General features: G+C 60.8%; 45 protein-coding genes (1 of these 45 running past the window's edge). 24 read left to right on the forward strand and 21 right to left on the reverse strand.

What is annotated here, in order from left to right; translation table 11 throughout:
- From BM413_RS15330 to BM413_RS15340, 3 genes are all read left to right on the forward strand, one after another.
- Nucleotides 1-979, forward strand: the 3' portion of a protein-coding gene (locus tag BM413_RS15330) for a dimethylarginine dimethylaminohydrolase family protein (protein ID WP_091914487.1). 41 nt of this gene lie to the left of the window's left edge; only the last 979 of its 1020 coding nucleotides appear in the window; its start codon lies off the left edge, out of view; the stop codon is at nucleotides 977-979.
- Complete coding sequence (locus BM413_RS15335; protein ID WP_091914489.1) at nucleotides 980-2038, forward strand: ABC transporter ATP-binding protein; 1059 nt, start codon at nucleotides 980-982, stop codon at nucleotides 2036-2038.
- 80 nt (nucleotides 2039-2118) lie between these two features.
- The gene (locus BM413_RS15340; RefSeq protein ID WP_091914603.1) at nucleotides 2119-3480 is read left to right on the forward strand and encodes a M24 family metallopeptidase; all 1362 of its coding nucleotides are present in this window, start codon (nucleotides 2119-2121) and stop codon (nucleotides 3478-3480) included.
- A gap of 51 nt (nucleotides 3481-3531) precedes the next feature.
- On the opposite strand, the gene BM413_RS15345 is transcribed toward BM413_RS15340, so the two are convergent.
- The 4 genes from BM413_RS15345 to BM413_RS15360 are packed head-to-tail and all read right to left on the reverse strand — an operon-like array spanning nucleotide 3532 to nucleotide 7610.
- Nucleotides 3532-5106, reverse strand: a complete 1575-nt coding sequence (locus tag BM413_RS15345; RefSeq protein WP_091914491.1) for an ABC transporter permease — start codon at nucleotides 5104-5106, stop codon at nucleotides 3532-3534.
- The gene (locus BM413_RS15350; protein ID WP_091914493.1) at nucleotides 5096-5866 is read right to left on the reverse strand and encodes an ABC transporter ATP-binding protein; all 771 of its coding nucleotides are present in this window, start codon (nucleotides 5864-5866) and stop codon (nucleotides 5096-5098) included. Before BM413_RS15350 ends, BM413_RS15345 begins: the two co-directional genes overlap by 11 nt.
- Entirely contained in the window at nucleotides 5866-6837 is a 972-nt protein-coding gene (locus BM413_RS15355; RefSeq protein WP_091914495.1) for an ABC transporter substrate-binding protein, read from the reverse strand. Before BM413_RS15355 ends, BM413_RS15350 begins: the two co-directional genes overlap by 1 nt.
- A gap of 35 nt (nucleotides 6838-6872) precedes the next feature.
- Nucleotides 6873-7610 carry a 5-formyltetrahydrofolate cyclo-ligase gene (locus BM413_RS15360; RefSeq protein ID WP_091914497.1) on the reverse strand — a complete coding sequence of 246 codons (738 nt, stop codon included), beginning with the start codon at nucleotides 7608-7610 and terminating at the stop codon, nucleotides 6873-6875.
- 101 nt (nucleotides 7611-7711) lie between these two features.
- On the opposite strand from BM413_RS15360, the gene BM413_RS15365 reads away from it, so the two are divergent.
- Entirely contained in the window at nucleotides 7712-8560 is an 849-nt protein-coding gene (locus BM413_RS15365; RefSeq protein WP_091914499.1) for a MurR/RpiR family transcriptional regulator, read from the forward strand.
- Nucleotides 8561-8580: 20 nt separating this feature from the next.
- Here BM413_RS15365 and BM413_RS15370 read toward each other — a convergent pair whose 3' ends face one another.
- Nucleotides 8581-8802 carry a cysteine rich repeat-containing protein gene (locus tag BM413_RS15370; protein ID WP_091914501.1) on the reverse strand — a complete coding sequence of 74 codons (222 nt, stop codon included), beginning with the start codon at nucleotides 8800-8802 and terminating at the stop codon, nucleotides 8581-8583.
- Between the two features lie 91 nt (nucleotides 8803-8893).
- Here BM413_RS15370 and BM413_RS15375 point away from each other — a divergent pair, with 91 nt between their 5' ends.
- On the forward strand, nucleotides 8894-10060 hold the full coding sequence (locus BM413_RS15375) for an efflux RND transporter periplasmic adaptor subunit (protein WP_091914503.1): 1167 nt from the start codon (nucleotides 8894-8896) through the stop codon (nucleotides 10058-10060).
- Entirely contained in the window at nucleotides 10057-13203 is a 3147-nt protein-coding gene (locus BM413_RS15380; RefSeq protein WP_091914505.1) for an efflux RND transporter permease subunit, read from the forward strand. The genes BM413_RS15375 and BM413_RS15380 overlap by 4 nt, the downstream gene beginning before the upstream one ends.
- Nucleotides 13204-13206: 3 nt before the next feature.
- Here BM413_RS15380 and BM413_RS15385 read toward each other — a convergent pair whose 3' ends face one another.
- Complete coding sequence (locus tag BM413_RS15385) at nucleotides 13207-14679, reverse strand: sensor histidine kinase (RefSeq protein WP_091914507.1); 1473 nt, start codon at nucleotides 14677-14679, stop codon at nucleotides 13207-13209.
- On the reverse strand, nucleotides 14657-15394 hold the full coding sequence (locus BM413_RS15390) for a response regulator transcription factor (protein ID WP_091914509.1): 738 nt from the start codon (nucleotides 15392-15394) through the stop codon (nucleotides 14657-14659). The genes BM413_RS15385 and BM413_RS15390 overlap by 23 nt, the downstream gene beginning before the upstream one ends.
- Before the next feature lie 203 nt (nucleotides 15395-15597).
- Between BM413_RS15390 and BM413_RS15395 the strand changes: the two genes are divergently transcribed.
- From BM413_RS15395 to BM413_RS15425, 7 genes are all read left to right on the forward strand, one after another.
- The gene (locus BM413_RS15395) at nucleotides 15598-16842 is read left to right on the forward strand and encodes an ABC transporter substrate-binding protein (RefSeq protein ID WP_091914511.1); all 1245 of its coding nucleotides are present in this window, start codon (nucleotides 15598-15600) and stop codon (nucleotides 16840-16842) included.
- Between the two features lie 70 nt (nucleotides 16843-16912).
- On the forward strand, nucleotides 16913-17785 hold the full coding sequence (locus BM413_RS15400) for a carbohydrate ABC transporter permease (protein WP_091914513.1): 873 nt from the start codon (nucleotides 16913-16915) through the stop codon (nucleotides 17783-17785).
- Between the two features lie 85 nt (nucleotides 17786-17870).
- The gene (locus BM413_RS15405) at nucleotides 17871-18686 is read left to right on the forward strand and encodes a carbohydrate ABC transporter permease (protein WP_244537887.1); all 816 of its coding nucleotides are present in this window, start codon (nucleotides 17871-17873) and stop codon (nucleotides 18684-18686) included.
- Nucleotides 18687-18691: 5 nt separating this feature from the next.
- Complete coding sequence (ugpC, locus tag BM413_RS15410) at nucleotides 18692-19789, forward strand: ABC transporter ATP-binding protein (RefSeq protein WP_091914517.1); 1098 nt, start codon at nucleotides 18692-18694, stop codon at nucleotides 19787-19789.
- Between the two features lie 184 nt (nucleotides 19790-19973).
- A complete protein-coding gene (locus tag BM413_RS15415; RefSeq protein WP_091914519.1) occupies nucleotides 19974-21311 on the forward strand; it encodes a neutral/alkaline non-lysosomal ceramidase N-terminal domain-containing protein in 1338 nt (445 codons plus the stop codon).
- A gap of 70 nt (nucleotides 21312-21381) precedes the next feature.
- Nucleotides 21382-23019, forward strand: a complete 1638-nt coding sequence (locus tag BM413_RS15420) for a carboxylesterase/lipase family protein (protein ID WP_091914521.1) — start codon at nucleotides 21382-21384, stop codon at nucleotides 23017-23019.
- Nucleotides 23020-23142: 123 nt separating this feature from the next.
- Nucleotides 23143-24774, forward strand: a complete 1632-nt coding sequence (locus BM413_RS15425; protein WP_244537882.1) for a carboxylesterase/lipase family protein — start codon at nucleotides 23143-23145, stop codon at nucleotides 24772-24774.
- 1553 nt (nucleotides 24775-26327) lie between these two features.
- Here BM413_RS15425 and BM413_RS15430 read toward each other — a convergent pair.
- Complete coding sequence (locus tag BM413_RS15430) at nucleotides 26328-27719, reverse strand: neutral/alkaline non-lysosomal ceramidase N-terminal domain-containing protein (protein ID WP_175544336.1); 1392 nt, start codon at nucleotides 27717-27719, stop codon at nucleotides 26328-26330.
- 291 nt (nucleotides 27720-28010) lie between these two features.
- Between BM413_RS15430 and BM413_RS15435 the strand changes: the two genes are divergently transcribed.
- On the forward strand, nucleotides 28011-29144 hold the full coding sequence (locus BM413_RS15435; RefSeq protein ID WP_091914528.1) for a hypothetical protein: 1134 nt from the start codon (nucleotides 28011-28013) through the stop codon (nucleotides 29142-29144).
- 13 nt (nucleotides 29145-29157) lie between these two features.
- Here the strand turns inward: BM413_RS15435 and BM413_RS15440 are convergent, their stop codons facing one another.
- Genes BM413_RS15440 through BM413_RS15455 form a run of 4 tightly spaced genes read right to left on the reverse strand, consistent with a single transcriptional unit; the run spans nucleotide 29158 to nucleotide 33858 of the window.
- Nucleotides 29158-30669 carry a sugar ABC transporter ATP-binding protein gene (locus tag BM413_RS15440; RefSeq protein WP_162931656.1) on the reverse strand — a complete coding sequence of 504 codons (1512 nt, stop codon included), beginning with the start codon at nucleotides 30667-30669 and terminating at the stop codon, nucleotides 29158-29160.
- A 10-nt stretch (nucleotides 30670-30679) separates the two neighbouring features.
- Nucleotides 30680-31648 carry a sugar ABC transporter substrate-binding protein gene (locus tag BM413_RS15445; RefSeq protein WP_091914532.1) on the reverse strand — a complete coding sequence of 323 codons (969 nt, stop codon included), beginning with the start codon at nucleotides 31646-31648 and terminating at the stop codon, nucleotides 30680-30682.
- Between the two features lie 21 nt (nucleotides 31649-31669).
- Nucleotides 31670-32656, reverse strand: a complete 987-nt coding sequence (locus BM413_RS15450) for an ABC transporter permease (protein ID WP_091914534.1) — start codon at nucleotides 32654-32656, stop codon at nucleotides 31670-31672.
- On the reverse strand, nucleotides 32653-33858 hold the full coding sequence (locus BM413_RS15455) for an ROK family protein (RefSeq protein ID WP_091914536.1): 1206 nt from the start codon (nucleotides 33856-33858) through the stop codon (nucleotides 32653-32655). Before BM413_RS15455 ends, BM413_RS15450 begins: the two co-directional genes overlap by 4 nt.
- Before the next feature lie 114 nt (nucleotides 33859-33972).
- Here BM413_RS15455 and BM413_RS15460 point away from each other — a divergent pair, with 114 nt between their 5' ends.
- Together BM413_RS15460 and BM413_RS15465 are read left to right on the forward strand one after the other, a co-directional pair.
- Nucleotides 33973-35214, forward strand: coding sequence for a metal-dependent hydrolase family protein (locus BM413_RS15460; RefSeq protein ID WP_091914538.1), 1242 nt, complete (start codon nucleotides 33973-33975; stop codon nucleotides 35212-35214).
- Nucleotides 35215-35388: 174 nt separating this feature from the next.
- Nucleotides 35389-35964: a DUF1349 domain-containing protein gene (locus BM413_RS15465; RefSeq protein ID WP_091914540.1), complete on the forward strand. Its 576-nt coding sequence runs from the start codon at nucleotides 35389-35391 to the stop codon at nucleotides 35962-35964.
- On the opposite strand, the gene BM413_RS33615 is transcribed toward BM413_RS15465, so the two are convergent.
- The 5 genes from BM413_RS33615 to BM413_RS15490 form a co-directional block, all read right to left on the reverse strand.
- Complete coding sequence (locus BM413_RS33615) at nucleotides 35965-36243, reverse strand: hypothetical protein (RefSeq protein ID WP_244537883.1); 279 nt, start codon at nucleotides 36241-36243, stop codon at nucleotides 35965-35967. It lies immediately after the preceding gene.
- Nucleotides 36244-36299: 56 nt separating this feature from the next.
- Nucleotides 36300-37052 (reverse strand): trehalose-phosphatase, encoded by a 753-nt coding sequence (gene otsB, locus BM413_RS15475; protein ID WP_091914605.1) that lies wholly within the window; start codon nucleotides 37050-37052, stop codon nucleotides 36300-36302.
- Nucleotides 37052-38845, reverse strand: coding sequence for an alpha,alpha-trehalose-phosphate synthase (UDP-forming) (locus BM413_RS15480; RefSeq protein WP_091914542.1), 1794 nt, complete (start codon nucleotides 38843-38845; stop codon nucleotides 37052-37054). The genes otsB and BM413_RS15480 overlap by 1 nt, the downstream gene beginning before the upstream one ends.
- Nucleotides 38846-38978: 133 nt before the next feature.
- A complete protein-coding gene (locus BM413_RS15485; protein ID WP_091914543.1) occupies nucleotides 38979-41141 on the reverse strand; it encodes an amylo-alpha-1,6-glucosidase in 2163 nt (720 codons plus the stop codon).
- Between the two features lie 54 nt (nucleotides 41142-41195).
- On the reverse strand, nucleotides 41196-42257 hold the full coding sequence (locus BM413_RS15490) for a glycosyltransferase family 4 protein (protein ID WP_091914544.1): 1062 nt from the start codon (nucleotides 42255-42257) through the stop codon (nucleotides 41196-41198).
- A 242-nt stretch (nucleotides 42258-42499) separates the two neighbouring features.
- Here BM413_RS15490 and BM413_RS15495 point away from each other — a divergent pair, with 242 nt between their 5' ends.
- Nucleotides 42500-43873 (forward strand): PAS domain S-box protein, encoded by a 1374-nt coding sequence (locus BM413_RS15495; protein ID WP_091914545.1) that lies wholly within the window; start codon nucleotides 42500-42502, stop codon nucleotides 43871-43873.
- Between the two features lie 195 nt (nucleotides 43874-44068).
- Complete coding sequence (locus BM413_RS15500) at nucleotides 44069-46183, forward strand: catalase (protein WP_091914546.1); 2115 nt, start codon at nucleotides 44069-44071, stop codon at nucleotides 46181-46183.
- A gap of 49 nt (nucleotides 46184-46232) precedes the next feature.
- On the opposite strand, the gene BM413_RS15505 is transcribed toward BM413_RS15500, so the two are convergent.
- Nucleotides 46233-46943 carry a response regulator gene (locus BM413_RS15505; RefSeq protein WP_091914607.1) on the reverse strand — a complete coding sequence of 237 codons (711 nt, stop codon included), beginning with the start codon at nucleotides 46941-46943 and terminating at the stop codon, nucleotides 46233-46235.
- Nucleotides 46944-47034: 91 nt separating this feature from the next.
- The gene (locus tag BM413_RS15510; protein ID WP_091914547.1) at nucleotides 47035-50730 is read right to left on the reverse strand and encodes a PAS-domain containing protein; all 3696 of its coding nucleotides are present in this window, start codon (nucleotides 50728-50730) and stop codon (nucleotides 47035-47037) included.
- A 373-nt stretch (nucleotides 50731-51103) separates the two neighbouring features.
- Here BM413_RS15510 and BM413_RS15515 point away from each other — a divergent pair, with 373 nt between their 5' ends.
- The 5 genes from BM413_RS15515 to BM413_RS15535 all read left to right on the forward strand — a co-directional run bounded on the left by BM413_RS15515 (nucleotide 51104) and on the right by BM413_RS15535 (nucleotide 55592).
- Nucleotides 51104-51472 carry a hypothetical protein gene (locus BM413_RS15515; RefSeq protein WP_139238596.1) on the forward strand — a complete coding sequence of 123 codons (369 nt, stop codon included), beginning with the start codon at nucleotides 51104-51106 and terminating at the stop codon, nucleotides 51470-51472.
- Between the two features lie 87 nt (nucleotides 51473-51559).
- Nucleotides 51560-51799, forward strand: a complete 240-nt coding sequence (locus BM413_RS15520; protein ID WP_244537884.1) for a DUF1127 domain-containing protein — start codon at nucleotides 51560-51562, stop codon at nucleotides 51797-51799.
- Entirely contained in the window at nucleotides 51780-52646 is an 867-nt protein-coding gene (locus tag BM413_RS15525) for an alpha/beta fold hydrolase (protein WP_091914550.1), read from the forward strand. The genes BM413_RS15520 and BM413_RS15525 overlap by 20 nt, the downstream gene beginning before the upstream one ends.
- A 188-nt stretch (nucleotides 52647-52834) precedes the next feature.
- Entirely contained in the window at nucleotides 52835-53854 is a 1020-nt protein-coding gene (locus tag BM413_RS15530) for an isopenicillin N synthase family dioxygenase (protein ID WP_091914552.1), read from the forward strand.
- Between the two features lie 382 nt (nucleotides 53855-54236).
- Entirely contained in the window at nucleotides 54237-55592 is a 1356-nt protein-coding gene (locus tag BM413_RS15535; RefSeq protein ID WP_091914554.1) for an LLM class flavin-dependent oxidoreductase, read from the forward strand.
- 55 nt (nucleotides 55593-55647) lie between these two features.
- Here BM413_RS15535 and BM413_RS15540 read toward each other — a convergent pair whose 3' ends face one another.
- Nucleotides 55648-56013, reverse strand: coding sequence for a putative quinol monooxygenase (locus BM413_RS15540; RefSeq protein WP_091914557.1), 366 nt, complete (start codon nucleotides 56011-56013; stop codon nucleotides 55648-55650).
- An 84-nt stretch (nucleotides 56014-56097) separates the two neighbouring features.
- Here BM413_RS15540 and BM413_RS15545 point away from each other — a divergent pair, with 84 nt between their 5' ends.
- On the forward strand, nucleotides 56098-56421 hold the full coding sequence (locus BM413_RS15545) for an ArsR/SmtB family transcription factor (RefSeq protein WP_091914559.1): 324 nt from the start codon (nucleotides 56098-56100) through the stop codon (nucleotides 56419-56421).
- A gap of 56 nt (nucleotides 56422-56477) precedes the next feature.
- Here the strand turns inward: BM413_RS15545 and BM413_RS15550 are convergent.
- Nucleotides 56478-56810, reverse strand: a 333-nt coding sequence (locus tag BM413_RS15550) for an isochorismatase family protein (RefSeq protein ID WP_139238597.1), incomplete at its 5' end; no start/stop codon positions are given.

Consider the following 56810-nt stretch of genomic DNA (forward strand, 5'->3'; position numbering starts at 1 on the left):
CGAGGCCAAGTTCTTCCAGACTTTTGGCTCCGTCCCAACGCCTGCTTTCCACGACCCGGAAGAACAGACCCGCGTCTGGGGCCGGCCTTGGGGTTGCACCAGTGATGTCGGCAAGCTGCGCGCCGTGCTGATGCACCGGCCGGGCGAGGAGATCAACGTCGTCGACAAGAACAAGCCGATGCCCGAGATCGGCGGCTTCGGCGATCCCGAGAAGGGCTGGTACTTCATGGGCAAGACCCCGCCGGATCTCGCCGCCATGCAGGCCGCTCACGATGCCTTCACCAAGCTTCTGCGGTCCGAGGGCGTCGACGTCATCCTGACCGAGAAGGCCGCGCCGGGCGCCCTCAAATCGACCTTTTGCCGCGACAGCGTCATCGGCGTGAAGGGCGGCGCGATCGTCACCCGTCTTGCTCGCCGCGCGCGCCGTGGCGAGGAGTTGATGGTCACCCAGGCACTGGCCAAGGCCGGCTGCCCGATCCTTGGCACGCTGCATGGCGAGGCGGTGTTCGAGGGCGGCGGCTTTGCGCTGATCGACGACAAGACGGCCGTCTGCTCGGTGTCCGTCGCCTGCAATCCCGAAGGCGTCCGCCAGGTCGAGATGATCCTCAACAGCCTCGGCGTCGAGCTGATCAAGGTGCCGATGCCCGGATACCGTATCCACATCGACGGCAGCTTCATGATGATCGACCGCGAGACCGCGATCATCAATATCAACGAGCTGCCCTATGTCTTCATCGACTATCTGAACAAGCGCGGCATGAAGCTGATCGAGCTGCCTCCGGAAGACAACGCATTCTCGCTCAACTGCCTGGCCATCGCGCCCGGCCGGGTGGTCATGCATGCCACCCGTACGCCGCGCCTGGCCGACCGTCTCGACGCTGCCGGCATCGAGATCTTGACGCTGGACTATGAATGCATCGAACTGAACGGTGGCGGCATCCACTGCTCGACAGGTCCACTTGCCCGGGATCCGATCTGAATGTCCTTTCTCGACGTCCGAAACCTCCGCAAGAGCTACGGTTCCGCTGTCGCGCTAGACGGCATCGATCTGTCGATCGAGGCGGGGGAGTTCGTCACCTTGCTCGGCCCCTCGGGGTCGGGCAAGACGACGCTTCTGATGTCGGTCGCCGGCTTCACCAAGCCTGACGAAGGCGCCATCCTGCTGGATGGCGCCGACATCACGCGCGTCGATCCGGAGGACAGGAATTTCGGACTGGTCTTTCAGGGCTATGCGCTGTTTCCCCACCTCAACGTGGCGGACAACATCGCCTTCCCCTTGCGGGTCCGCAAATGGGACAAGGCCAGGATCGCCGCCAGGGTCGAGGAGGTTCTGAATCTCGTCGGCCTCGACAAGCTGGCGGCGCGCAGGCCGCGTGAACTGTCGGGCGGCCAGCAGCAGCGCGTGGCGATCGGCCGCGCGCTGGCCTTCGGGCCGAAGATACTGCTGCTCGACGAACCGCTGTCGGCGCTCGACCGCACGCTGCGCGACACCATGCAGCGCGAACTCAAGCGATTGCATCAGGAAACCGGCGTGACCTTCGTCTATGTTACCCATGACCAAGAGGAAGCCTACGCCATGTCGGACCGCATAGCGGTCTTCCACAATGGCGGAATAGTCCAGGTAGGCACCCCGCGCGACATCTACCGCGCGCCTGCCTCGCGCTTCGTCGCAGGCTTCCTCGGCGGCAATAACATCGTTTCGGCGCGTGTAGCCGACGGCGGGATCGAGCTGTTCGGGGCAAAGGCGCCGATGCCCGGCGGCTATGATGAAACGCGGCATGGGCTATCGGCGCTGACGGTCTGGATGCGGCCGGAAGACATCGCCATGGGCGAGCCGCCGCCCGGCGCCATCGCCTTTCCCGTCACCGTCGCCGATGTTTCCTTCGTCGGCTCTTCCGAGCGCGTGACCGTATCCACCCCGGACGGCCAGGAACTGCTGGTCCTGGCATCCTCGGCGGCGGCCCGCGATATCACCGCCGGTGGCAAGGTCACCTGCAGCGTGCTGCCCTCGAGCATCGGCTTTCTTGCTGAGGAATAGGACGGCATACATCGCCGGCGCATCCAATCGACTGTCGGCTTCGGCCGAAATACACACTCCCTGACAGATTGAGAGACATGATGAATATCAGCCTTCGCACCATCGATATCCCCGACTTCGGACTTCCCGTCGAGCGCCCCGCCATTCCGGCAGCGACCTATGAGGCACGTTGCGCCAAGGCGCTCGATCGCGCCGGAACGGACTGGCTCGCCGTCTATGCCGACCGCGAGCATGCCGCCAACATCGCCTTCCTGACGGGCTTCGAGCCGCGTTTCGAGGAGGCGGTCCTGCTGCTCGGCAGGTCGGGCCAACGCATCATCGTCACCGGCAACGAGAATCTCGGCTACACACCGATCGCCGGACTACCGGGCGTCGTCACCCTGCTGGCGCAGTCGCTCAGCCTGATGGCGCAGGACCGAACGCAAAAGCCGGACCTCGTGGCCGTGCTGCGCGAGGCCGGCATCACCTCAGGTGACAGTGTCGGCCTGGTGGGCTGGAAGTATCTCGAGAAGGAAGAGTGGTCCGCGGGGCGTCCGACCTTCCTCGTGCCGGCCTTTATCGTCGATGCGATCGCTTCGATCGTGTCCGCGTCGTCCATCGTCGATGCGACGCCGGTACTCATGCACCAGACAGACGGGTTGCGCGCCGTCGTCGATGCCGATCAGATCGCCGAGGCCGAATGGGGTGCGGCCCGGTCTTCAGTGGCCGTGTGGCGTATCCTCAGCGGCTTCACGCTCGGCGATACCGAACTGATGGCGGCCTCGCGCATGGGTTATGCCGGTGAGCCGATGAACTGCCATCCGATGTTGGCGACCAACGACGCGTCCGGCCAGGTGATCGGTCTGCGCAGCCCTACGGCTCGCGTGCCCAAGCGTGGTGATGGCGCTACCACGGCGGTCGGCTACTGGGGCGGGTTGACGGCTCGCGGCGGCCTGATCGCCGAGCATGACGACACTTTTCTGGACGAGGCCAAGGCCTATTTCCGCGGGCTGATCGCCTGGTACGAGACGGCTGGCATTGGCGCCGAGGGTGGTGCGATCCACGAGGCAGTGGTTTCGACCCTGGCGCGCGGCAAGCTGCGCCCAGCCCTCAATCCCGGCCATCTGGTAGGCCTCGACGAATGGATGAACTCGCCGATCCGTCCTGGCTCGGCCGAGCGCATCGTTTCCGGCATGCCGTTCCAGGTCGACATCATACCGGTGCCGATGCCTAATGGATGGACGCTCAATTGCGAGGATGCGGTGACCTTCGCCGATGCCGGCCTGCGCGCTGAGATCGCGGAGCGTCACCCGGCGCTGTCGCAGCGGTTTGAGGCGCGCCGCCGGTTTGTCGCCGAGCGGATCGGCATCACGGTGAAGGAGGATATCCTGCTGCTATCGGCAATCCCACTCTGCCTGCCGCCTTTCTGGCTTGCCAGCGGTAAGCTTCTGGGCTGCGATTGAGGCGGAGATATCAGACTGTCGGATAAGATATAGCGTCCCGGCCGCCTTCGCTTATTCGACCGTCGTCATTCCCTGTCGCCTCAGCACCGTGCGCTCGATGGCCGCAACTGCCTGGTAGAAAGCGACCGACAGCAACACCGAGACCAAGGCAACCGCCCAGACCATTCCATAGTCGAGGTAGCCGCGCGACTGGTTGATGAGGTTGCCCAGCCCGGTGCCGGTCGCCAGCCATTCTGCGATCATGACGCCCAGCAGCGCCCGTGGCGCGGTGAGCCGCGCGGCCGCGAAAAGATAAGGCAACGAGGCGGGAATGGAGACCCAGCGCAATTGCGCGAGCCGCGACGCACCGTAAGCGCGTGGCAGATCAAGGGCGGCCTGGGGAACCTGCAACAGCCCCTGCGCCATGGTGACGAAAGCGGGGAAGAATGTAACCGAGACGGTAACCCACAGGATGAGCGAGACGCCACGGCCGAAGATCAGGACCAGGAGTGGCGTCAGCGCCACCAGCGGCATGGACTGGCTGATAAGTGCCACTGGCAGAAAGGCGCGCACGAGACCGGGATAGATTTGGGCCGAGAGCGCGAGAAGGAAGGCGAAAGCGAGGCCCGCGGCCATGCCTGCAATGGTCATTGGCAAGGTTTGCCAGACCGCGCTCCACAGCTTGGCCTGGGCGACGGATGCGCCGGGGGAGACAAACAGATAGTCGAAGAGGCCGAGAGGCGTCTTGGCGATCATGCCCGGCACGCCAAGCAGGATCAGCAAAGCCCACCAAAGGGCGAAGGGCACGAGCAGCGATGCCAGCGCGATGGCAAGCTTGCGAGGCGCGGATTCGCCAGCGGCGCGGCGCGATCCCACGCCTGGCGAAATGGTGACGGATTCAGATGCGTTGGTGAGGCGCCGGCCGATCACGGCGAATATCCAGTAGGCTAGGCCTGCGATGGCAGTCGCCATCAGGCCGATGCCCCACAGGCGGTCCGGTTCGCCGCGGCCGATCGAGCCGAGCAGATAGACGCCGAGACCGAAGCGGCCGCCGCCACCGAACTCGGCGAGGATCGCGCCGAGCACCGCATTGGGCGCGGCCACCCGCAGGCCGCTCAGTATGGTCGGCAAGGCGCTTCGCCACTGCACCAGCCGCAGCACTGCCCATTGATTGCCGCCATAGGCGCGAACGACATCGGCGGCACGGTTGTCGGACTGGGTCAGGCCGATCACCGTCGCGGTCATGGTGGTGAAGTAGCAGCCGATCGCGGCCAGAGCGACACGCGGCTCCATTCCCGAAAGCGTCAGCACCAGGATCGGTGATAGGGCGATGGGTGGGATGGCGAAGACCGCGATGTTGATGCCCTTGGCGATGCGGCCGGCCGTGGGAAAGATCGCGAACACCGCGCCTGCCGCAATGGCTATGGCATTGCCGATCAGGAATCCGAGAGCCGACGCATGCAATGTCGCCAGGACGTGATCGGGATATTCCGCACGATCGCGCCACATGCGCATCAGAATAGCACTGGGTGCCGGCAAGGCGCCGTCGGCTATCCAATGGAGACGGCCGGCAAGCTCCCAAGCCGCAAGAAGGACGATGAGGTTGCGGATCGCCGGAAACCAGGCGGGAACTCGCCTAGCGGCCATCGAGCGCCTCGGAAATTTCGTCGCTGAGCCGGTGGAACGCGGCCGAGACGAACATGTCGCGGTTGCGCGGCCGTGGCAGGTCGACCTCGATGATCTTGCTGATACGGCCAGGCCTTGCCTGCATCACGACGACGCGGTCGGCCAGAAACACTGCCTCGTCGATGCCATGCGTGACAAGCAGCGTGGTGGCCCGCGTTTCGGCCCAGATGCGCTGCAGTTCGAGGTTCATCTGCCGCCGCAGGATTTGGTCGAGCGCGCCGAACGGTTCGTCGAGGAAAAGCACGCGCGGGCGCGTCACCAGCGCACGGGCGATGGCCACGCGCTGACGCATGCCGCCCGAGAGTTCGGCCGGAAGCGCCTGTTCGAAGCCGTCGAGGCCGACAAGTCCGATCAATTCGGTGATGCGCTGGCTATATTCCTTGAGCGGAAGGCCGAGCACTTCGAGCGGAAGGGATACGTTTTTCTCGACCGTTCGCCACGGCAACAGCGCCGCATCCTGGAAGGCGACGCCGGTTTCGCCATTGCGCGTCGCTTCATGCGGCGACGCGCCCCCGATCTCGACAGTGCCGGATGTCGGCTCGTCGAGCCCGAGCAAGAGCCGCAATATGGTGGACTTTCCGCATCCGGAGCGACCGATCAGCGCGGTGAAGGAGCCCGGCGCGCAGTCGAGCGAGATGTCCTTCAGCGCTTCGAAGGTGCCGCTGCGCGCGGCGAAGATCTTCGAGACGCGATCGATCCTTATTCCGGATGCCGAAGCCATCAGATCTCCGCGAGCAGGGAGGTGTCAAACATTTCGCGCGTGGCCTTGATGCCGATCTCGGCGAAGGCCTTGATGTTGGCCTCGATCGATTCGTCGCTCATCGAGAATATGCCGCCAGCCGCTTCGATCAGTGGCTTCTGCGCCGTGTTGAAGTAGATTTCGTTGTCGATGGTGCGGCCGGTTCCCTTGAAATGGGTTTCAGCGAAAGTCGGCGGATAGGCCTTGGGGTCTTTCAGGTTCTCCTCCCAGCCACGGCGCGAGGCACGCAGCCAGGCCACGAGTTCCTTGCGTTTCGATTTCAAGGTCTCGTCCGTCACGACGACCGTGTCGTTGTAGATGGTGTAGCCGAAATCATAGAGCAGGAAGGAGGTCGCTTCCTTGCCGGACTGCGACACGGTGTAGGGCACGTTGGTGGTGAAATCGAGCGACGCATCGATCTCGCCCTTTATCAGCGGCGTCGGGTCATAGGCATAGGGCACGATGTTGACCGACGCGCGATCAACGCCGGAAATCTTCAGCATCGCTTCTACCGAAATGACATTGACCGGTGGTACCGCCAGCGTCTTGCCGACAAGATCCTTCGGTGTCCTGATCGGATTGGAGACCAGCGAAACGATGCCGAGCGGGTTCTTCTGGTATTGTGTGCCGATGATCTTGAACGGCGCGGCCTGTTCGGAGATCGCCTTGATGGTGGTGTCGGGCGAGGTCAGTGCCAGATCGGCCTTGGCGGCAATGATGGAACTTTCGGGAATGACGTCGGGACCGCCGGGCAGATAGGTCAGGTCGAGACCTTCCTCGGTGTAATATCCCTTGTCGATGGCGGTGAAGTAGCCTGCGAACTCGGCATCGTTGATCCAGGCGGCCTGCATGGTCAGAGTGTCGGCGGCGCGGGCCGCGCGGCCCATAACGGGCAGCGTGGCGCCGGCCGCCATCAATGTGAGGAAGCGACGTCTATCCAGGGCGATTTTCATCTGAAATTCCTTCGGTTGCGGTGAGAGGAGGGAGGTCAGGCCAGCCCGCGCATGCGCTGCAATTCGAGCAAGGGTGGCGTCTGGTCGATCTGTTCTTTGGTCAAAAGCGGCCATTTCACGCCACGGGGGCGGCGTCCGCGGCGCTCGACGGTGAGCAGCCTCGTCGGTGTGGCGATGGAGTCGACCAGTATGTCGGTTTCGCTGGGATGAAGCCTGTCTTCGACGACTTGTACGTCATGGACGCTGGCGATGACGGGCGTGTTGTCGTCGGCAAGGCCAAGGTCGGTGAACATGCCCCATTCGAGGTCAAAATAGCCATGGCCCTTGCCGAACCGCACGCCATCGATCGACACGGCCGACGCGCCGGTCACCATGAAGTCGAAACGGCCCATGCGGGTGATCTCTTCCAGCGTGATCGGGCGACCGAAATGCTCCATGCCATCCAGCCAGGCGGCATAGAGTTCCGCCCCTTTCGGCACGCTGCCGGGCTCGACATAGAGGAAGCCGCGAAAAATACCGTAGGTAGACATGACGAAGGGCATGCCGCGCTCCAGCATCGCGCGGCGAAGATCGACAAGGCAATTATCGGGTGTGATGAAGGCGAATTTTGATGCCTTGAACTGGGGCAGCTCCAGGATTTTCGCCGTCGCGGCTTCCGAATTCTCAAAGTCCGGTATGACTTCGGCGAAGTTGAGGTGAAAACGCGTATCCGGCCTTGCTACCTGTCTGAGCTTTGACCAGATTCGCTCGCGAACAATCTTGGAAGTCGACATTTCATCCTGCCTGTTTCATCGTTTCACAATAATGAAACAGCGGTTTCATAAGCGCAAGACGTGTGTTAAAAGTTTTTTCGACCGGAGGATCGAACTCGTACATGGCATCACGTCTCGTATTACGCATCCAGGAACACTATGCGCGGCTGACCGCCGGCGAACAGAAACTGGCGCAGCTTCTACTCAACCGGGAAGACGACATCCTCACGCATTCGGCGACCGAGATTGCTGAAATGGCCGGGGTGTCGAAGGCGACGGCCGCACGGTTCTTCCAGCATCTTGGCTATGCCGACTTCAACGAGGTCAGGCTGCAAGCGCGCGACGAGCGCAACCGCACCGAGCCTTACGGCTATTCGGTCGGCGGATCCGAGCAGATCGCGCTCGGCAAGACCGTCGGCACGCATCTGGAACTGGAACTTAAGAACCTCACCAAGACCTTCGAGGAATTGCGCTCCGACCGCGTAAGAGAAGCCGCCGAGCATATCCACGAGGCGCCGCGGCTCTGGGTTCTCGGGCTAGGCATGGAGGAGGGGCTGGCACGCTATGCAAGGCTGATGTTCGCCCGGCTGCGCCACAGCGTCATGATTCTCGGGGTCAATCAGGGATCATGGGCGGAAGACCTCGCCATGACCGGGCCTCGGGATGCACTGCTTTTGATCACGCTGCCGCCGGCGCCGAAGCTGCTTGCCTCGATGCTGAGTTATGCGCAAGCAACCCCGATGAGCGTCGTCACGATCACAGACCGCATTTATGCCGCGCAGGCTCAGCGTTATTCGAAGGTCGTGTTGCCTTGCCATGTCTCCAGCTTTGGTCTCGGACCCTCGCATACGACGATCGTCAGCGCGATCCGGCTCCTGGCCTTGACCTATGCCGCGCATGCTGGCCGCTCGGCCACACAGCGCACCGACATCATCGCCGGCATCCATGAGGAGCTGGGCGATCTGGAATGAAGGTCTCCGCAGAGGAAGCCCTATTTGGGCATATGCGCCTTGACCACTGTTTGGCACTGCGGCGTCAGGTCGTTCAGATGCTCGGCTAGGCACTCGATGATGCGGCCGCCGCCGGGCTGCACGCTTGGGCAAAATTTCTCGAAATCGGCCTGGCAGGCAGTGCGCTCGGCTGCCGTTTGCGCCAGCGCGGCATGCGGCAATGACAGGGCTGCAAGGAAGAACAAGCTTAGCATCTTTCGCATGATAGACTCCCCTGAATATAAGTAGTAATAAACGGCTAACTTCCACAATAACACAATTCAAACTATAGTTGGAAGTATTTGGAGGGGTCGAATGCTTTTGGCGTCGGGTAAAGCCCGGCATGCCGCGGGGTTGCTCGCCGTTGCGGTCCTGCTGGCTGCATGCCGTGAGGAAAATGCCTATGTGCCGCCACCGCCACCCAAGGTGGAGGTCGCACTGCCGCTGAAACAGACCGTCACGCCATATCTCTACGCCACCGGCAACACTGCGGCGATCAATACGACAACGCTGGTGGCGCGTGTGTCGGGCTTTGTCCAGGAGATCGACTACAAGGACGGGGACGAGGTCAAGTCAGGCAGCCGCCTGTTCCTGATCGAGCCTCAGCCCTACCAATTGGCCCTCGAACAGGCCCAGGCCGGGCAAGGTTCGGCAGATGCTTCAGCCAAGCAATCCGGCGCGGAGCTCAAACGGCAGCAGGAGTTGCTCGCCCAAAAGGTGATTTCGGCGTCTACCCTCGACGAGGCATCCGCCGCCGCCGCCGTCGACGTCGCTAAGCAGCAGCAGTCAGCCGTAGACGTCAAGCAAGCCCAGCTCAATCTCAGCTACACCGAGGTGAAAGCGCCGTTCGACGGCATCGTCACCGCTCGCCAGGTGTCGATCGGCCAGCTTGTCGGCGCAGGCAGCACGACGACGCTCGCGACAATCGTTCAGCTCGATCCGATCTATGTAGACTTTACCATCGGCGAGCAGGATGTATTGCGCATCCGCGCCGGCATGGCAAAGCGCGGAATGTCCGCGCAGGATCTCAAGAAAGTGCCGGTAGAAATCGGCTTGCAGGACGAGACGGACTATCCTCACAAGGGAACGCTGGATTACGCCGCGCCCGAGTTGACGGCATCCACGGGCACGCTTGCCGTGCGCGCGGTGCTACCCAATCAGGGCCGCCCCATCCTGCCGGGCTATTTCGTCCGCGTAAGGGTGCCGCTCGGCGAAGAGCCCGACATGCTGCTCGTTCCGGATCGGGCGATCGGCAGCGACCAGGGTGGCCGCTATGTGCTGGTGGCCGGGAAGGACGATGTCGTCGAGCAGCACACGGTCGGGATCGGCCAGCTCGTGGGAAATCTCCGCGTGGTTACCTCCGGCGTCACGGCGGATGACCGCGTCGTCGTCTCCGGCCTGCTGACGGCTATTCCCGGGCAGAAGATCGAACCGCAGACGAAGGCGCTCGAGGCAGCCGCGACGGATGGCCCAGTCCAATGATCTCCAAGTTCTTCATCGAGCGGCCCGTCCTGGCAAACGTCATTGCCATCCTCACGCTCGTCGTCGGCATCGTCTCGCTCTTTGCCTTGCCGGTCGCGCAATATCCGAACGTGGTGCCGCCGACCGTTTCGGTGACCACCCGCTATCCGGGCGCGAGCGCCCGCACCGGCATCGACACGGTGGCGCTGCCGATCGAGCAGCAGGTCAACGGCGTCGAAGGCATGATCTACATGCAGTCCTTTGCCGCCTCGGATGGCAGCTACAATCTTACAGTCACCTTCGCCATCGGCACGGATCTCGATCAGGCGCAGGTGCTGGTGCAGAACCGCGTGTCTGCCGCCCTGGCCAGTCTGCCACAGGCCGTGCAGGTGCAGGGCGTTGTCGTGCAGAAGAAATCGACCGCGATCCTCGAGATCGTGACGCTCACTTCGCCGGAAGGCAAATATGACAGCCTCTTTCTCAGCAACTACGCAACCATCCGTCTGAAGGACGAGCTTGCCCGGTTGCCCGGCGTTGGCAACATCAATGTGTTTGGCGCCGGGCAGTATTCCATGCGCGTCTGGCTCGATCCCGAGAAGATGAGGGCGCGCGGCCTGACCGCCCAGGACGTGATCCAGGCGCTGGGACAGCAAAGTGAGCAGGTCACCGCGGGCCAGGTTGGTGCGCCGCCCGCGCCCGACAACCAGTCCTTCCAATACACGATCGAAGTGCAGAGCCGGCTCGACGATCCCGATCAGTTCGGTGCTGTGGTCGTCAAGACCGGCACTGCCGGCGACCTGACACGCGTGCGCGACGTCGGCCGCGTCGAGCTCGGCGCCCAGACCTACGGCCAGTTCTTCACGGTCGATGACCAGCCGGCGGCGGGCATGGCCATTTTCCTGTCGCCGGGCGCCAATGCGCTTGACGTTGCCGGAAGGGTCGAGGCCAGGATGAAGGAACTGGCGGGCGAGTTTCCGCAGGGCATGGTGTATTCGATCCCCTTCAACACCACGATCTTCGTCAGCCAGGCGATTCACGAGGTCTACAAGACGCTGATCGAAGCGGCCGTGCTGGTGCTCATCGTCATCCTCGTTTTCCTGCAGGATTGGCGGGCGATGCTGGTGCCGGCAACGACCGTGCCGGTGACGATCATCGGCGCGTTCGCGGCGATGGCAGCGCTCGGCTTTTCCGTCAATCTTTCGACGCTCTTCGCCATCGTGCTCGCAATAGGCATCGTCGTCGACGATGCCATCGTCGTGGTCGAGGGTGCCAGCCACAATTTGGAGCGCGGCATGTCGAGCCATGACGCGGCGATTGCGGCCATGAAAACGCTATTCGGGCCGATCATCGGCATCACGCTCGTTTTGATGGCGGTGTTCCTGCCGGCGTCATTCCTGCAAGGGCTCACAGGCGAAATCTACGCGCAGTTCGCGCTGGTGATTGCGGCCACCGCGCTGATAAGCGCCATCAATGCGGCGACGCTGAAGCCGACCCAGTGCGCACTCTGGCTCAGGCCTCCAGTGCCACCGGACCAGCGCAACTTCTCTTATCGTGGCTTCAACGCCATCTACCAGCGCATTGAGAATGGCTACGCCCGATTGATCGGCGCCATGGTGCGGCACAGCGCCATGATGGGCGTGATCGCGCTCCTCATCATCGGCGCGGCCGGCTATGGCATGTCGCGGGTCGCAACGGGCTTCATTCCGATCGAAGACCAGGGCTATCTGCTCGCCTCCGTGCAGTTGCCCGATGGCGCAGCACTGGGGCGTACGCAGGAGACGTTGAAGCAGATTTCGAAGATCGCCAAGGCGACCCCCGGCGTCGACCAGGTCGTGACGATCGCCGGCATCTCGGCTCTCGACAACAACTCCTCGCTTGCCAATGCCGGCGTTGCCTACATCATCCTCAAGGACTGGAGCCTGCGCGGCAAGGGCGAGGATCTTGCCTCGCTCTACGCCACGCTCAACGCAAGCCTTTCCGACATGGCGGACGGGCGTGTTCTGGTGCTGCCGCCGCCGCCGATCCAGGGCATCGGCAACGCCGCCGGTTTCACCATGCAGGTCGAGCTTCGCGACGGCAGCTTCGACCTTGCCAAGCTGCAGGGTTCAGCCAATGCCATGGTAAAGACGGCGGAAACGCAGTCGGGTATCCAGCGCGTATCGGCCACCTTCCGCGCCAACGTTCCGCAATACACCGTCAATATTGACCGCGAGAAAGTGCAGAATCTCGGGCTGACCACGGACGCGGTCTTCCAGACGCTCGCCGGCTATCTCGGCTCCAGCTATGTCAGCCAGTTCAACAAATTCGGACGCGTGTTCCAGATCTACGTGCAGGGCGATTCACAGTTCCGCCGGTCGCCCGAGGATATCGGCAGCCTGACGGTGCGCAACCAGAACGGCGACATGATCCCACTCGGGACCTTGCTGACTGTCACGCCGAGCATCGGCCCCTCACTCATCAGTCTCTACAATCTTTACCCGTCAGCATCGATCATAGGCGTGCAGGCGTCGGATTTCTCGTCGGGCCAGGCGATAAAGCTGATGGAGGAGATTGCGGCTGACACTTTGCCGAGCGGCACCGGCTTCGAGTGGACCGCGCTGTCTTTCCAGGAGAAACTCGTCACAGACCAGATCTATCTGGTGTTCGCTCTGGCGCTTCTGCTCGTCTATCTCGTTCTTGCAGGCCAGTATGAGAGCTGGTTCGCGCCGATCGCAGTCCTGCTCGCCGCGCCATTGTCACTGATAGGTCCGGTTCTGGTCCTCAATGGCATCGGCATAGCCAATAATCTCTATGTCCAGATCGGCTTGATCCTGCTCATTGCCTTGTCGGCCAAGAATGCGATCCTGATTGTCGAAGTCGCTCGTGACTTGCGCGCGGCCGGAACACCCATCGTGGAAGCGGCAATCGAGGCGGCGCGCAACCGCTTCCGGCCCATCCTGATGACGTCCTTCGCCTTCATCCTCGGCGTCGCACCTCTGGTGGTGGCGACGGGCGCTGGCGCCAGCGCCCGCAGGTCGATCGGCATCACGGTCTTTTCCGGCATGATAGCCTCGACCTGCCTTGCCATTCTCTTCGTGCCCTCGCTGTTCGTGATCCTTCAGCGCTTCGAGGAATGGCGCGCGCGCAGGAATAAACGGGAGGTCAGCAGCGTGACGCCAAGCTGAGAGTCATCCGCGCTGGATGGTCAGCTTCACGCGCAACCCCTTGTCGCCCTGCTCAAACTGCAAACCCCCGCCATGCTGCTCGGCGATAGTCGAGGCAATGGTCAGGCCCAGCCCGAAGCCTTCCGTCATGACGCTGTTTCGGCCGCGCTGGAATGGAGCCACGAGCTTTTCGATATCCCCAAGGCAAACCCGGCCGCCCTCGTCCTCGACCTCGATCGTGGCCATGGCTGATGTTGCATTAAGCCGGACTGTCGCACGACGTCCGTATTTCAGGGCATTCTCGACAAGGTTGACGATAGCCCTCTGCAGGGACATCGGCCGGGCGATGACCAGGAGACGACGTTCGTCGGGGAGCGTTCTGTGGCCCTTGCTCGACATGAACACCGATGCCGCCGTTTCGATAACCTCGGGCTGATGCGTTTCCAACTCAACAGGACGGTCAAGATCCTGATAGTCGGCGACCAGCGCCTCGATGAGTGCGGTCAGAGATAGCCGGCGTGGTTCCTCATCGCTCAACTCGGACCGTGTGAAGGCCAACACGCTCTCGATCATACCGATCATCTGGTCAATGTCCGCATCGAGCCGCCGCCGCAGCTCGCCGTCAACGATCAAGGCGGCGCGCAACCGCAGACGCGTGGCAGGGGCACCCAAGTCGTGACTGACGCCGGAAAGCACCTCGGCCCGCTTGAACAGATGCGCACGTTCCTTTTCCATGTACGAATTGACCGCACTTACGATTTCTCGCAATTCCGCCGGACCATGCTCGACATAGCTGTCCGGGCCACCGACCCGGCGGCGGCTTCGCAATGCTTCAGCGAAAGAGCGAAACTTCTGCGACGTATCTGCGACACTGGTGAGGATGGCAGCGAGGCTAAGCACCGCGATGAAGGCGGCAACCAACCGGAAGTCACGCGGCGCAGCGGCGCAACTCCAGACCGCGCCTCCCTGGAGGCGGAACCAGTTTCCTTGGGCGTTTTTCGCGAGCACAAGGGAGTCGCTGCAGTAAGTGGCAAGGAGTTTGGTGATGACAGCCAGCTTTTCAGCTGGAGGCAGATTTTCGCGTACCTCCAGATCGGCCACCGGATAGCGTATTTCAGGCGAAATGATAGCCAGTGACATAATTCGCCTGGAAACATCGACAGGCACCGGCTCGCGAATGGTAACGACCGTCACCAGCGAAGGCTGAGGTACACCGCTGACGCTGGCGAAGTTTCCCTTGTCCGCTATGGCCGCATCGGCAGGTCCCAGCGCCTTGATGGTGATGCCGTCAACACTGGATTGGCCATCCTGCAATGCTGCAAAGAGGCGAAAGCCCGTGGCGAAAGCGCCAGCAAGGTGGCGTTTCCACGCCCCATGCGACTCGTACCATAGAACACCGGCCAAAAGGCCTGATGCAAAGGCCGCTACGGTCCACAGCATTACCGTGGTCCGCAAGGTAGGAGACAGCCGCACCTCAGCTGTCCATGCGCTCGACATCGACGCCGAAGATATAGCCGACACCGCGCTCGGTCCGCAGCAACTGGGGATGCTTCGGATTGCTTTCGATCTTTGAGCGCAGCCGCCCGACCAGCACGTCGATCGCCCGGCCTTGTGCCTCGGAATTGATATTGCCGTCGCCTGTTACGTCGAGCGCTGCGGCGATCTCGTCGCGGGTGAGGGGAACATGCGCATTTGCCAGAAGCACCTTCAACAGGCGGGTCTCACGGCGCGACAGCATTATCTGATAGCCGGCCGGCGAGTAGATTTCATCGCGTTTGCTGTCATAGAGCCAGCCGGCAAAGCGCCACGTTCCTGTCGCGCGGCGGTATGCCAATGAGGGACTGCGACGGGTCCGGCGCAGAACCGCTCGCACGCGGGCCAGCAGCAAGTCCGGATTGAAGGGCTTGGGCACATAGTCGTCTGCGCCGACGGCATAGCCGGCCATGAGATGCTGGTCGGCCGACAGCGCCGAAACCAGGATGATAGGCAGTTCCTGTTCGCTGCGCAGCCGCTCGCAAATTCCCACGCCGTTCTCCTGCCCCAGCATCACGTCGAGCAGAATCAAGTCGATGCGACCCTTGTCGAGTTCTGAACGGATGTCTGATTCGGAGGCCGCAGCCAGCGCGATGAAGCCATGCTTCTGCAGAAACACCACCATCATGTCGCGCATATCGACATCGTCGTCGACAACCAAAAGCCTTGGGATCGCCATTGGCCGTTCCTCCACAACCGATGCCACGTCTCGCCTTTTCCATACACCAGAGGATCGGCGGTTTGTAACGCCTTGTAACAGGCGAGGGGAGAATTTGGGGGACAAAACGGACGATCTACCCTGCTCGTTGTAGCCCTCGGACACTGCCGTTCTATGGTAGGCGGCCGCGCCTTTCGATGCGGCAGATATTGGGAGGCAAGTCTATGAAACACCTCACCGCGTCGGCGGTCCTGGTCGCGGCTGTGTTGACGGGCGGCTCCGTCGCAGCAGAGCCTCAGGCCGAAGTCCTGCACTGGTGGACGTCGGGCGGTGAAGCGAAGTCGGTTGCCTTGCTCCAGGAGGAATTTGCGGGCCGTGGCGGCACCTGGATCGACATGCCCGTTGCCGGTGGCGGCGGCGACGCAGCGATGACCGCGCTGAGGGCGCGGGTCCTGGCTCGGAATCCGCCGACGGCCGTGCAACTGAAGGGCCCGGCAATCCAGGAATGGTACGAGGAGGGTGCGCTCGCCGACATCTCGGGCGTCGCTGAGGAGCAGCATTGGGCCGATGTCCTGCCGGAATCGATCGCCGCGCATATGAAGTGTGACGGCCACTGGTGCGCAGCTCCGGTCAATGTGCACCGGGTAGACTTTATCTGGGCCAATGCCGCTATCCTGGAGCAGAACGGCATCAAAATGCCGACGACCTGGGAGGAATTCAATGCGGCGGCCGAGAAGCTGAAGGCCGCCGGCGTTACCCCCTTGGCTCACGGCGGCCAGGCTTGGCAGGACGCCACCGTGTTCGAGACGGTGGTGCTGGGGATAGGTGGATCGGCCTTCTACCGGAAGGCGCTGGTCGATCTGGACCCTGAAACGCTGACCTCGGACACGATGAAAGCCGTGTTCGATGAAATGAGAATCTTGCGCGGTTTTGTCGACAGCAATTTTTCAGGACGCGACTGGAACCTTGCCACCGCGATGGTGATGAACGGCGAAGCTGCCTTCCAGATCATGGGTGATTGGGCCAAGGGCGAGTTCCTTGCTGCCGGCAAGAAACCGGGCAAGGATTTCCTGTGCGCGCCTACGCCCGGTCAGGGGTTTCTCTACAACGTCGACAGTTTTGCAATATTCAATGTCGAGGGCGAGGACAAGAAGCAGGGACAGAACCTTCTGGCAGAGCTGATCGTCGGCCCGTCCTTCCAGGAAACGTTCAACCTGAACAAGGGATCGATCCCGGTTCGAACCGACGTTAGCCTCGACAAGTTCGACATGTGCGCACATCTCTCGGCCGGGGATATGGCTGCTGCCGCGAAAAGCGGCTCCCTGCTTCCCTCCTATGCCCACGGCATGGCCTTGCGTGGCGCTCAGGCTGGGGCGATCACAGATGTTGTCACGGCTCATTTCAATTCGGACATGACATCGGAAGACGCGGTGAAGATGCTGGCCGAAGCGATCGCCAACTCTATGTAGCGACGACTTGCACTCAGCTCGGCAAGCCCATGCGGTGCCGAGCGGGTTTTGTTTTTGAGTGAGACTTTTCATGGCCGACTGGCTCGAACGGCACGTGCCGAAGATCATTGTCGCACCGACCTTTGCAGCGGTTCTGGTGTTCGTTTACGGCTTCATAGGCTGGACGGCCTGGGTGTCGCTTACGCGGTCGCGGTTGCTGCCGAACTACGAATTCGATGGGTTCATCCAATATGAAAGGCTGTTCGAGGCCGCGCGTTGGTACACGGCAATGAACAACCTCTACATCTTCGGTGCGCTGTTCATTGTGCTGTCAATGATCATCGGCTTGGGATTGGCGATCTTGCTGGACCAGCGCATACGCGCCGAGGGCGTGCTGCGAACCATCTATCTCTACCCGATGGCGCTGTCGATGATCGTCACCGGCATCGCCTGGAAGTGGATACTGAACCCAGGCCTCGGTTTGGAGTCGATGGTGAAGGGGTGGGGCTTCGAAAGCTTCTCTTTCAACTGGCTCGTCGACCCGAAGATGGCCATATTCACCGTTGTCCTGGCCGCAGTCTGGCAGGCCTCGGGTTTCGTAATGGCGCTGTTTCTGGCAGGTCTCCGTTCGGTGGATGAGGAGATCATCAAGGCGGCGCAGGTCGACGGCATTCCGACCTGGCGTATCTACACCGCCATCATCATCCCTTCGATGACGCCAATCTTTCTGTCGGCCTTCATCGTGCTGGTCCACCTGGCGATCAAGAGCTTCGACCTGATCATCGCGTTGACCGGGGGCGGCCCGGGCTATGCCACCGATATGCCTGCTACCTATATGTACACGATGGCCTTCTCGCGCGGCAACCTCGGCCAGGCAGCATCGTCCGCTGTGGTCATGATGATGGTCGTCTTCGCGATCATCGTGCCATACCTCTATTCAGAGCTCAGGGCCAAATATGACTGAGCAGGTCCTCGCTTTCACCTTGCCGGCGGTCCGCAGCCGACAGGCCCGGATTGGCCGCGTTGCGCTTCGCTGGGGTCTCCATGCGATGCTTGTGCTGTTTGCGCTGTATTACCTCATGCCGCTTTTTGCCATGGTCACCACTTCGCTCAAGAGCCTCGAGGAAATTCGAACGGGCAGTCTCATTTCGCTGCCACGGCAGATTACCTTTGACGCGTGGAGGACCGCCTGGTCGAGTGCCTGCACAGGCATTCAGTGCGAGGGACTGCGGCCGTTCTTCTGGAACTCGTTGCTGATGACGGTACCAGCCGTGATCATTTCAACCGTGATAGGGGCGATCAACGGCTATGTCTTCGCACATTGGCGCTTCCACGGCGCCAACCTGTTCTTCGCACTCATGCTGCTGGGCTGCTTCATTCCGTTCCAGGTCGTAATCCTGCCGATGGCGCGGATGCTGGGCCTGATGGGACTGGCTGGCACTCTCCCAGGGTTGATCCTTGTGCATGTGATCTACGGCGTCGCCTTCACAACGCTGTTTTTCCGGAACTACTATATTACCGTCCCGCGCGAGTTGGTTCGTGCCGCCAAGATCGATGGCGCCGGTTTCTTCCGTATCTTCTGGTCGATCTTTCTACCCTTGTCGCTGCCGATCATCGTTGTCACCATCATCTGGCAGTTCACCCAGATCTGGAACGACTTCCTGTTCGGCATATCGTTCAGCCAATCGGGTTCGCAGCCGGTTACTGTTGCTCTGAACAACATCGTCAATTCGACGACCGGGGTTAAGGAATATAACGTCGACATGGCCGCGGCGATCATCGCGGCTCTTCCAACGCTTCTCGTCTACATCGTCGCCGGCAAGTATTTCATACGCGGTCTGACCGCGGGTTCCGTCAAGGGGTAACAGTCATGGCGCCGATCCTCGAAATCCGCCGCGCATACAAAAACTTCGGTTCCGCCGAAATCCTCAAGGACATCAATATCGCGGTCCAGCCGGGAGAATTTCTCGTACTCGTCGGTCCTTCAGGTTGCGGCAAATCCACCCTGCTGAACTGCATCGCGGGCCTGGAGAACACGACCTCGGGTGCGATCTTTATCGGCGGTCAGGACATGAAGGGTGTGAGCCCGCGGGACCGGAACATTGCAATGGTGTTCCAGTCCTATGCCCTTTATCCAACGATGTCGGTGGCCAAGAACATCACCTTCGGCATGCGGGTGCGCGGCGTCGACCAGGCAACGAAGGAGCGCAAATTGCGCGAGGTGGCAGGGCAGTTGCAAATCGAGCAACTACTCGACCGGCGGCCGGCGCAGCTGTCGGGAGGCCAGCGGCAGCGAGTGGCGATGGGACGGGCGCTTGTACGCGACCCGGCCCTCTTTCTCTTCGATGAGCCGCTGTCGAACCTCGATGCCAAACTCCGCGTCGAGATGCGGTCCGAGATCAAGAAGCTTCATCAGTGGCTCGGGCGCTCGATGGTCTACGTTACCCATGACCAGATCGAGGCGATGACACTCGCTTCGAAAATCGCCGTCATGAAGGGTGGCGTGATACAGCAGGTTGGCACGCCGTCGCAGATCTACAACAGGCCCGCCAACATTTTCGTGGCGGATTTCATGGGTTCGCCGGCGATGAACTTTATTCCCGCCCGTGTGTACCGCGACGGCGCCTGCGCCAAGGTCGAGATCGCGCGGCCGGGGCACGCGCCTTTGGTGTTGAACCATCCTGCCGCCAGAGATTTGCCGGACGACGTTATCGTCGGATTGCGCCCTGAGGACATTACCGAAGCGGGCTTCCGGCCGGGCAGCGAAGTGCAGACTGTCGAGTGCATGATAGATACCGTGGAGCCGGCAGGGGCAGACACCTATGTGATCTCGCATCTGGGTGGCCGGCAGCTAACTGCGCGACTGCATTCTGATACGAAGGCTCGACCGGGAAATACGCTGCCGCTGGCCTTCGATCTCAACAAGATTTCCTACTTCCGGCCCGAGTCCGGCGAAAGGCTGAATTGACCCTCTGGCTCGTCGCAGGCGAGGCGTTCAGAGACCCAACCGGCGAGATTGTAACGTAACGTAACGTGCCGGTCGAAAATCAGCACCACTCTCTCCCAAGGCGAGACACTCGCCGTTGAAAGACGAGGAAAGTTCCCCACAATGACAAGGTGGGTCGCATGCTATCGGCCCATGGGAGGACATGATGGCATACATAAAGGCGAGCCTTCTCGCCCTGCATATTTTTGTTGCCGCGTCGCTGTCGGCGGGCGCGGCGTTTGCACAGGACGCTGGACAAGCCGGTTTGAAGGCCGGCGCCGGGATGGTCGATATCACCCCGGCCGTCGAAGACCTGCCCAAGCCGCTGACCTCGATCCACGATCATATCTTCGCGCGAGCGTTGATCGTGGAAAGCGGCGGCCAGCGGGCGGTTATCGCCGTGGCCGAGGTTCCGGCCATTGCTGCGGATATCTATGGCGCTCTCGTTCAACAGATATCGGACCAGTTCCACGTTCCCGTGACGCAGGTGATGCTGGGGACGACGCACACACACAACTCATTGCGCGTAGCGCCGCCCGGGAATTCGCCGATACCGACTTCCGAGACCTTTACGGCGGCAGTGAAGGCGGGCGTTATCGAAGCGATCCGCAAGGCTGAGGCCGATCTCCAGCCTGCGCGCTCCGGCTACGACAGCGGTAGCGTCAGCCTGGTTCTGGGCCGCGACGAATGGTCGAAGAAGCAGCACCGGTACATCGACGGCATCGACCGTACCGGACTTGAGGCAGTCGACCAGACGCTCGGTGTGCACAAGTTCGAAAGTCTCGATGGCAGGCCGATTGCCGTGGTGCTGAACTACGGCATCGAGCCCGTGGTCTACGAGCCTGCAAAGACCGAGATCAGCGGTGACGTGCCCGGCGTGACCTCGCGTTACATCGAGGACGCCCTGGGTGGCAAGGCAGTGGCTCTGTTCACGGTCGGCTCGCCGGCGACGCCTGCCTACCGCGTCTGGTTCGACGAGGATCCGAGCCGTACCGCCAAGACCGCCGAGAGGATCATGGATGCGATGGGCGTTATCCTCGGCGAGGAGGCGCTGGCCCGCATGTCGCGCATCGAGAGTTCGGATGCGGCACTTCCGATCTTTGCCGTCAGTGACAGCCTGACCTGCCCCGGCAAGCAGACGACCCCGCGAAACCTTCGAACCATGTGCGCATACACCGAGGGTTCGGAGCTCCCGGCCTGTGATTTCGTCGATGCGCCATTCAACGATGTGACCCTGACGATGGGCGTGCTGAGACTGGGCGACGTCGCCTATGTAACGGCGGACGGAAATGTCGTGCCGCGGCTGTGGGACAAGTTGCGGCTGACGTCGCCCCTTAAGAACACGCTCTTTGTCGGCACCAATTTTGGCCCGTTCCGCTTCGTCGTGGATGATGCCGCCTATGCGCTGAGAACGTATCCCGCCACCGACACCCGCGCGGCGGTGGGATGTGCCGAACAGGGTTTCCTGTCCGGCGCCCTGGGATTGATCGAACAATCCCGCTGAGACTGCGCCGGCCGTCTGCGGCGGTCGGCATCCCCAAAACGAAACTGTGACCCAGGAGGAGAATTTCACGATGGCTGTACTGAGAAACCTGCCCTATGCGGCGCTGGTCGCCTTGACGTTCGGCAGCGCACTGCCCGCCGCCACGCTAGCACAGGACGCACCTTTCGTTGCCACAGCCAATAAGGGTGCGGTTACCGTTGCCCAAGGCGATTTGCTGGGTTTTGTCGACAACGGAATATACACTTACCGCGGTGTTCCTTATGCAAAGGCTGCGCGCTTCATGGCGCCGGAAGCTCCCGATAAGTGGGAGGGACTTCGCCTCGCCATGAACTATGGCGAGATCTGCCCCTATCCGACAATGACTGCCGTCGCCAATGACGAGCAATTCAACCCCCATCGCTACTTGCCGGAAAACGAGGCCTGCCAGTTTCTGAACATCTGGACGCCAGGGGTCAAAGACGGCGCGAAACGGCCGGTCATGGTGTGGCTGCACGGGGGTGGTTTCACCAATGGCTCATCGATCGAGGGCACCAGCTACGAAGGCGCCAATCTCGCGCGCTCCGGCGACGTTGTCGTCGTGTCGCTGAACCACCGGCTGAACATCCTGGGTACGCTCGACCTGTCGGCCTATGGCGAGCGTTATTCCAAGTCGGCCAATACGGGCATGCGCGACATCGTGGCGGCGCTGGAATGGGTCCAGGCCAATATCGCTCAATTCGGCGGTGATCCCGAAAACGTCACCGTCTTTGGCCAATCCGGCGGTGGCGGCAAAGTGCGCTTTCTCATGGGGACGCCTTCGGCCGTCGATCTGTTCGACAAGTCGGTGGTTCAGTCCGGCGCCTCCGGTGTGGTCGCGATGCCCCAGGATCTGGCCCGCGCAATTTCCGAGCGGACTGTGGCCAATCTGGGCCTGACGGCCGAAACCATCGAGCAGATCGAGACGGTTCCTTACGACCAGCTTCTCGCGGCCGGCGATAAAGCACTCAAGCAGGTCGAAGAAGCGGGGCTTGCCAAAGGTGTTGGTTGGCGCCCGGTGATCGACGGCGGCTTCATGCCCGAGGATCCGGTCACGGTCGGCTGGGCCAAGTTCTCCGCCGACAAGCCGCTGCTGATCGGTAACGTGCTGCATGAGAACGGAACGATCATTGGCAACAAGCCTGATCTCCTGTTCGCCGACAACATGAACGCCTGGACGCCCGAGCACACCACCGAGAAGCTCGCCGAGCGCTTCGGTGACAAAGCCGAGGCGATGACCGCGGCCTGGAAGGAGGCCTATCCCGGGCGCCAGCTCTCTGAGCTCTATTTCTGGGATTCGACGCGGCGTCAGGGCGTGGTCGATATGGCCGAACTGAAGGCCGGCAATAGCAAGGCGCCGGTTTATTCCTACGTCTTCGCCTGGAACTCGCCGGTGCTCGACGGTATCGGCGGCGCCTGGCACGTGTCGGAGGTTCCGCATGTGTTCAACAACATCGACCTTGTCCCGCAGGTGACGGGCGGCGGAGCGGATGCCAAGGCGATGGCTCGTGCCGTGAGTCAGGCCTGGGTGCACTTCGCCCGGGACGGCAATCCGAACCATCCCGGTCTGCCGCATTGGCCCGCGTTCACGGGAGAGGGCGGTGCGACGATGATCTTCGACAATTACAGCACCGTACGGGATCACCACGACGACAAATTGCTGGAGATCGTCTCCGGTCGAACAGGCGGCTGAGTTGCCTGATGCCGAAAGACTGTCAAACGAAGTGACCCATCCAGGGATGGGATAAGCGAGGATTGCAGTATGTTAACAGGAACAATCAACGGATCGGTACGCCGATCCGTGGTGAGAGCGTTGATGGCGGGGAGCATGATGCTGGCCGGCCTGATGCCCTGTGCGATTGCCGCACCCGTCGATGTCGTTGAAATTGCTGGCGGCAAGGTGAAGGGCGTTGAAACCGACGTTCCAGACGTTCAGCTGTTCAAGGGCCTTCCGTTTGCAGGCCCGGCCGGTGGCGAAAACCGCTTCCGGCCACCGCAGCCCGTCGAACCCTGGGAGGGCGTGAGGATCGCCGATAGCTGGGGCGATCAGTCGATGCAGGACGTGAAGCTGAATCCCGTCGGGGCATTCTGGGGCGACGAGTTCTACTACGACAACGACTTCATGCCGAAGGCCAGCGAGAATGGTCTGAACCTGAACGTCTTCACGCCAGCAAAGGATGCCGGCGACAAGTTGCCCGTCTACGTCTGGATTCACGGTGGCGGCAATGATCATGGTTACGCTTCGGAGATCGAGTTCTGGGCTTCGAAGCTCGCCGCCAAGGGCATCATCGTGGTGCCGGTGCAGTATCGCCTAGGCGCCTTTGGTTTCCTGTCGTCGGCAGAACTGAGCGCCGAGAGTCCGGAAGGTACTTCAGGCAACCTGGCCCTTCTTGATCTCGTGACTGCACTGGAATGGGTGCGCGACAACATCGAGGGCTTTGGTGGCGATCCTTCGAATGTGACGATAGGCGGCCAATCCGCCGGCTCGCGCAATGTCGGCATGCTGTTGCGCATCCCGAAGGCGCGGGGGCTGTTCCATCGCGCGGTGATGCAAAGCGCCTCCGGCGGGTTGCTCGACACTGATTTCCCCATGCGCATGGCTAAAGAGGCAGAAAATGCTGCATCGCTGGAGAAACTCTTCGGCAAACCGATGAGCTTGGCGGACCTTCGGGCAATCCCGGCAGAGGACTTCGTGACCAAGAGACTGGGCCTCGATGATCAGCTGATGCACTATGCGCTGAAAGCAGCCGTCGGGCAGTTCATCATCGATGATACGCTCATCACGCAGGACTCGGCGAAACTGCTCCGCCCGGGAGCGCTTGACGGCATCGATCTCATGATTGGCGCCAATGCCGACGAGCGCACCTCGACGCAAGGCGACCCCGAAGGGACGATGAACCCGGAGGACTTCGCCAAGTTTCTTGAAAAGACCTACGGAGAGGAGGGAACGCAGGCCTATCAGGCATCCGATCCCACGCACGCCTACCGTCTGCGGCTGCGCGCCGATGCTGACAATCTGCTGCAAACCGCGCTGGTCTCTGCGGAACATGCCAAGGCGAACAGCAAGGATCTTAACGCCTTCGTCTATTACTTCGACAACCCGCCACCCGGACGTAACGCCGAGTTCTACGGTTCTTTCCATTCGGCCGACCTTTGGTATTTCATGAATTCGATGCGTGACCAGCCTGGCCAGCGCCCCTGGACCGACGTCGATCATCGAATGGCCGATACCATGTCGACCTATCTAGCGAATTTCGTGAAATCCGGTGACCCCAACGGTGAAGGTCTTCCGAAATGGCCGCAGCCGGAATCCGGACCGGCGTTTGTCCGCTTCGCAGATGGCTATGCCTATCCAGTCGAAGGAACGCCTCACCCTTCGCGTGATGCAGTGAACCGCAAGGCCGTGCTTGCCAAGTACGGGCTGAGCGAACTGCACCCGCGCCAGTAGCTCGGGCCACCCTGCTAGTTCTCTGGTGGCCAAATGGAACCGCCGTCGCATATGCGTCGGCGGTTCTTTTCCGCTGCTGTTGCTCACGGCTGCGGTACGTCAATTACCGAATGGAGTCATGAATGAACTTTTCCAGGACCGGCCTCGCTCTTGCTGCGATGCTCGCTGTTTTTTCCTTTGCCACGCCGAGTTCGGCGCAAAACGCGCCCGTTGGCGCGTCCGACGTCAAAGTGACCTATATCCGGTTCGGACCGGTCTCCGAAGGCTTCCTGCTGGAGCCGGCGGAGCCTGGCCCGAATTCGCGGGTGGCGATGGTGTTTTCTCATACCAATCGCGACAACTATGGTGAGCGGCCTGGCTGGTTCATGGCACAGCGCGGCTACCGCGTTATGCTGGTGAACTATCGCGGCGACCGCGACGTCGGTGACCCTGCGCCGGAGAACTACCTCCCGAGCATTTCTATGGGCATTTCCCACCTGCGCAGCCTTCCCGGCATCGAGAAGGTCATTCTTCTGGCCCACAGCGGCGGCAGCCATCTCGGTGCGCTTTACCAGAACGTTGCCGAAAATGGCCCCGTCGCCTGCCAGGGACCTGAGAAGGTCTATCCCTGCACTGGCAAGGATCTCGAGAAGCTTGCGCCGGCCGATGGCGTGGTGCTGCTGGACCCGACGCTGGGCGCCGCGCACCAGATGACGGCAATGGACCCGGCGGTGCTTGAAGAGGGCCGCGACCCGGCGCTTGATATGTTCACCGAGGCCAATGGTTTCGTGGCCGGTGGCAAGGCGAACTATTCGCCGGAATTCGCGGCGAAGTTCTATGCTGGCCAGGCCACGCGCAATGCCCAGGTGATTGATGGAGCACTGGAACGGCTAAAGCAAATAGAGGCCGGCAAAGGCGCCTTCAAGAACGATGAACCATTCGTGGTCCGCGGTATAGGCGTCCGGGCCTTGGGCGCGCGGCCCTATCAGACGGACCCGACTTTCCTCGCTCACACCAAGGTGCCGCATTTGCTGCTTCATGCAGACGGGCGAGAGGAAACCGTCATTGTGCCCTCGGTGCGCGAGCCCCTGACAACGCATCCGCGCGATCTCGAGGTGCTGGGATCGATGAATTATGACACCACAGTGCGCAATTTCCTTGCCAATGCGGCGATCCGCACGACCGCAGGCTACGCGGTTACGCCCGACGATATCGTCGGTGTCGATTGGGCCTCGGCCTACAGTTCCACGCCAGGAAATGCAGCAGGGATCACGGTGCCGACATTGGTGTTGACGATGAGCTGCCACTACCTCGTTGTGCCAGGCGAGATCATCTTCGACCGGCTGGCCGCGACCGACAAGGCCTATGCCTCCGTGGAAGGTGCTACCCACGGCTTTGATGCCTGCCGGCCCGAATATGGCGACACCGCCAAGCGAACCTTTGATTTTGTTGACCGCTGGGTGGGTGAGAAGGGCCGCTTCTTGCGCGCGGCGGACCCACGAAAAAGAGAAGGCCCTCTGCCGAAAGACAGAGGGCCCTTTTCTTATGTACTCCGGCCAAGATTAGAGCATTTTCTACTGCGCCATATACTCCGCTGCCAGGTCGGAGAGACCCTGTACGATTCCCTGCTCGGCACAGCCCGGGAGGAGCCGCGTTCCCAGAACCTGGAACGTCTGGTGGCCGAAGGATTCGTCGTCCGGAATATAGCCTGAAAGGGCTCTTCCGTTTGCCAAGGTGACATACATCGTCTTGGAGATCGGCGATCCCTTCTTCACGCCTTGGCCGATCTTTGTGTAGATTTCGGCATTGGTCGTGGCGAGTGCGATGTTGCCTATACCCAGCAGGCCGAAACGAATGTCTACATCCGGCCCAGGCTCATACTGGCCGGCAACACCTTCGCGAGCGTTGTCGAGCCGCTTGCGCCCAGCGCAGGTCAGCGTGTTCTGCTTGCCCCAGATTTTTGGATCATCCTGCAGATCCTTGACGTCGCTCATGACGCGGATGACTTCTTCGCCGAGAATGGTGCCCAATGCCTCCATGTAAGCACCGAGCTGATGCGCGACCACTGGATCAAGCGGACCGTCCGCGACCGTCTTGTTGCGCAACGGCGCCTCGATGTCCTCGCGGATCATCTCGTAGCCGGTGATCTTGGCGCTGCCTTTCGAGGCAAGAGCATTGGTTCCCGTGCGCAACCAGCGCGGGTTCTGGTCGCCCGAGGCGCCCTGGGTGAAGACCGTCACCATGTCGTCGCCGAAGGCCTTCTCGACGTAGCGGCTGGTTGCAGCCGCAAAATCGCCGGAGACAAAACCCGCCAGGTAACCGTTGACCGGATGCATGGCGTAGTTGACGTAAGCTGCGATCGGTTCGCCATCGGCGCCGACAAAAGACAGCACGCCGACGGTCTTGTCTGAAGCCGCGGAAAGATTGGCAGCTTGCGTCCAGCGTTTGGTGTTGCGGCTGACGACGTCGCGATTGACGTTGAGGTAAGCCTCGCCGGTCGCATAGCCGACGCGCGCCGGCCTAAGCTTTGTCATCGCGTCCTTGACCGCGTCCAGCGATACATTGGCTACGAATTCGCTGCCGTAACGGGGTGTGCCGGGAGCGGTGGTTGCGTTCGCTGGCCAGTCGCTGTGAGTATGCGTGGAGGACATGATGATGTTCGCCACGGGAATCTTGAGTTCGTCTGCGATCCGTTGGCTGGCATCTGCCCATACGTCCTCGTTGATGCCGCCGAGGTCTGCACCAATCAGCACTGCCCGGTTGTCGCCATTGTCCATAACGATGGCGCGAAGGTAGAGCTTCTCGTGGTCGAAATCGTTCATCGCCGGAAAATCCGGGCTGGCAGGAGGTGTGATGTCCACACGCGTTGCACCGACGCGCAAGCCTGCGGCGTCTTGAGCGAAGATGGGACCCGAAAGCGACAGCGTCGCCGCGAGCGTTGCCGAAAGCAGCCTTAAGTAAGTCAAGAGTTCCTCCCAGATGGCCAAGATGATGCCGCGGAATCCTCCGGGGTTCCGCATCGTCAGATTGCGCCGCCTGCGGAGCCGCGTTCAACGTTTCAATCCCTTGGCGGCATCCATCAGGGAGGATTATCTGGCAATGATGTTACGCATGGTTACATTTCATCGTCGCATCTGTTTTGTCGAATGCAGGACTAGCTGTGAGAGCCGCCGACAAGACGTTCGGACAGCATTTGGTTATATGGTTCGATTGCGGATAGCTTCCGTGTCGCGAGCATTACAAAAGAGAGAGAAATTTTGGATCTGAGGTTCGGCGTCAAAATCTACGACAACGACTGGTTTCTCCGTCACAGGATGAGCGCCGTCCAGGCGGCCGATCTCCTTGCGCGATGGGGTGTGACCTATGTGATAGCGCAGAGCAAGTTCCTGCCCATGTCGAATTCGGCGGTGGCCAGCGCCGTCACAGACGACGACAGGAAGGCTTATGACGCCCTCGACGACGTAGCCTTCCGGGAGCTTCTGCGCGAAAGGGGCATCGCCTATTTCGCCTGCCTCAACATCTGCTTCGATCCGGCCTTTTCTGCATCGCATCCGGAATTGACAGCCATCGACCAATGGGGGCGCCCGGCGCGGCAGGAGGACTGGTACATCGGCCTGCCACCGGATCGCGAGGAGAATATCGCCCACAAGATCGATCTGCTGCGCCGTGGTGTCGCTGCGCTGAAACCGGATGCTGTGCATCTCGGTTTCATCCGCTGGCCGGGCTTCTGGGAAACCTGGCTGCCGGGGGACCGTCGTGCCGAAAAGCCGGAATATTGCTTCTCCGCCCGCACGGTCGACGCTTTCAATCGTGATCTCGGATTGGCGGTCCCGGCCGACGTTCCCACTGCAGCGGCCCGCATCATCCTGGAACGGCATCGGCAAGCATGGATAGACTGGAAGTGTGCCAGGACCGTTTCAGCCATAGCGCACATCCGGCATGAGCTTGCAGCGGTTCAGGACAGTCTTAAATACTCGATCAACACCTTGCCGTTCTTCCGCACAGACTTCGATAATGCCGTCGAGGAAGTCTTTGGCCAGAACATCGCCACGCTTGCCGGCGTTGTCGATATCTTCGAGGTGATGGCCTATCATCAGATCCTCGCCCGACCGCCGCAATGGCCGGCCGAAGTAACCAATGACATCAGGAAACGCAGTGGAAACGAGGCGATCTGCACCCTGCAGGCGAAAGCACTCTATCTCGAGGGGATGCACGCAGGCCGTGGCCGCAAGAGCGAGCTATCCGCCGCAGAATTCGCACAGGCCTTGAGCGCGCTCGCCGAGTCCAACGCCAGCGGCGTCTGTGTCTTCACTTTCACCGATCTTCTCGACATGCGCGGCAACGAGACAGGACAGGCGATGCTGGCCGCGCTCAAATCCTTCCGAAGCTGAGCGCCTTGGTCTGTCAGATGCTTTCCGGCACCCTGCTTATTGCGGCGAGCAGGCTGGCGCGGGAGAGGTCCGCCTTGCGGAAGGACCCGCTGATTGTTCCGCCCGTCATGATGGCGATGCGGTCGCTAAGATCGAGCAGTTCGTCAAGATCGTCGGATATGACGAGGATGCCGGCACCCTGTTGGGCCGCCAGCCTGATCTGGTTGTGCAACTCGGCCTTGGCGCCGATATCGACACCTGCCGTCGGCTGATCGAGAAGCATGACCTTTGGCCGGGACGCAACGGCACGCGCGACCATGACCTTTTGCGCGTTGCCGCCACTCAACTGGCCGACAATCTTCTTTCGGTCCGGCGGGCGGATCGCGAAGCGCTTGATCATGTCCAGCGCCATGCGCGGGCGGCTGCCCGGGCGAACGATGCCTGCCTTCGAAAGCAGTTTGGCGAGCGAACTCGTCACGATATTGGCTTCGACCGAGGAGGTGAGTGCCAGACCGGACACCTTGCGGTCTTCCGGCACCAGCACCAGTCCGTTACGGACGGCGCGGCCGGGGGTGCGCCTCGTCACGGCCCGCCCGTCAACTGCTACGCTGCCGGTATTGCGCACATCTCCGATCAGCGCCCTGGCGAAACGCGTGCGGCCGGATCCAACCAGTCCCGCCAGTCCGACGATCTCGCCGTGGCGGATCGTAAGATCGGTCGGCGCTCGGCCTTCGATGCTGAGGTTTTTGACCGTGAGCGCTTCCCGCGATTCGTCCGCCAGGCTTTCGCCGGCAGGCGGTGCCGAACTGGCAACGACATCGTGACCGACCAGGAGCTGAGCCAGACTATCGACCGTGTAGGAGGAACCGGCGTTGGTTTCCACGACTGCGCCATCACGCATCACCGTGATGCGGTCGGACAACCGGCAGACCTCATCGAGGAAATGGCTGATATAGACGATGCCGACCTTCTTCTCCGCAGCCATCCTGCGCATGGTCGAGAACAGCAGCTCGCGTTCGGCCGGAGCGAGACGGGCGGTCGGCTCGTCCATCACCAGGATGCGCACATCCTGAGAGCAGGCCCTGACGATCTCCGTCAATTGCTGCGCGCCGACACCAAGCCTGCGCACCGGCATGTCCATGGGTAGAGCGATGCCAAGCTGTTTCGCTTCAAGCTCCGAGCGTTCGCGCAACTGCTTATAGGCGATGGTGCCGGAAACGAGGCCGCGCGGCTCGCGCCCGAGCGCGATGTTTTCCGCAACCGACAGCTCAGGTACCAGCGAAAAGTCCTGATAGATGATGGCGATGCCGCGTTGCAGCGCGTCGCGCGGGGCGCCCAGCCTGATGTCTTCTCCGGCAAGGCGGATGTCGCCAGTATAATCGGCATAGTTTCCGCCGAGCACCTTCATGAGGGTACTCTTGCCGGCCCCGTTGTGGCCGACAAGAGCATGGATTTCACCGGGCTCTAAAGAAAAGTCGACGCCTCGGAGAACCTGCACGCCCGAAAAGCTCTTGCGGATATTGCGCATCTCCAGAAGCATCGACATCGTCCTTGTCTCAGCCGCCCCAGGCCGCGGCATACTCTTCGACGTTCTCCTTGGTTATCGTCGGCAGATCGAGATAGTGGTTGGGCGAGGGGATCTGATCGGCCTTGCCGGCAAACAACAGGATGGCATCTTCGATCGCGACCTTGCCCTGCGGTGCCGGATCCTGGTTGACGGTGCCGTAGACGCTGCCCTTGATGACGGCGTTGCGAACATCCAGCGGATAGTCGCCCAGGATGAACTTCACATCCGTGCGGCCGTTCTCCATGGCGAAGTTCGCGCCGTTCACGCCTTCCGGTCCCTGGTCGACGATAGCGTCGATGGAGCCTTGCGGATATTTGCTGAGATAGTCCTGGGTGATCGCGAGCGCCTTGGAGTTATCCCAGTCGGCAGCCTGCTTCTCCAGGATCGTGATGTCCGGATACTTCTTCAGCGTGTCCATCAGGCCCGCTTCGCGGGCGAGCTGCGCGGACGTGCCGAGCTTGCCGAGGATGTAGGCGATCTTGCCCTTTCCGTCGAGCGCCTTGGCAATGAGGTCGCCCTGGCGTTGGCCGAAGACGAAATCGTCCACGCCGACATAGGTGACTACCTTGGCGCCCGAGCTGGTGTCGGCACTGGTATTAACCGCCATCACCGGGATGTTGGCCGCGTTCGCCTGGCGGATCACCGGCACGATGCCCTTCGGGTCGCTCGGGGCAATCATGATCATGTCGACCTGCTGGGCGAGGAACTGCTGGACGATCGAAATCTGCGTGGCGAGGTCGCCATTGCCGCTCTGGATATCGAGCTGGATGCCGTTCGCGGCGGCCGTCTCGTTCGCGGTCTTGATGAGGTTGGAATAGAAAGGCACGGACGTGTTCCAGATCATGAACCCGATCCGCTTGCCCTGCTGTGCCCTTACGAGGCCGGTGCTTGCCAGCAAGGCGAGGCCGGCGGCGCCTGCCAGTACGGTGCGGCGTGTGTAGTGTGTGTTATGCGTCATGGGTGTTCTCCTCCCTGATGATCAGCGCAACTCGCGCTGCTTGCGTTGATAGCTGTCTAGTCCCACGGCCACGAGGATGACCGCGCCGGTCACGGCGGGTTGCCAGAAGGGCGATACGCCGAGAAGGTTGAGGGCATTGGCGATGATGCCGAGCAGCAACGTGCCGAGCACTGCGCTCCAGACCTGGCCGACGCCGCCGCTGAGCGGCACGCCGCCCACCACGACGGCCGCGATTGCCGTCAGCGGCCAATCGGCAGCACTTGCCGGCTGGCCGATATTGGTCTGACCGAGCAGCACGATGCCCGCGATTGCCGCAAAAAGCCCGCCAAGCGCATAAGTGATCAGGATCACCCGGTCGACATTGATGCCGGCAAGGCGGGCGGCTGTCTTGTTGCCGCCGACGATGTAGATGTAGTGCCCGAGCGTGGTGAACCGCAGGATCGCCCAGGTGACCAGCGCCACCCCTGCGAAGATGATGGTGGGGATCGGGATGGGTCCGATACGGCCGAGGCCGAGTACGGTGAAAGATTCAGGAACGCCATAGACCGGCTGTGCAGCCGTCCCAACGAAGAGGAACCCGGTAACCAGGACCTGCGTCGCAAGCGTCGTGACGAACGGGTTTATGCCGATCTTGGCAATGAAGAAGCCGTTGGCGAGGCCGACCACCAGCCCGAGCAAAAGCGCGACGACGATACCGAGCGGCATTGAGACCTGAACGATGAGTGCCGCGGCCACCACCGACGACATCGCGCCCACTGCACCCACGGAAAGGTCAAAACCGCCCGTGATGATCATCAGCAGCATGCCGCAGGCGACGATGCCGATGATGGAATTGCGCTGCAGCACGTTGGCGAAATTGGCCCAGCTTGCAAAATGCGGCACCATCAGGCTGAAGCCGATCAAGAGCAGCACGAAAATGATCAGCAGCGCATAGCTCGAAAGCGATGCCCACCCCCTGGCGGCTTTTTCCTGCCGTGCGTTGGCGGCGGCGCCGTCGATCGGTGTCATGATAATTGTCCTTCCATATCGCGGGCTGCGCTCACCGTCTGTGTCAGCAGCACATCGGCAGCACGGGCCCGCTCACCTGCGAACAGCAGCGTGCCTATGAGTTCAGCCTGTTCGCCGAGCGAGGCCGGCACCACGCGGACATTTTCGGTCGCGCGTGCAATGGAGAAGCGGCGCATCGCGTCATTGAGCGGTTGAAGCAGGCTGTCGCCGGCGCGCATCAGTTCGCCGCCGACGATGACGAGTTCGGGATTGAAGTAGCTGCAGAGGTGGCCGACATAGCGACCGACCAGCGCGCCCGCGTCCGACACGATCCTGTTGGCGCCGACATCGCCGGCAACGGCCTTGCGCAGCATTTCGTCGGAGGAGATATCCCCATGCGAGATGCTGAGCGCCTTGGCCAGCGCGTTCACCGAGACGATCGCTTCCAGGCACCCGCGGCTGCCGCAACGGCAGACGGCGCCATGCTCGTCCACAACGATATGGCCGAGTTCGCCGGCGATACCGCTTGTACCCCTGAAGACATGCCCGTTGATGACGATGCCCAGCCCAACGCCGACGGACAGAAGCACATAGAGCGCGACTTGCGTTTCACGCGCGGCGCCATAGGTGCTCTCGGCCAGCGCGCCTAGATTGGCGTCGTTGTCCATATAGACGGGAAGGCCCAGACGCTTTGACAAGCCCCCCGTCACATCCGTGCCGACCCACCGCGCGAGGATGGAGCCCGCATGAAGCTCACCCGTGGCTGCATCCACAGGGCCTGGAACACCTATGCCGACAGCTTTGATTTCCGCTCGGTTGATGCCGGATGAGGCGATGATCTTCTCGACATTTTCCGCAGCCAGGTCGAGCGCCTGATCGGCCGGAACATCGATGTCGAAGTCGCAGGAAATCTGTTCGACGATGCGATAGTTTGCATCGGAAATCGCCGCCTTGATGAAAATGCGGCCGAAATCGATGCCGACGAAATAACCTTTGGGCGCGGCGAGCGCGACACGCGTTCCGGGTCTTCCGGCAGCCTTCGCCGTATGGTTGGAAGTGTTCTCTTCCTCGACGAGATTTTCCTCGCTCAGAGCCGTGATCGCGGCCGACATGGTGGAACGGGAAACGCCGAATTTACGCGCAAGCTCGGCACGCGACTGAGGGCCGCTCGTGCTCAGAGCTTCGAGTATGCCGGTACGAAGTCGTGCTTGCGAAGGCGTCATGGACGCGGCTTTCCTCCCATGTTGGCGAGCCTTTGACACACAAGCGCATATATGTCAAATCCGCACAATATATCATTTTAGTTAGTCCAAAATCAAACAAATTAGGGAGGCGTCATGATGGACCAAGTGAGGCTCAAGGCAGGGCTGGTCCTCGCGGGGCCGGACCTTCAATCAATCAGGAATGGCGCGATATTGATCGAGGCTGGGCGCATAGCCGCGGTCGGCGAAGACGGTGCTGTGCCCTGTCCGCCGGGATGCGAGCAGCGCGATCTAGGCGGCGCCACGCTGATGCCGGGCATGATCGATGCCCATATGCACACTTTCGGCGTCGACAGCACCCAGCTCCACCTGCTTGCCACGGAACGCGAGCCCTACCGTGCTGCCCGCGCGCTTTCTGAACTCAAGCGCATGCTCCATGCCGGCTTCACCTCGGCACGCTGTCTCGGATCGACGATCGGGCCCGACGTAAGGCGCGCGATAGACGATGGGTTTGCGGAGGGGCCGCGGCTCAAGGTTGCCGGCGGCTTCATCTCTTCCACCTCGGGCACCTGGGACTCACGTTATGTTTCCCTCTCGGTGGCAAGGTCGAGCGGTGAGGTGGCCGATGGTCCTGCGGGCCTTGTTCAGGCTGTGCGCCAACGTGTGCGGGAAGGGGCCGACTTCATCAAGCTCGGGCTTTCCAAGGGCGGTGTCCACGACCGCTATCATGCCTGGGGCGACGACCCGCTCAACCAGGTTGCGACCTTCAGCCTTGAAGAGGTGAGGGCGGCTGTCGAGGAAGCCCACCGCAACCAGCTTTACGTGAGTGCTCATGCGATCGGCGAGGAGCCGGTAAGGCTCGCTATCGAAGGCGGCGTGGACATCATCGAGCACGGCTACGGGATAACGCCGCAGACGCGCGCGCTGCTGGTGGAACAGAAGAAGATCGTCGTCACCACGATCTCGCAGCTGCATTTCCACCGGGCGGCTTATGACGCCTATCGCTATCCGCAGTGGGAGCGCGACGCCTACGAACGCCACTGGGCCATCATGCAGCGCGATTTCAAGCTCGGCCTCGAGGCCGGCGTGCGCTTTGCGCTCGGCACTGATCTCATCGGGGGCCCCACTCATCCCCTGCACGAGGCGGCCATGGAGTTTCAGCTAGCCGTCGAGTGGGGCATGAGCAAGCATCAGGCGCTTCACGCTGGAACAATGACAGGTGCCGAGGCGCTCGGCATCGCGTCGCAGACGGGCAGCCTCGAGGTAGGAAAGGCCGCCGACATCATAGCGGTCCAGGGCAATCCCTTGCTCGATATTGCGACTCTCGGGAAGCCGCTGCTGGTGGTCAAGGAAGGCCGGACGATCCGCGCCGCGTGATCTCCTGTCTTTTGGATCGCCGAAAATGGCGCCATGACCAGCGAACCGTCTCGATCACCTATCTCGACGTGGCGCTCAGCGAGCGTGAGCCGGTTCCAGGGAACCCTGTTACCTTCGTCTCATTGACTGCTACTGTGATTTCGACGGCTGCAAAAAGCAAAGGCGATATGATCTATGGGAGCGTCCTATACTTGGCTCAATAAGCCCTCCGTTTGGACGGGCGATGCGAGGCATCTTCAGTTGCGCACCGAGCTGGAAACGGATTTCTGGCGCGAAACCTTTTATGGCTTCATCAGGGACAGCGGGCACGCATATCTCACCCCTGTGTCGGGTGATTTCACCGCATCCGTAACCGTCACGGGAGCATACGAAGCGCTCTATGACCAGGCGGGGCTTTTCCTACGGCTGGACGACCATCAGTGGATCAAGGCCGGGATCGAATTCACCGATGGCCTTATGCACTTCAGTGTCGTGGTGACACGCGATGTCTCGGACTGGTCGGTCATACCGCTTCATGGCGTATCTCCCAGCGATGAAATATCGATGCGGCTGACGCGGCATGGAAATGCCGTGCGGGTGCAGTTCTCAACCGGATCGAACACCTGGCAGATGGCTCGCCTCTGTCCCTTCACCGACGCGGACGCACAGATAGGCGTCATGGCCTGCTCCCCGCAGCGTGTTGGCTTCACAGCAGAGTTTCGTGACTTGGCTGTTGGCCCACCGGTATCGCGCCAGCTTCACGCCGATTGATCAGGCGCTGAGGTTCTGCTTGGCGGGCCTGAGCGGCCGGCACGAATTGCGGATCATCAATCGACCCTGCAGCGTCAGCCGGCGCGGCGGTGCATCGCGATTGCCAGAAAGGCGATCCAGCAGCGCGGCGAGAAGGTTGAGAAGACCATCACCTTGCCGACGGAGAAAATCACCAAGGAAAACGCCGAATAGGCCCTCAAGGACAACGATCTTTGATCCAACCGGGATACCTGCGGGCAATGTTTGGCGGGTATCTGTCGCGAGAACATTTTTTGCCACCGAGGATCAGTGGACGACGCCTCAGTTTTCGCCGATCCCGGCCAAATGGCGTGTTCCTACGTCCTGCGTAGCTGCTGTTTCAGCCAGGCAAGTGTGTCCGCGACGCTGTCGATGCAGTAGGTCGCTTGAGTAGGGCCTTGCGGCTTGACGCGTATCGAAATGCCGTCCGCTTCATTGATCGCTTCGAAGCCGTTCTCGTCGGAAGTATCGTCACCCAGGAACACAGGTCGTCTTCCGGTGAATGGTGCGATTTTCAGGAAGCGGCGAATAGCGGCGCCCTTGGCCGCTTCGAGTGGCATCAATTCCACGCCGGCATTGCCGGGGATTGTTCGATAACCCTCGGGCAGCTTGTCCAGCGCCCGGTCGACCAGTTCCGTGGCGCGGGCCAGCAGATGGGGTGCTGCGCGCGTGTGGACGGCCAGGATCGGGCCTTTTCGTTCAATATAGATGTCGCTGCCGGCGAACTCCGCCTCGATCTCAGCCGCAAGAGCGGCGATATCGTCAGGTTCGCCTGCTGCTTTCACTGGGCCGTTCGGCTCCAGCCGATGTTCCAGGCCGTACAGTCCGGCGGCGCGTAGCTTGAGCGGTTGAAAAAGCCTGTCCGCCTGAGCGATCGAGCGACCGGTGATGAAGGCCACCGCTCCGTCCAACTGACGCTCCAGATCGATCAGGAGAGTACGGAGCTCCTCGCTGACGACGACGGCATCGGGATGTGCGGCGTGTTCCAGCAAGGTGCCGTCGATGTCGAGAAACAACGACCATTTGCCTTCGGCCAGATCCGGCACGCGCAGTCTTTCCTGTATGTCCATCATGACGCCCTCTTGCGATCGACTATCGAGACAATGTTGCCGCTTGCGGATGGCGGCTGGTAATCGAAATTTGCCGTGGCGCGATCGATCGCACCGCGTTTGCGCAACCGGGCGGCGTCCAGCAGCATGCTGCCGGCCCATCTGTAGACGTTGTTGTCGCGGACGATGTCGCGCAGGCTTGCCATGCGCCGGCGCTGTTCGTCGGGGCTCATGGTTATGGCTTGAAGCAGCATGTCGCTCATCATCGTCGCGTCGTAGGGATTGACGATCAGCGCCTCCAGAAGTTCGCGCGCGGCACCGGCAAAGGTGCTGAGCAGGAGAACGCCCTGTTCGTCATCGCGCGCGGCTACGAATTCCTTGGCGACGAGGTTCATGCCGTCATGCAGGCTGGTCACCAGGCAGACGTCGGCCGCTCGATAGATCTCATAGACCTGCTCCTGGCTATGATGCTCCGCCACCATTAGTACCGGCTTGTAGCCCTCGCTGCCAAAGCGTTGGTTCAGGTCCTCGGCCCGCTGAAGGCAATCATCGTAGAGCTGCTGGTAGGCCGGCAGTGTGCCGCGGCTGGGCGCTGCAATTTGCAGGACAACCACTTTGCCGATCCATTCCGGATGATGCGTGAACAGTTCCTCCAGCGCCTCGAAGCGATCGAGGATACCCTTCGTGTAGTCGAGACGTTCGACGCCAACGCAAAGTTTCACATCCTCGTCCAGGCCGAACCTGGCGCGTATGTGATCCCGGCATTCGACGACGGGCGGCAGGTTTTCCAGCTGAGCTGGCGGCCATTCGATGGAAATCGGATAGGCATGTACCAGGCTCGTCTGGCCGCCATAGGAGATCGCGGCATCCTCGCGCTCGATGCGGCTTTCGAGAAAGCGATCGACGCTTTCGGTGAAATTATTGCAATGAAACTGGGTATGGAAGCCGATAATCGAGCTGCCGAGAAGCCCATCCAGTATCTGCTCGCGCCACGGACAGATGCTGAAGACCTCGGAATTGGGCCAGGGGATATGCCAGAAGGTGATGACGATGGCCTCCGGCAACCTCTCCCGGATCATGCGCGGCAGGAGTGCAAAATGATAATCCTGCACAAGCACGATCGGGCGCTCATTGCGCGCCTCGGCCACTACCGTGTCGGCAAACTTCCTGTTCACGGCCTCATATGCCTTCCAGTCGGAGGCACGGAAAACGGGTCGCGTAAACGCGATATGGCATAGCGGCCACAGGCCTTCATTGGCGAAGCCAAGATAATAGCCTTGCTGCTCTTCCTCGCTCAGCCAGACGCGGCGAAGCGTATAGGAGGGGCGATCCGGCGGAACTTCCACGCGATCGTTCTGATCGACCGTCTGCCGGTCGGCCGAGCCGCCGCCATAGGCAATCCAGGTGCCGGCGCAGGCGCGCGTAATCGGCTCCAGTGCGGAAACGAGGCCGCTGGCAGGCACCACAAGCTCGACATCGCCGTCGTCCGTCAGATTGTGGATGTAAGGCTCACGGTTGGACACGACGATGACCTGGGCGCCGGGCAATTCGCTCGCCAAGATCCTGCGCAACGTCTCGGGCGACCAATTGACCAGAGTTGCATCGGCCGAATGCCCGTTTTTTTCATATTCGCGCAGTTTGCTCGACGTATCGGGAACCATCTCATCCCCGGCGCTATGCGGGCCTGATCGGTGAGTTCGACGCTGTTGTCGCAACGAAAACACCAGGGCGAAGATTGAGAGCGCAATGCTTGCCGCAATCAAGAACCACAGGGTGGGGAGGGAATGCAGAATATCCAAGCCGTCGCTTGTCATGGTAGTGCCAAAATCATCCTCGGCCGCAGGAACGGCCGTCTATCGGGTCTGTGTCAGAAAATGCATCGCCGCCGCTGGCAGGCGATCTGCTTGTGGATGGCTAACGCATCGGTGCGCTATCGGTTCCTGAAAATCAGGTTCGGACGATAAGCGGCACTTTGCCCTCGTCACGGCTTGCCAGAAATGCCCCGACGCGGTCTCCCACGCGCTGGAATGTCAGATCGACGGCGTTCACGCCCACTCCAAGATGCCGGATGGTGAGATTGTCGATACCGATCGGCAATCTCGGCCGATCGACATGGATTTCCCCGTTCCAGCCGTCGATTTCGAGACCCAAACAGGCCTGCATGAGCATGAAGACGGAACCGGCGGACCAGGCTTGCGGCAGGCACGCCACCGGATAGGCGATCGGCGCCTCGCCTGGTGCCCGGGTGAAGCCGCAGAACAGTTCGGGCAGCCGCATGTTGAAATGGACGGCAGACTCGAACGTTCCGCTCATCAACCGCACCAGATCGTCCCGCACGCCATAACGTGCGAGGCCTGCGCCGCATATTGCCGTGTCGTGCGGCCAGATCGAACCGTTGTGATAGGACATCGGGTTGAAGAAGATGGCGTCGTCGGCGACCGTCCTTAGGCCCCAGCCGGAATGGAAGGGCGCTGCCAGAAGTTGATCCGCCACCCTTTCCGCGCGGCTGGCTTCCGGAAGACCGACATAGAGGAGATGCCCGGCATTCGTGGTGCGGACCATGCATGGATTGCCATCGCCATCGAGCGCCAGCGCGTAGAAACCGAGATCTTCGAGCCAGAAGTGCTTCTCGACGGTAATACGCATCGCTTCGGCGCGTTCTGCCCAATGTGCAGATTTTTCGGTCTCGCCCCGGCGCGCTGCTAGTTCCGCCAGCCCCTTGAATGCGGCAAAGACATAGCCTTGCACCTCGACCAGCGCGATCGGGCCCTTCGGAATGCGGCCGTCGGCATGGAAGACGGAATCGAAACTGTCCTTCCAGCCCTGGTTGGCAAGGCCTGTATCGGCCGCGCGCTGATAGGTGAGGAAACCGGTGAGGCGGCTGGCTTCCTCGATCCAGTCGGCTGCCGCGCAGAGAGACGGCCACAAGGCATCCATGAAGGCCATGTCGCCGGTGCGGTTGGCGTAAGCGCAGGCGAGATGGATGTAGAGCGGCGTGGTGTCGACGCCGCCGTAGTAGCGCCCGAAGGGCAGCTCCAGCAGTGCCGCCATCTCACCCTTGCGCGTTTCGTGCATGATCTTGCCGGGCTGGGAATCGCTGAAAGGCGACGTTTCGGTCGCCTGATGCTGCGCCAGGAAGGCAAGAACGCCCCGGGCCAGGCCCGGATTGAGCCAGAGCATCTGCAAAGCGGAAATAACGCCGTCGCGGCCGAAGGCGGTCGAGAACCAGGGAATTCCAGCATAGGGGTAAGGCCCCGTTTCAAGTTCGGTGGTGAGCAGCGCGACATCCGCCCGCGCACGTCCGACCCAATCGTTGAAGACGCGGCCCGAACTGTGGATCGTCGCGCCGTGACGGCGCTTGGCCCGCATGCCGAAACGCGCTCGGGCAGCGGCGGCGCGAAAGCGGTGGCGGCAAGGCTGGCCGGCGACTTCCGGCCCGGCCTCGATGTAAAAAATCTGCCGGCCACGCTTTGGCACGGCGAGGCGAAAATCCGCCCTGCCTTCCGACAAATGATCGGCTGCATGGGAAAACGAGATCACCGAGACGCGGACGAGCTTATCCAGTCCCTCGTAGCGCAGAACGACGGAACCCGTGCTGGTCTCGGCTTCGTGCACCGTTCCACGCTTGGCCCGGGTCGATCCGCGCACCTCGAACATGTCGCGGAAATCCGCGGCGAAGTGCAGGGAAAGCGCGATCGTGGAATCCTGCTGGCTATAGTTCGAGATGGTCACGCGCTCATACAGACGGTTCTCCCAAAGCAGCCTGACGCGCTCGATATGAACCGCTCCCTGCGGCATCTCGCGGCCTTCGAGGTTTTCGATCGGCAGGTTGGTCAGGTTGGTGGTGAACAGCACATTGTCCTGGCTGAGCGATGCCCCGAGCAGCGAAGTCGGGCGTCCGCCGACCGTCAGGCGAAACTCCGACAGAACGCGCGTGTCGTCACGGAAAAAGCCGTCGCCGGCACCTCGTATGTCGCCATAGGCGTCGGCTACGGCGAAACAATCGCCATGCTTCAGGGCGAACTGGCGATGCGGCTCCCGTGGTGCGGTATCGTCCAGCGATGCAAGGGCAAGGGCCGGGTCGAGCTTGCGCTCGTCGAGTTGTGCCATCAGTCATGAAACTCTGCGGTTGTTGCTGCAATATGTTCGAAAATGGCCGCCGCCTCAGGAGGCCTTCGCCTCGGCTGCACCACCAAGCAACCGCGCATAGGCGCTGACATAGTCCCTTGCCATTCGCTCAGCAGAAAAGCGCCGCTCGAAGGTTCGGCGCACTTCGCGCCGGTCGAGTTGCAGAAGCTGCGGCATGGAGGCCACGGCCTCTTCGATCGAATCGACGATGAAGCCTGTCACGCCATTATCGACGATTTCCGGCATCGCTCCGCAGTTCCAGGCAATCACCGGCGTTCCGCACGCCATTGCTTCGATGACCGCAAGACCGAACGGCTCGGGCCAGTCGATCGGGAAAAGTAGCCCGGCGGCATTGCCGAGGAAGGCAGATTTGCGGTCTTCCGATATCTCGCCGACGTATTCGATCTGGTCGCCATCGATCATCGGCTCGATCACCTCATGGAAATAGGCGCGGTCGTCATCGCCGATCTTGGCGGCAAGCTTGAGCTTGAGCCCGGTGCGTCGCGCAATCTCGATGGCGCGATTCGGCCGTTTGTCGCGCGACATCCGGCCCAGAAATGCGAGGTAGCCCCCGTCGCGCCCTGCTTCGAAAGCAGGTTTGTAAATATCGACCGGAATCCCGTGATGGATTGTAGCGAGCCAATTGGCTTCTGCGAGCCCCATGCGCTGGCTGCGCGAAATCGAAATCATCGGGAAATTCGGAAAGCGCTCATAGGCCGGCGCTAGATCGGTATAATCCAGCCTGCCATGCGGCGTGGTCACAGTCCGTTCCGGCATATGCTCGAAGAACGGAAAGTGCAGGAAGTGACTGAGATGGAAATGGATGATGTCGAACTGGTCGGCGCGCTGCCTGACCTCGGCCAGCATGGACAGATGCGCAGCAATCTCGGATTTCAGCGGATGAGGGTCGAGACGAAGCGCGATCTGTCGACAGGGCACGAGCTTTGCTGATGTCGTGGTGTCACCGCTGGCAAAGAGGGTCACGTCGTGACCAAACGCGACCAGCGCTTCCGTCAGATAGGAGATGATGCGTTCAGTGCCACCGTAGAGCTTAGGCGGGACCGATTCATAGAGTGGCGCGACATGCGCGATTCTCATGGTTCAGGTTCCCTCAAACAATATCGTTGAGGTAACCGAAATGCTTCAGCCAGCAGATCGTTCCGATACAACTCCGGCTGAAGGCGGATGCGTTGGGTGAGATTGGAACTGCTGCCGGCCGCGCTGGCTGCATCGCGATAAACGCGATTTATTCCCAACCGAATAAATCACCACGGCTTTCCTTTATATGGCAATGTCCTAATTGAGGAACGAGCGCGCAAGGCGGCTTCAAGGGAAAGACTATGCTGGATCAGAAATTACTAGCCTTGGACGGTAATTTGGCCGGCGATTTCACAGCTCCCCAACTTGTTGAGGATTCGGCTGCCGCGATCTACATGACCGATGCTCAGGGGCGGATTACCTATTTCAACGAGGCCGCCGCCGCACTTTGGGCGCATCGTCCCGAAATCGGAATGAGCGAATGGTGTGGCTCGTGGCGTCTGCGCTACCCGGACGGACGGCCGATGCCCCATGCCGAATGTCCAATGGCGATTGCCGTCAAACAAGGCCGAGCGCTCAAGGGAGAAGCCATTGCCGAAAGGCCAGACGGAAGTCTCGTTCCGTTTCTGGCGTTTCCTTCCCCAATTCGCGACGAAAAAGGCAAGATAGTCGGCGCGATCAACATTCTGGTCGACATTACCGATCACAAGACAGCCGAGGAAGTAACCCACCGGCTGGCCGCGATCGTGGAATCTTCCGATGATGCCATCCTCAGCAAAAGCCTCACCGGGGTGATTGCAAGCTGGAACCGCGGTGCCGAGGAGCTTTTCGGCTATACGGCTGACGAAGCCATCGGCAAGCACATAGGTTTCCTTATTCCGGCCGACCGGAAGGCAGAAGAGGACGTGATCCTCGGACGTATCCGAGCCGGCGAGCGCGTGGACCACTTCGACACCATCAGGCAGCATAAGAATGGTACGCTCATCAACATATCGTTGACCGTCTCCCCGGTGAGAAACGCAGCCGGCATGGTCATCGGAGCATCCAAGATCGCGAGAAACATCACCGATCGGAAGGAGAGTGAAAATCGCATCCGGATGTTGATGCGCGAAGTCAATCACCGAGTGAAAAACCAGTTCGCCGTGATTTTATCCATGATCAGGGAGACGCGGAAACGCGCCACATCCACCGAAGATTTCGAGGCCCAGATCAGAGAACGCATCATGGCGCTGGCCAGTTCTCACGATCTTCTGGTTGACGGCGATTGGCGCGGAGCCGACCTGGGCCAGCTCATCACCAAGCAAGTCCAACCATTTGCAAATGACGAGCGGGTTTCTGCCCGTGGCAATGCGCTGATGCTTGGTGCGACCGCCGTCCAATATCTGGGCATTGCCTTCCACGAACTTGCGACAAACTCGGTCAAATATGGCGCGCTTTCGACGCCTGCCGGACGGATCGACATAGAATGGAAGGTCGCGGAAGAAAATCCGTCGCATATTTGCCTGACGTGGAAGGAGAGCGGCGGTCCAATTGTACATGAGCCAGACCGCAAGGGCTTCGGAAGAGTGGTTCTTGAAAGAGTTGCCCCTGCGGCCGTGAACGGGGTCGGCAGTGTCGCCTTTGCGCCCGATGGTCTCATCTGGACGCTAGAAGCACCGCTAGACAGTTTGACCTGAGATAGAGGCAACACACCCACGCCCGCCGTGGCGTCCTGACAGGCCCTGATTGCGGAACTGTAGATTTAACGGAACGAAGCTTCGCGCGTCGCGTTCCCGGTAATCGCAACGACATCACGATCAACCGGCATTCAAGCAGCCCCTTCTGCCCGAAGGGGACGGCCATGTCGTGTGTGATCCGCAAAGGGAACCCCAATGGCGAAGACATCAAGCCGCTCCAGCAAGGCTTCGACGGCAAGCGTATCTATCCATGATCAGAAACTGCACAAAGGCAACGGTGGTGAGCTTCATCAGGTTGCGGAGGGCGACACACCCATTCTGACGACTGCTCAGGGCGGGCCGGTTTCAGACGATCAAAACTCGTTGCGTATTGGCGAGCGAGGCCCGACGGTGATGGAGGACTTCCATTTCCGCGAGAAGATTTTTCACTTTGACCACGAACGTATACCCGAGCGAGTGGTCCATGCTCGCGGCTATGGCGCGCATGGCTACTTCGAAACATATGATTCGTTGGCGGACTATACTCGGGCCGATATTTTCCAGCGGGCTGGAGAAAAGACGCCGGCGTTCGTGCGCTTTTCCACCGTCGCGGGCAGCGAGGGCTCGGTCGACCTGGCGCGAGATGTTCGCGGTTTTGCCGTCAAGCTCTACACCAAGGAAGGCAACTGGGACATCGTCGGAAATAACATCCCGGTCTTCTTCATTCAGGACGCAATCAAGTTTCCCGACATCATACACTCCGTGAAGCCCGAGCCCGATAGCGGTTTCCCCCAGGCTCAGTCCGCGCACGACAATTTCTGGGATTTCATATCGCTGACTCCCGAAAGCATGCACATGATCATGTGGGTGATGTCCGATCGCGCAATCCCTCGGTCTTTCCGCTTCATGGAAGGATTTGGCGTCCACACATTTCGCATGGTCAACGCCAAGGATGAATCGACTTTCGTAAAGTTCCATTGGAAGCCGAAGCTCGGCCTGCAATCCGTCGTCTGGAATGAGGCCGTCAAGATCAATGGCGCTGATCCCGACTTCCATCGCCGCGACCTTTGGGATGCGATCAAATCCGGAAACTTCCCTGAGTGGGAATTACAGGTTCAGCTCTTCGACCAGGATTTTGCCGACAGTTTTGACTTCGACATCCTCGATGCCACCAAGCTCATTCCGGAAGAAGTTCTCAGGCCTATTCCCGTCGGCCGTCTGGTGCTCGACCGTATGCCGGACAACTTCTTCGCCGAGACCGAGCAGGTTGCGTTCATGACGCAGAATGTGCCGCCGGGTGTTGACTTCTCCAACGATCCACTGCTTCAGGGCCGCAACTTTTCTTACCTCGATACCCAGATCAAGCGGCTAGGCAGCACCAACTTTACGCATCTTCCGATCAATGCCCCAAAATGCCCCTTCAATCATTTCCAGCAGGACGGCCACATGGCCATGCGCAACCCGGTCGGGCGCGTCAATTACCAGCCCAACTCGTGGGGAGAAGGCCCGCGAGAGTCTCCGGAGCGAGGGTTTCGATCGTTTGCCGACGTCGAGGAGGGGCCGAAGCAACGCATTCGCGCTGAAAGTTTCGCCGATCACTACAGCCAGGCGCGACAGTTTTTCATCAGCCAGACGCCGACAGAGCAGCACCACATCGCAGCAGCGATCACCTTCGAACTCAGCAAGGTCAAGACGCCGGTAATCCGCGAGCGGATTGTCTCCCACCTGCTCAACATCGACAACGGACTGGCCAATGAGGTCGGCGCTGCTCTCGGGATCAAGGCTATGCCCAAGCGCGCTGACGCGGCCGTCGCAACGCGCCAGGATCTCGATGCCGCGCCGTCCCTCAGCATTCTCGCAAAAGGGCCGGAACGGTTCGAAGGTCGCAAGCTCGGCATTCTGGTCACCGATGGAACAGATGCAGCAATTCTGAAGGCCCTCACTGCTGCATTGGTGAAAGAGCGTGCGAACTTCGAGATCATCGCTCCAAAGGTCGGCGGGGCAAAAGCCAGCGATGGAAGCCTGATTGAGGCGGATCAGATGATCGGCGGCGGGCCATCCGTGCTTTACGATGCGGTTGCGCTTCTTCCATCCGAAGACGCTATGGCGGAGCTCGCCCAAAATCCGGCCGTGCGCGATTTCGTTGCCGACGCCTATGCGCATTGCAAGTTCATCGGCTATGTCGAAGCAGCAAAACCCTTGTTCGAAAAGGTCGGCATTGCTGACGGACTCGACGAAGGCATCATTGAACTCTCCGCGTCAAAAGATGCCGCCAGCTTTGTCAGAACGCTTGGCGCCCTTCGGGTCTGGAGCAGGGAGTCAAAAACTTAGCCGCTAGGCTTTGGCGGTTGCCGCCAGATGTCTGCCGTCAAATCGTTCGCTACGAATAAAGGTATCCGACACCGCGAATGGTTCGGATAACCTCCGGCTTGGAAGGATCGATCTCTATCTTCTTACGCAACCGGGAGATGCGGATGTCGATGCTGCGGTCGAACGGGTCCCAGCCGCGGTCGTGCGCCAGTTCGAGAAGCTGATCCCGGTTTAGGACGCGCCCGCGATGATCGGCGAATACCTTCAGAAGCTGGAACTCCATCGCCGTGATTGCGATTTCAATGCCGTCTTCGTCGAACAGCTTATGCGCCTCACGGTCAAAGCTGCAGCGCCCGAACTTGACCTGCTGAGTGCCGTGAGTGTCCGCCTTCACTTCGGGCCGTGCGCGGCCTGAAGTTCTGCGCAACACCGCTTTGAGGCGGGCGAGCAGTTCCCGCAAATCCACCGGTTTTGCGATATAGTCATCGGCACCCATTTCGAGGCCGACGACGCGGTCTATGGTGTCGGCGGACCCCGTCAGCATGATGATGGCAACGTCCGAGCGTTCACGCAGATATCGGGCCAGCGACAGCCCGTCCTCGCCAGGCATCCTTATATCCAAGATGATCGCGTCGATATGGCGTGCATTTGCCAGTTCGCGCAAAGCCGGGCCGCCATCGACAGGCGTGACGGCATAGCCATGGCGCTCCAGATATTCCGCGACAATGTCACGTATATCCGGCTCGTCGTCGCAAACAACGATGTGCGCAGCTTCCATCAAGACATCGGTCGACAAGTAACTTGCCCCAGATACAAACTATTCCCGTTCAAATCGGATGGCAAATCACCAGGCGCCAATACTAGTTACACAATCAGATACTTTTGCTCATCAATTTGGACACGAAGGATCGGAGTTCGTCAGGTTTGACCGGTTTTTCCAGATAGGGCCGCTTTGTCGCCCGCAAGAAAACCTGAGCGTCCGGGCTGATCGTATCACCCGTCAGGAAGGCCAGCCGCTCGATCTCCGATGGATGGAAATCGGCGACATGGTTGAACAGATGGCGGCCATCCATGTTCGGCATCTTCAGATCGCTCAGGATCAGGGCGAAGGTGTGTTTCTTCAATTGTCGCACGGCTTCCTCGCCAGATCGGGCGACGGTGACCCTGAAACCGTCACGTCTCAGCACCTCCGCAATCAGGTCTCCGACCTCCTTCTCATCGTCCACGACCAGGCAGGCCAGTCCCGAGGATTTTGCCGGCTCCCGGGATTTGTTTTCGGCTTTCACGCTCGGCTGTTGCGAAACCGGAAGCGAGACGATGAAGGTGGACCCTTCGCCAGCGGTGGTTTCGACCTCAATGGTCCCCCCATGCGACTGAACGATGCGGTGACAGAATGACAGCCCGATCCCGGTTCCGGCTCCGACCTCCTTGGTGGTGAAGAACGGCTCAAAGATGCGTGACAGGATTTCGCCGGCGATTCCGGGACCAGTGTCGGAAATCCTGACGAGCACATTGCCATTCCTGGGGTGCAGATGCGCGGAGATCGTTATCTCTCTTCGCCCCTCCCATCCGTGCAAAGCCTGCTCGGCATTGACCAGGAGATTGATCAATACCTGGCTGAGCTGGTCCGGATCGGCCCAGATCGGCGGGAGACCTTGCTGGAGGTGAACCGAGAAGGCGACGTCGGAGGAACTGATGGAATAACTGGCCACCTCGATCGCAGAGGCAACGACGTCATCTATCCGGACGTTCTGGGTCCGGGTTGGTTGCTGCCGAGCCATGGCCAGGAAGGTTTTGACGATACGCGCGCATCGTTCGGCGGCCTTGCTGATCTTGTCGGCGCGCTCCTCGGTCGTTCGATCCTTTGCCGTTTCCTTCAATATCAAGGAAAGCCCGAGCACCACGGAGAGCGGGTTGTTCAGTTCGTGCGCCACTCCTGCCAGCAACTCACCCAAAGCTGAGAGTTTTTCGTTCTGATGCAGTGTTTCGCGCTGGCGCTCGAGTTCGGTCTGCATCCTGATACGGTCGGTAAGATCGTAGGCGTGCGATACGATGACATTCTCGCCGTGGAAGTCGATGAGCCGGGACGATATCGAGCACCAGCATGTTCCCCCGTCCTTGCGCTTGAGCTGGGTTTCGAAATCGTCGATCGATCCTTCGCCCAGAAGTTTCTCGACATATCGCTTCCGATCCACCTGATCGACATAGTAGTCCGCCGCGTAAGCGACATTGCCAAGCAGTTCGGCCGTCGCGGGGCTGCGGTAAAGCACCTTGCCGTCATGGGCGCGGGTCATCTGGATGTTGACCGGGCAGGCTTCGAGAACCTTGCGGACCAGTTCGTCGGCTTCTTTGGCGGCCAGTTCGGCGCGTTTGCGCTCGGTGATGTCGACGCGGGTAACAACGAAGCCTCCTTCGCGGGTGGGGCAGGTCGAGACGAAGTACCAGCTGCCGTCGGTATGCTGGAATTCCTGCTGCCGGAACTCGCGCCGGTCCTTCGCCCGCTCGGCCAGCCAGGTGTCTATCCCCTGCGGTGGAACAGGGAACTGTTTTCGCTCTGCAGTGGTGCGCAGAAAGTCGAACCAGTTCACGCCGGGAGCCAGAACATCGGCGCTTATCGCATGCATCTTGCGGTAGCGGCTGTTGGCGAGGATCAGGCAATCGTCCTTGCCATAAAGCGCAAACCCTTCCGCCAGTGACTCGATCGCATCGATCAGCCGGTCATTGGCCCGCCGTGTCTGGTCCTGGGCCAGGATCATGTCGTCGATATTTGTCGAGTTGGAGACGATGACCGACTGGCCCTGGAAATCGATCAGACGCGCTGAAAGCGAAGCCCAGAACACGCGGTTGTCTGCCGTGTATTGCTGGACCCGGAAGTCGTCGACCCTGCCGTCTTCCTGCAGGGTTTCGACAAGGCGCCGGCTGTCGTCGGCATCGACGTAGTAATCCGTGATCTTCGCTCGATCGCCGTAGAGATTTGCGCATGCCGGATTTCGATAAAGCGTCTGCCCGTCGACTGTGGACATGCGCGTGGGCGAAGGGCAGGCATCGAGAACCTGACGCAGCAAGGCATGGGCGTCGCGTTCGGCGGTCTCGGCCTTCTTGCGCTCGCTTATGTCCGCGCGGGTTACCACGAATCCGCCGAGACGGGTCGGATGAACCGACACCGAGTGCCATTGTCCGTTGCCAAGCTCAACGGGCGCATCTTTCAGGAACCCGACACGATCCCGAACGCGCTCATTGAACCACGCGTCTTCGCGGCCGATAGCGGCGCGATACGCCCCGCGCCTTGCCGCTTCGCGCAAGAGTGCGGCCCATTCGACCCCGGGCTCGACCATATCCTCGACCATATGGTTCATTTCGCGGTAGAGCCGGTTGCACATCACGAGCCGGTTGTCGTCGCCGTATAGCGCAAAGCCTTCGGACAGGGATTCGATCGCGTCCGAAAGGAGCTCGCGCGCCAGTGCGATTTCGTCGTCGCGCTTCTTCTGCTTGGTGACATCGGCGATGCCGCCAAGCACCATCTGCCGCCCCTGATATTCCACGACACGGAGATTGCCGGTCGCCCAGATTTCCTGACCATCAGCCCGCTTCAGGAGCGCCTCGCAATTTTCGACGGTTCCCTTGCGCATGAGCTCATGGCTGATCTTCCGATACTGCCGCTGGTCGACGAAATAGTCGCAGAGCTTAGGCACCTTTTGCACCGTGCTCGCGTTCTTCGGCCAGCCGAACAGCCGCTCGGCTGCGCGGCTCTGGTAGATCAAATCCCCGGATTCGATATCGTTCATCCACACCGGCAGCGGGTGATGCTTGATGAGGAAACCGAACAGGTCTTCGCGCTGCTTGCGTTTTGTGATGTCGAGAACGCCTATGATGATCGAGGGGCGCCCCTGATAGAGCCCGGGCCGGCAATTGGCCGAGCACCAGACAATCGTGCCGTCCGACCGTTTGAACTGGATTTCGTGATCGCGAACGATATCGCTCGTGCTGACGAGTTCCCTGATCTTGTTGAAATCGCGAGGGTCTACGGAATGGTCGGTTATGAATTGCGGCGTACTAGGCTGCCATTTCCTGCCGAGCAGGTTCGAGGCATCCAGACTCTCATAGAGGATCTCCATGCTCTTCTCATCGACCACCCAGACCGGCAGCGGATGACTGTCGGTGATGCAGCGGAATATCTCGGCGTTGGCCTGATATGCGATCTGCGCCCGCTTGATGTCGGTGATGTCGATGCTGACCAGGGCAACGCCACCGTCGGGCCGGGGATGTGTTGTCAGCAGTTTCCAGCGTCCGTCCACCGTCTCGGCCTCGACCGGCGCCTTTGCGGTTTCCTTCCAGCGCGCCGCGGCACTTCTAATGAAGCTGTCGTTCGGCTCGACAGTCCTGCCGTCGAAGCTCTTGAACCGGGCAAGAACCCTGGCGCTCGCAGTCTCCAGGTTCATTGAGCCGGGATCAGCGGACGTGGAGGCGCTTTCGCCGAAGATCTCGGCATTGGCCTCGACGAGAATGTTCTCGCCGTTGAACAAGGCGTAGCCTGTTGGTGCGTTCATGACTTGGCTTTCGTCGAGCATGCACAGTCTCCATCCCCGTCGAACATCGATTGCGATCAGCCGCACTGTCCGGAAGAGGTATTTTCCGAAGGAATACTACCTCTATTTTTCAGGATTCATTCAAGATTCCGGCGATTTGTTTCAATTGTTTCAGTCATATCAAGCAACCCGAGCCTGAATCCCGAAACAAAAGAAACACTTCTGCTTCCCGCCAGAAAAACAGGTGAAACAACGCTGCGCTAAAACCGGAGCGTCGACTTCGATTGAATCGATCGTTGCCGAACAGGTTTTTCAAAACCGAACGATGTCGTCAGCTTCATCAATTTCAGCGGAGCAACGCTGGAATGAAGCGCGACAGCGAAGCCAGAAAATCGAAACAACAATGGAGACCATCATGAGACAGATCATCCTTGCGTTCGCGGCCATGCTGCCGGCAGTCGGCACCACGCATGCCAACGATATCCTTTCCAACCTGCAGTTTCCGGGCGCAGGCATGACTTCCGCCCGTTACGGCGATGCCGCCCCGCGCTCCATCGTGAAGAAGGTGCCAACCGGCCTCAACTTCTCGTCAATCGCCTCGATCGGCGCGCCTGCGGCTGTTGGGAAACTTTCATCCCGTTACACCTATGGCGACGCGTCGATGCCATCGACTGTCTACAACGCGCCGCGGGCGCTCGGCTTTTCCTCGGCGGCATCGATGTCCGCCGGCAGCCGGGGAACGGGTTTCGGGGCCAGTTCGCGCATTCTTTACGGCAGCAACTGACGTTGGGCGGGACGGCGGCACCTGCCGCCGTCCAGACCGCAATCAACCACGCCGCCGATCGGGCGGTCTCAATCAATGGAGTGTACCGTGTTTGCAATCACCCTTTTACTTTCACCCGACAATCGGGACATGTCTCTCCTCGAGAGAGTGCGCATCGCCTACAACGCTTTCCGCGCAGATCGGAGCCAGCGCCGGACCGTCCGGGACCTGTCCAAACTGGACGATTACATGCTCAAGGACATCGGCATCACGCGATCCGAGATCATGTCGATCGCCTTTGGCTCGTCAAACGAGAGGATGCGCGGTCATGAAACCCGGACAGCTTGACCAGTTCGCTGTCGAGCCTGATGCCAGGGATCCTCGCCTGCCGGTGCTCGCCTTGCATGATGCGGCGAGTTCCGGCCGGCAATGGCAGGGTCTCTCGAACTATCTTCGCGGCCGGTATCATTTGATCGCGCCGGAACTGCCGGGCCATGTCGACGTCGGTTTGCGTACAGCCAACGACGTCCACGACATAGCCCAGCTTCTTATCGGCGCGCTCGCCCCTGACATGGTCCCGATACATATCGTCGGCCATGGCCATGGTGCCGCGGTGGCGCTGGAAATCGCGCTGTCCCGGCCGACATTGGTACGAAGCCTGACGCTGATCGAGCCGACTTGCTTCCATCTGTTGCTCGCCGATGATCCGGCCGATCGGATGCTGTTTAGCGAACTCGTCGATCTTGCCGATCGAATGGCGGCATCCATCGCCGCCATGAAGCCGACTGATGCAATTCAGGTCTATGTCGACTTCTGGTATGGAGCCGGCGCCTGGTCCAGAACCAGCAGCGGCCTGCGCGCCGATCTTGCCTCTCAGGCCGAACAGGTGGCGATGACTCTTGCGGCGTCCCTGGCCGAGTACTGGCCCCTGTCACGCTGCAGGCGGGTGTCGTGCCCGACACTTGCAGTCATGGCGCTGGAAAGCCCTGCTGCAAGCCTTCGTGTCACCGAGCTTGTCGCCGAAGCAATAATCGGAGCACGTCTCGTCATGATTCCCGACGCCGGGCACATGGCGCCGCTGACCGATCCGCATATTCTCGATCCGCTGATAGGCTCACACTTGAAATCAGTCGATTATATAGAGACGACGCAACCATCGTGGCTCCGTGCGGCTCGACCCAGACGAGCCGCCTGAGTGTGAAACCACCGCCGTCTCCGGTCGAAACAAACTTGCAGGTTTTCAATCGACAGCGGTGCGGTCTTTCCTCGACTTCGCTTAGATTGGATTGGCGATGTCTTTGATCGGCCTTGCACCTGTGTCACCTTTTTCGGGGCAATCCATGGTGGCGGCTGATCTTCAAGAGGAAACCAAGGAGCAGAGTTATGACCAGAATCGTCCCGGTGTTGGATTTGAGCAGGCTCGAACAAGGCCACTCGGAAAGCCGGACATTTCTTGCCGATCTGCGCTCGGCAGCCCGCGACGTAGGTTTCTTTTATCTAAGTGGCCACGGAATAACGGAAGACGAGATCGCCGATGTTTTGGCGGCATCGCGGCAGTTCTTTGCATTACCCGAGGCCGACAAGCTTGCCATCGAGATGGTCAATTCCTCGCAGTTTCGCGGCTACACGCGTGCGGGTGGTGAGTTGACTAAGGGCAAGGCCGACTGGCGCGAGCAGCTTGACATCGGTGTCGAGCGTGAGGCCATTCCACAGAGCCCGGACGCGCCGGCCTGGACGAGGCTTCAAGGACCAAATCAGTGGCCAGGGCAGCTGCCCAGCCTTAAGCCGGCGCTGCTCGCTTGGCAGGCGAAGGCGACGGCGGTGGCGATACGCCTGCTGAAGGCTTTCGCGGTCGCTCTTGAGCAGCCGGAAGATGCCTTTGATCCCATCTACCGCGAGTCGCCCAATCACCGAATGAAGATCGTGCGCTATCCGGGCCGGGACACGACCGGCGATGGACAGGGGGTTGGCGCGCACAAGGATGGCGGCTTCCTGACCTTGCTTCTGCAGGACGAAAACAAAGGGCTGCAGGTTGAATATGATGGCCATTGGGTGGATGTCGACCCGATCCCCGGAACGCTCGTCGTCAACATCGGCGAACTTCTCGAGCTTGCGTCGAACGGATATCTGCGGGCGACGGTTCACCGCGTGATCACGCCGCCAGCCGGCGTGGAGCGGATATCGGTACCGTTTTTCTTCAGCGCGCGCCTCGACGCCACCATCCCGCTTCTGACCCTTCCCGAAGAACTGGCAGGGGAGGCACAGGGACCAGCGAGCGATCCGGATAATCCGCTGTTTCGCGATGTCGGCACGAATGTTCTGAAGAGCCGATTGCGCTCGCATCCGGACGTAGCGCGGCGACACTATGCCGATCTTCTGGACACGACCTTGGCGCCGACCTGAGCCCCTTCGATGTTAGGCATCGCCTCGCTCGGAAGACTATTCGCCGAGTATTGATATCTTTAGAATGAAATTCGTATCGAAAAGGGTCGAATCGGCGCATAAAGGAAAAATCATCTGGTTCTTCTCCTCCCATTGGAACTGGATGTGTGTTCCCCTCTGGAGGTTTTAAACCTTCAATTCGCCGGGCCGTATTCGAGCCCGGCTTTCTTTTGCCTTGAACAGCCTCTGCCAGGATGGTGCTCTTCGGCGGCCGTTGAGAAACACTTTGTGCAACTGCGCGGTTTGGTGAAAGGAAATACCTTCCGCCAACGGCTTGGGCGGCTCATCTTCTGGGTCAATGCAATATCCGGCTTAACGTCATCGTTTGTCGAAAGTCCTCCCCATGGCCCAAACCCGACAATTGCGGCTCGGCGCATTCATGCGCCCTGTCAGTCTGCACACTGGCGCATGGCGCTATCCCGGCGCTTATCCCGATGCCAATTTCAACTTCGCGCATCTGAAGCACTTCGCGCAGAGGCTCGAAAGCGCGAAGTTCGACGCCTTTTTCATGGCCGATCATCTGGCCGTGCTGAACATGCCGATCGAGGCGCTGAAGCGCAGTCACACGGTGACATCGTTCGAGCCGTTCACGCTGCTGTCGGCGCTCGCTGCCGTAACGGACCGCATCGGTCTTGTCGCCACAGCTTCCACGACGTTCGATGAGCCTTATCATATCGCCCGCCGTTTCGCTTCGCTCGATCATATCAGCGGCGGCCGTGCAGGCTGGAATATCGTGACGACTTCCAACCCGGATGCCGCGTTGAACTTTGGCAGGCAGGAACATGTCGAGCACGGCGAGCGCTACCGCCGCGCTCGCGAATTTTATGATGTCGTGACCGGGCTTTGGGATAGTTTCGCCGACGATGCCTTTGTTCGCGATGCCGAAAGCGGTCTCTATTTCGACCCGTCGAAACTGCATGTCCTCGACCACAAAGGGCCCAGTCTTTCCGTCAGGGGGCCGCTCAACATCGCGCGGCCGCCCCAGGGCTGGCCGGTTATCGTGCAGGCCGGCGCTTCGGAGCCGGGGCGGCAACTCGCGGCCAAGACGGCGGAAGTCATTTTCGCCGCGCATGCCGATCTTGCCGCCGGGCAGCGGTTCTATTCAGACGTGAAGGCGAGGGCGGTGAAGGCAGGCCGATCGCGTGATGACATAAAGATATTGCCCGGCGCTTTTGTCGTTGTCGGCGATACGGTCGAAGAGGCACGTGCCAAGCGCGCCAAGCTCGACAGCCTGGTCTATTACGAGAGTGGCATTGCTTCGCTTTCGATTGCGATCGGGCATGACGCATCAGGCTTCGATCCGGACGCACCGCTGCCGGATATTCCCGAAACCAACGCCAGCAAGAGCGGGCGCGAGCGTGTGATCGAACTGGCGCGTGAGGAGAACCTGACGGTCAGGCAGCTTGCGCAGCGGCTCGGCGGCTATTCCGGTCTCGCCTTCGTCGGGACGGCGAAGGCTATAGCCGACGAGATGGAGGAATGGCTGGCGTCGGAAGGTTCGGACGGGTTCAATGTCATGTTCCCGTTCCTGCCCGCGGGGCTCGATGACTTCGTCGACAGGGTGGTTCCCGAACTGCAACGTCGCGGTATCTTCAGACGCGAATACGAAGGTTCGACATTGCGCGAAAACCTCGGCCTGGCCCGACCGGCAAACCGCTTCTTCGAAGAGCGCCCTGTCAGCCAGCGGAAGGCTGTCTGATGCCGGAAATCGGAATGCTTGTTCGGCCCGGGAAAACAGCCAGCTTGCACCAGCTTCAGATAGTATTTCTGATAACGGGATAGGGGCTCGCCATCTTCAGCCAGCGCACTGTCATGTCTTCGGCAAGGTAATCCATGCGCCGTGCGAGATAGTCCGTGACGTAGGGCTGCTCGAGATGCGCCTTCAGATGGTCGAGGCTTTGCCATGCCTCGTAGAAGACAAACAGATCAGGATCAGCCCGGTCACGGTGCACATGGTATTGCAGCGCGCCGGCCTCCCGGCGCGTCGGCTCAACGAGCGCGAGCAGCGCCGCTTCCAGAGCGTCGCCTTGTCCCGGCTTGGCGCGCGCCTGACCGACCAGGGAGTAGGCCGCGGTTTCGCCGGAATCTGGTTCAGGCAAGGAAAAGGCGGCGTTGGACATCGTGCACTCCGATTGGTATGATGAAATGCATACCTAGCGGATTGATAGGTACGATGCAATACATACCTTGTGCGAGAAAACACGATGGCAGATAGCGAAGGGCACCCGGAGCTGGACGAGATCGGCATCGGTCCGGTGCTGTCTGCGCTGGCCGATCCTCTGCGCCGCCGTGTCGTCGCGGAACTCGCACGTGCGCCCGAGGGGACCGAGCGGACCTGCGCTTCCTTTGGACTGCCGGTCACCAAGGCGACGCTGACCCACCATTTTCGGGTGCTGCGGGAAGCGGGCCTTATCCGCCAGATCAATCGCGGCAACAGCCGCACCGCTGCTCTGCGCCGGGATGATATCGACGCAAAGCTGCCGGGCCTTCTGTCGCTGGTCGCGGCCAACGACATTATTCCGGGATAGTGGCTGCAGCTTCGGCGAAACCTGAATGCCGCCTGCGCTTCTGCTCCGCCGCGCGGTTACGCGTGGACAGGGGGCAGGACCTCGGTGAAGAGCAACTGGATGAGCTGCTGGCCCTTGGGCGAGCCCCAGTTCTGGGCGAGTTCGGCGATCATGGTGTTGGTTGCGGTCAAAATGACGCCGGCGTCCTGCATGCGGCGCCGCGACATGTCCTCGGAAAGCTCGTACGGCGATCCCGAAGCGTCCATGACGGCCTGAACATTATAGCCTTCGCCGACCGCGTCGATCGCCGGGAAGACCAGGCAGACGTCGGTGGTCACACCGGCCATGATCAGGTTCTTGCGGCCCGTCGCCTCGACAGCCGCCTTGAAGTTGGCGTCGGTCCAGGCATT

Source organism: Mesorhizobium sp. YR577 (assembly GCF_900116595.1).
Classification (GTDB): Bacteria; Pseudomonadota; Alphaproteobacteria; order Rhizobiales; family Rhizobiaceae; genus Mesorhizobium_M.

What these genes read in the sequence shown, in the direction of transcription:
- BM413_RS15335 (WP_091914489.1), top strand. Translation starts at nt 980, where the DNA reads ATGTCCTTTCTCGACGTCCGAAACCTCCGCAAGAGCTACGGTTCCGCT.
- BM413_RS15340 (WP_091914603.1), top strand. Translation starts at nt 2,119, where the DNA reads ATGAATATCAGCCTTCGCACCATCGATATCCCCGACTTCGGACTTCCC.
- BM413_RS15345 (WP_091914491.1), bottom strand. Translation starts at nt 5,106, where the DNA reads ATGGCCGCTAGGCGAGTTCCCGCCTGGTTTCCGGCGATCCGCAACCTC.
- BM413_RS15350 (WP_091914493.1), bottom strand. Translation starts at nt 5,866, where the DNA reads ATGGCTTCGGCATCCGGAATAAGGATCGATCGCGTCTCGAAGATCTTC.
- BM413_RS15355 (WP_091914495.1), bottom strand. Translation starts at nt 6,837, where the DNA reads ATGAAAATCGCCCTGGATAGACGTCGCTTCCTCACATTGATGGCGGCC.
- BM413_RS15360 (WP_091914497.1), bottom strand. Translation starts at nt 7,610, where the DNA reads ATGTCGACTTCCAAGATTGTTCGCGAGCGAATCTGGTCAAAGCTCAGA.
- BM413_RS15365 (WP_091914499.1), top strand. Translation starts at nt 7,712, where the DNA reads ATGGCATCACGTCTCGTATTACGCATCCAGGAACACTATGCGCGGCTG.
- BM413_RS15370 (WP_091914501.1), bottom strand. Translation starts at nt 8,802, where the DNA reads ATGCGAAAGATGCTAAGCTTGTTCTTCCTTGCAGCCCTGTCATTGCCG.
- BM413_RS15375 (WP_091914503.1), top strand. Translation starts at nt 8,894, where the DNA reads ATGCTTTTGGCGTCGGGTAAAGCCCGGCATGCCGCGGGGTTGCTCGCC.
- BM413_RS15380 (WP_091914505.1), top strand. Translation starts at nt 10,057, where the DNA reads ATGATCTCCAAGTTCTTCATCGAGCGGCCCGTCCTGGCAAACGTCATT.
- BM413_RS15385 (WP_091914507.1), bottom strand. Translation starts at nt 14,679, where the DNA reads ATGTCGAGCGCATGGACAGCTGAGGTGCGGCTGTCTCCTACCTTGCGG.
- BM413_RS15390 (WP_091914509.1), bottom strand. Translation starts at nt 15,394, where the DNA reads ATGGCGATCCCAAGGCTTTTGGTTGTCGACGACGATGTCGATATGCGC.
- BM413_RS15395 (WP_091914511.1), top strand. Translation starts at nt 15,598, where the DNA reads ATGAAACACCTCACCGCGTCGGCGGTCCTGGTCGCGGCTGTGTTGACG.
- BM413_RS15400 (WP_091914513.1), top strand. Translation starts at nt 16,913, where the DNA reads ATGGCCGACTGGCTCGAACGGCACGTGCCGAAGATCATTGTCGCACCG.
- BM413_RS15405 (WP_244537887.1), top strand. Translation starts at nt 17,871, where the DNA reads ATGCTTGTGCTGTTTGCGCTGTATTACCTCATGCCGCTTTTTGCCATG.
- ugpC (WP_091914517.1), top strand. Translation starts at nt 18,692, where the DNA reads ATGGCGCCGATCCTCGAAATCCGCCGCGCATACAAAAACTTCGGTTCC.
- BM413_RS15415 (WP_091914519.1), top strand. Translation starts at nt 19,974, where the DNA reads ATGGCATACATAAAGGCGAGCCTTCTCGCCCTGCATATTTTTGTTGCC.
- BM413_RS15420 (WP_091914521.1), top strand. Translation starts at nt 21,382, where the DNA reads ATGGCTGTACTGAGAAACCTGCCCTATGCGGCGCTGGTCGCCTTGACG.
- BM413_RS15425 (WP_244537882.1), top strand. Translation starts at nt 23,143, where the DNA reads ATGGCGGGGAGCATGATGCTGGCCGGCCTGATGCCCTGTGCGATTGCC.
- BM413_RS15440 (WP_162931656.1), bottom strand. Translation starts at nt 30,669, where the DNA reads ATGTCGATGCTTCTGGAGATGCGCAATATCCGCAAGAGCTTTTCGGGC.
- BM413_RS15445 (WP_091914532.1), bottom strand. Translation starts at nt 31,648, where the DNA reads ATGACGCATAACACACACTACACACGCCGCACCGTACTGGCAGGCGCC.
- BM413_RS15450 (WP_091914534.1), bottom strand. Translation starts at nt 32,656, where the DNA reads ATGACACCGATCGACGGCGCCGCCGCCAACGCACGGCAGGAAAAAGCC.
- BM413_RS15455 (WP_091914536.1), bottom strand. Translation starts at nt 33,858, where the DNA reads ATGACGCCTTCGCAAGCACGACTTCGTACCGGCATACTCGAAGCTCTG.
- BM413_RS15460 (WP_091914538.1), top strand. Translation starts at nt 33,973, where the DNA reads ATGATGGACCAAGTGAGGCTCAAGGCAGGGCTGGTCCTCGCGGGGCCG.
- BM413_RS15465 (WP_091914540.1), top strand. Translation starts at nt 35,389, where the DNA reads ATGGGAGCGTCCTATACTTGGCTCAATAAGCCCTCCGTTTGGACGGGC.
- otsB (WP_091914605.1), bottom strand. Translation starts at nt 37,052, where the DNA reads ATGGACATACAGGAAAGACTGCGCGTGCCGGATCTGGCCGAAGGCAAA.
- BM413_RS15480 (WP_091914542.1), bottom strand. Translation starts at nt 38,845, where the DNA reads ATGACAAGCGACGGCTTGGATATTCTGCATTCCCTCCCCACCCTGTGG.
- BM413_RS15485 (WP_091914543.1), bottom strand. Translation starts at nt 41,141, where the DNA reads ATGGCACAACTCGACGAGCGCAAGCTCGACCCGGCCCTTGCCCTTGCA.
- BM413_RS15490 (WP_091914544.1), bottom strand. Translation starts at nt 42,257, where the DNA reads ATGAGAATCGCGCATGTCGCGCCACTCTATGAATCGGTCCCGCCTAAG.
- BM413_RS15495 (WP_091914545.1), top strand. Translation starts at nt 42,500, where the DNA reads ATGCTGGATCAGAAATTACTAGCCTTGGACGGTAATTTGGCCGGCGAT.
- BM413_RS15500 (WP_091914546.1), top strand. Translation starts at nt 44,069, where the DNA reads ATGGCGAAGACATCAAGCCGCTCCAGCAAGGCTTCGACGGCAAGCGTA.
- BM413_RS15510 (WP_091914547.1), bottom strand. Translation starts at nt 50,730, where the DNA reads ATGCTCGACGAAAGCCAAGTCATGAACGCACCAACAGGCTACGCCTTG.
- BM413_RS15515 (WP_139238596.1), top strand. Translation starts at nt 51,104, where the DNA reads ATGAGACAGATCATCCTTGCGTTCGCGGCCATGCTGCCGGCAGTCGGC.
- BM413_RS15525 (WP_091914550.1), top strand. Translation starts at nt 51,780, where the DNA reads ATGAAACCCGGACAGCTTGACCAGTTCGCTGTCGAGCCTGATGCCAGG.
- BM413_RS15530 (WP_091914552.1), top strand. Translation starts at nt 52,835, where the DNA reads ATGACCAGAATCGTCCCGGTGTTGGATTTGAGCAGGCTCGAACAAGGC.
- BM413_RS15535 (WP_091914554.1), top strand. Translation starts at nt 54,237, where the DNA reads ATGGCCCAAACCCGACAATTGCGGCTCGGCGCATTCATGCGCCCTGTC.
- BM413_RS15540 (WP_091914557.1), bottom strand. Translation starts at nt 56,013, where the DNA reads ATGTCCAACGCCGCCTTTTCCTTGCCTGAACCAGATTCCGGCGAAACC.
- BM413_RS15545 (WP_091914559.1), top strand. Translation starts at nt 56,098, where the DNA reads ATGGCAGATAGCGAAGGGCACCCGGAGCTGGACGAGATCGGCATCGGT.